Source organism: Chitinophagaceae bacterium (genome assembly GCA_016710165.1).
In the GTDB taxonomy this organism is placed as follows: domain Bacteria; phylum Bacteroidota; class Bacteroidia; order Chitinophagales; family Chitinophagaceae; genus Ferruginibacter.
Map to the genome: position 1 here is coordinate 1 of JADJLJ010000001.1, position 57671 is coordinate 57671.

General features: G+C 47.5%; 45 protein-coding genes (1 of these 45 running past the window's edge). 22 read left to right on the top strand and 23 right to left on the bottom strand.

Going from position 1 to position 57671, the window contains the following annotated elements; all coding sequences use genetic code 11:
- From IPJ02_00005 to IPJ02_00015, 3 genes are all read left to right on the top strand, one after another.
- Window positions 1-643 (top strand): histidine kinase (locus tag IPJ02_00005; protein ID MBK7373990.1); only part of this gene is annotated, 643 nt, incomplete at its 5' end.
- On the top strand, window positions 643-1722 hold the full coding sequence (locus IPJ02_00010) for a histidine kinase (protein MBK7373991.1): 1080 nt from the start codon (window positions 643-645) through the stop codon (window positions 1720-1722). The genes IPJ02_00005 and IPJ02_00010, both read left to right, overlap by 1 nt.
- Before the next feature lie 5 nt (window positions 1723-1727).
- Window positions 1728-2495 carry a response regulator transcription factor gene (locus IPJ02_00015; GenBank protein ID MBK7373992.1) on the top strand — a complete coding sequence of 256 codons (768 nt, stop codon included), beginning with the start codon at window positions 1728-1730 and terminating at the stop codon, window positions 2493-2495.
- Between the two features lie 176 nt (window positions 2496-2671).
- Here IPJ02_00015 and IPJ02_00020 read toward each other — a convergent pair whose 3' ends face one another.
- Window positions 2672-5731 carry a hypothetical protein gene (locus tag IPJ02_00020; GenBank protein ID MBK7373993.1) on the bottom strand — a complete coding sequence of 1020 codons (3060 nt, stop codon included), beginning with the start codon at window positions 5729-5731 and terminating at the stop codon, window positions 2672-2674.
- A gap of 742 nt (window positions 5732-6473) precedes the next feature.
- Between IPJ02_00020 and IPJ02_00025 the strand changes: the two genes are divergently transcribed.
- The 4 genes from IPJ02_00025 (at window position 6474) to IPJ02_00040 (ending at window position 9525) form a co-directional block, all read left to right on the top strand.
- A complete protein-coding gene (locus tag IPJ02_00025) occupies window positions 6474-6698 on the top strand; it encodes a hypothetical protein (protein MBK7373994.1) in 225 nt (74 codons plus the stop codon).
- Between the two features lie 13 nt (window positions 6699-6711).
- On the top strand, window positions 6712-7560 hold the full coding sequence (locus IPJ02_00030; GenBank protein MBK7373995.1) for a hypothetical protein: 849 nt from the start codon (window positions 6712-6714) through the stop codon (window positions 7558-7560).
- Window positions 7561-7586: 26 nt separating this feature from the next.
- Window positions 7587-8075 carry a hypothetical protein gene (locus tag IPJ02_00035; protein MBK7373996.1) on the top strand — a complete coding sequence of 163 codons (489 nt, stop codon included), beginning with the start codon at window positions 7587-7589 and terminating at the stop codon, window positions 8073-8075.
- Window positions 8076-8148: 73 nt separating this feature from the next.
- The gene (locus IPJ02_00040) at window positions 8149-9525 is read left to right on the top strand and encodes a S41 family peptidase (protein ID MBK7373997.1); all 1377 of its coding nucleotides are present in this window, start codon (window positions 8149-8151) and stop codon (window positions 9523-9525) included.
- A gap of 28 nt (window positions 9526-9553) precedes the next feature.
- On the opposite strand, the gene IPJ02_00045 is transcribed toward IPJ02_00040, so the two are convergent.
- The 8 genes from IPJ02_00045 to IPJ02_00080 all read right to left on the bottom strand — a co-directional run bounded on the left by IPJ02_00045 (window position 9554) and on the right by IPJ02_00080 (window position 16384).
- Window positions 9554-11131, bottom strand: coding sequence for an MFS transporter (locus IPJ02_00045; GenBank protein MBK7373998.1), 1578 nt, complete (start codon window positions 11129-11131; stop codon window positions 9554-9556).
- Between the two features lie 382 nt (window positions 11132-11513).
- Entirely contained in the window at window positions 11514-12077 is a 564-nt protein-coding gene (locus tag IPJ02_00050; protein MBK7373999.1) for a Crp/Fnr family transcriptional regulator, read from the bottom strand.
- A gap of 4 nt (window positions 12078-12081) precedes the next feature.
- Window positions 12082-12579, bottom strand: coding sequence for a DUF4440 domain-containing protein (locus IPJ02_00055; GenBank protein ID MBK7374000.1), 498 nt, complete (start codon window positions 12577-12579; stop codon window positions 12082-12084).
- Between the two features lie 332 nt (window positions 12580-12911).
- Entirely contained in the window at window positions 12912-13499 is a 588-nt protein-coding gene (locus IPJ02_00060) for a DUF4256 domain-containing protein (protein ID MBK7374001.1), read from the bottom strand.
- Window positions 13500-13509: 10 nt separating this feature from the next.
- The gene (locus tag IPJ02_00065) at window positions 13510-13914 is read right to left on the bottom strand and encodes a DUF1801 domain-containing protein (protein MBK7374002.1); all 405 of its coding nucleotides are present in this window, start codon (window positions 13912-13914) and stop codon (window positions 13510-13512) included.
- An 86-nt stretch (window positions 13915-14000) separates the two neighbouring features.
- Complete coding sequence (locus IPJ02_00070; GenBank protein MBK7374003.1) at window positions 14001-14447, bottom strand: SRPBCC domain-containing protein; 447 nt, start codon at window positions 14445-14447, stop codon at window positions 14001-14003.
- Window positions 14448-14656: 209 nt separating this feature from the next.
- Window positions 14657-15394, bottom strand: coding sequence for a BlaB/IND/MUS family subclass B1 metallo-beta-lactamase (bla, locus tag IPJ02_00075; protein ID MBK7374004.1), 738 nt, complete (start codon window positions 15392-15394; stop codon window positions 14657-14659).
- Between the two features lie 246 nt (window positions 15395-15640).
- The gene (locus IPJ02_00080) at window positions 15641-16384 is read right to left on the bottom strand and encodes a hypothetical protein (GenBank protein MBK7374005.1); all 744 of its coding nucleotides are present in this window, start codon (window positions 16382-16384) and stop codon (window positions 15641-15643) included.
- A 393-nt stretch (window positions 16385-16777) separates the two neighbouring features.
- Between IPJ02_00080 and IPJ02_00085 the strand changes: the two genes are divergently transcribed.
- A complete protein-coding gene (locus tag IPJ02_00085) occupies window positions 16778-17287 on the top strand; it encodes a hypothetical protein (protein ID MBK7374006.1) in 510 nt (169 codons plus the stop codon).
- A gap of 261 nt (window positions 17288-17548) precedes the next feature.
- The gene (locus tag IPJ02_00090; GenBank protein ID MBK7374007.1) at window positions 17549-17893 is read left to right on the top strand and encodes a hypothetical protein; all 345 of its coding nucleotides are present in this window, start codon (window positions 17549-17551) and stop codon (window positions 17891-17893) included.
- 280 nt (window positions 17894-18173) lie between these two features.
- On the opposite strand, the gene IPJ02_00095 is transcribed toward IPJ02_00090, so the two are convergent.
- The 4 genes from IPJ02_00095 to IPJ02_00110 form a co-directional block, all read right to left on the bottom strand.
- Window positions 18174-19799: a glutamine--tRNA ligase/YqeY domain fusion protein gene (locus tag IPJ02_00095; protein ID MBK7374008.1), complete on the bottom strand. Its 1626-nt coding sequence runs from the start codon at window positions 19797-19799 to the stop codon at window positions 18174-18176.
- 242 nt (window positions 19800-20041) lie between these two features.
- Window positions 20042-21112: an acyl-CoA desaturase gene (locus tag IPJ02_00100; GenBank protein ID MBK7374009.1), complete on the bottom strand. Its 1071-nt coding sequence runs from the start codon at window positions 21110-21112 to the stop codon at window positions 20042-20044.
- A gap of 21 nt (window positions 21113-21133) precedes the next feature.
- Window positions 21134-21862, bottom strand: coding sequence for a bacillithiol biosynthesis deacetylase BshB1 (bshB1, locus tag IPJ02_00105; GenBank protein ID MBK7374010.1), 729 nt, complete (start codon window positions 21860-21862; stop codon window positions 21134-21136).
- A 352-nt stretch (window positions 21863-22214) separates the two neighbouring features.
- Complete coding sequence (locus tag IPJ02_00110) at window positions 22215-22817, bottom strand: DUF4294 domain-containing protein (protein ID MBK7374011.1); 603 nt, start codon at window positions 22815-22817, stop codon at window positions 22215-22217.
- Between the two features lie 96 nt (window positions 22818-22913).
- Here IPJ02_00110 and IPJ02_00115 point away from each other — a divergent pair, with 96 nt between their 5' ends.
- Window positions 22914-23315: a hypothetical protein gene (locus IPJ02_00115; GenBank protein MBK7374012.1), complete on the top strand. Its 402-nt coding sequence runs from the start codon at window positions 22914-22916 to the stop codon at window positions 23313-23315.
- Here IPJ02_00115 and ccsA read toward each other — a convergent pair.
- Together ccsA and IPJ02_00125 are read right to left on the bottom strand one after the other, a co-directional pair.
- On the bottom strand, window positions 23233-25749 hold the full coding sequence (gene ccsA, locus IPJ02_00120) for a cytochrome c biogenesis protein CcsA (GenBank protein ID MBK7374013.1): 2517 nt from the start codon (window positions 25747-25749) through the stop codon (window positions 23233-23235). The genes IPJ02_00115 and ccsA overlap by 83 nt on opposite strands.
- A gap of 95 nt (window positions 25750-25844) precedes the next feature.
- Window positions 25845-26261, bottom strand: a complete 417-nt coding sequence (locus IPJ02_00125; protein ID MBK7374014.1) for a cytochrome c maturation protein CcmE — start codon at window positions 26259-26261, stop codon at window positions 25845-25847.
- A gap of 99 nt (window positions 26262-26360) precedes the next feature.
- On the opposite strand from IPJ02_00125, the gene IPJ02_00130 reads away from it, so the two are divergent.
- Genes IPJ02_00130 through IPJ02_00150 form a run of 5 tightly spaced genes read left to right on the top strand, consistent with a single transcriptional unit; the run spans window position 26361 to window position 30639 of the window.
- A complete protein-coding gene (locus tag IPJ02_00130; GenBank protein MBK7374015.1) occupies window positions 26361-26891 on the top strand; it encodes a hypothetical protein in 531 nt (176 codons plus the stop codon).
- A gap of 36 nt (window positions 26892-26927) precedes the next feature.
- Window positions 26928-27728, top strand: coding sequence for a hypothetical protein (locus IPJ02_00135; GenBank protein ID MBK7374016.1), 801 nt, complete (start codon window positions 26928-26930; stop codon window positions 27726-27728).
- Window positions 27721-28767, top strand: a complete 1047-nt coding sequence (locus tag IPJ02_00140; GenBank protein ID MBK7374017.1) for an agmatinase family protein — start codon at window positions 27721-27723, stop codon at window positions 28765-28767. The genes IPJ02_00135 and IPJ02_00140 overlap by 8 nt, the downstream gene beginning before the upstream one ends.
- Complete coding sequence (locus IPJ02_00145) at window positions 28767-29324, top strand: hypothetical protein (protein ID MBK7374018.1); 558 nt, start codon at window positions 28767-28769, stop codon at window positions 29322-29324. Before IPJ02_00140 ends, IPJ02_00145 begins: the two co-directional genes overlap by 1 nt.
- A 19-nt stretch (window positions 29325-29343) precedes the next feature.
- A complete protein-coding gene (locus tag IPJ02_00150; protein MBK7374019.1) occupies window positions 29344-30639 on the top strand; it encodes a radical SAM protein in 1296 nt (431 codons plus the stop codon).
- A 162-nt stretch (window positions 30640-30801) separates the two neighbouring features.
- Here the strand turns inward: IPJ02_00150 and IPJ02_00155 are convergent, their stop codons facing one another.
- Complete coding sequence (locus IPJ02_00155) at window positions 30802-31494, bottom strand: carboxypeptidase-like regulatory domain-containing protein (protein MBK7374020.1); 693 nt, start codon at window positions 31492-31494, stop codon at window positions 30802-30804.
- A gap of 137 nt (window positions 31495-31631) precedes the next feature.
- Window positions 31632-32939, bottom strand: a complete 1308-nt coding sequence (locus IPJ02_00160; GenBank protein MBK7374021.1) for an amidohydrolase — start codon at window positions 32937-32939, stop codon at window positions 31632-31634.
- 292 nt (window positions 32940-33231) lie between these two features.
- On the opposite strand from IPJ02_00160, the gene IPJ02_00165 reads away from it, so the two are divergent.
- From IPJ02_00165 to IPJ02_00180, 4 genes are all read left to right on the top strand, one after another.
- Window positions 33232-36330 (top strand): M36 family metallopeptidase, encoded by a 3099-nt coding sequence (locus tag IPJ02_00165; GenBank protein MBK7374022.1) that lies wholly within the window; start codon window positions 33232-33234, stop codon window positions 36328-36330.
- Between the two features lie 23 nt (window positions 36331-36353).
- On the top strand, window positions 36354-40226 hold the full coding sequence (locus tag IPJ02_00170; GenBank protein MBK7374023.1) for a T9SS type A sorting domain-containing protein: 3873 nt from the start codon (window positions 36354-36356) through the stop codon (window positions 40224-40226).
- A 322-nt stretch (window positions 40227-40548) separates the two neighbouring features.
- Window positions 40549-40968, top strand: a complete 420-nt coding sequence (locus IPJ02_00175) for a hypothetical protein (GenBank protein MBK7374024.1) — start codon at window positions 40549-40551, stop codon at window positions 40966-40968.
- Between the two features lie 7 nt (window positions 40969-40975).
- On the top strand, window positions 40976-45259 hold the full coding sequence (locus IPJ02_00180) for a proprotein convertase P-domain-containing protein (protein MBK7374025.1): 4284 nt from the start codon (window positions 40976-40978) through the stop codon (window positions 45257-45259).
- A 71-nt stretch (window positions 45260-45330) separates the two neighbouring features.
- Here the strand turns inward: IPJ02_00180 and IPJ02_00185 are convergent, their stop codons facing one another.
- A complete protein-coding gene (locus IPJ02_00185; protein MBK7374026.1) occupies window positions 45331-46884 on the bottom strand; it encodes a methylmalonyl-CoA mutase in 1554 nt (517 codons plus the stop codon).
- Window positions 46885-46908: 24 nt separating this feature from the next.
- A complete protein-coding gene (locus IPJ02_00190; GenBank protein ID MBK7374027.1) occupies window positions 46909-47427 on the bottom strand; it encodes a hypothetical protein in 519 nt (172 codons plus the stop codon).
- 157 nt (window positions 47428-47584) lie between these two features.
- Between IPJ02_00190 and IPJ02_00195 the strand changes: the two genes are divergently transcribed.
- Window positions 47585-47926, top strand: coding sequence for an iron-sulfur cluster assembly accessory protein (locus IPJ02_00195; GenBank protein MBK7374028.1), 342 nt, complete (start codon window positions 47585-47587; stop codon window positions 47924-47926).
- A 71-nt stretch (window positions 47927-47997) separates the two neighbouring features.
- On the opposite strand, the gene secD is transcribed toward IPJ02_00195, so the two are convergent.
- Window positions 47998-50919 carry a protein translocase subunit SecD gene (gene secD / locus IPJ02_00200; protein ID MBK7374029.1) on the bottom strand — a complete coding sequence of 974 codons (2922 nt, stop codon included), beginning with the start codon at window positions 50917-50919 and terminating at the stop codon, window positions 47998-48000.
- A 213-nt stretch (window positions 50920-51132) separates the two neighbouring features.
- On the opposite strand from secD, the gene IPJ02_00205 reads away from it, so the two are divergent.
- A complete protein-coding gene (locus tag IPJ02_00205) occupies window positions 51133-52374 on the top strand; it encodes a serine hydrolase (GenBank protein MBK7374030.1) in 1242 nt (413 codons plus the stop codon).
- A gap of 30 nt (window positions 52375-52404) precedes the next feature.
- A complete protein-coding gene (locus IPJ02_00210; GenBank protein MBK7374031.1) occupies window positions 52405-53595 on the top strand; it encodes a pyridoxal phosphate-dependent aminotransferase in 1191 nt (396 codons plus the stop codon).
- A gap of 81 nt (window positions 53596-53676) precedes the next feature.
- Here the strand turns inward: IPJ02_00210 and lptC are convergent, their stop codons facing one another.
- The 3 genes in view from lptC to IPJ02_00225 are tightly spaced (at most 57 nt apart) and all read right to left on the bottom strand, a layout consistent with a single transcriptional unit that may run on beyond the window.
- Complete coding sequence (gene lptC, locus IPJ02_00215) at window positions 53677-55296, bottom strand: LPS export ABC transporter periplasmic protein LptC (protein ID MBK7374032.1); 1620 nt, start codon at window positions 55294-55296, stop codon at window positions 53677-53679.
- Window positions 55297-55353: 57 nt separating this feature from the next.
- A complete protein-coding gene (locus tag IPJ02_00220) occupies window positions 55354-56370 on the bottom strand; it encodes an MCE family protein (GenBank protein ID MBK7374033.1) in 1017 nt (338 codons plus the stop codon).
- 51 nt (window positions 56371-56421) lie between these two features.
- Window positions 56422-57671 carry the 3' portion of an N-acetylmuramoyl-L-alanine amidase gene (locus IPJ02_00225; GenBank protein ID MBK7374034.1) on the bottom strand. It continues 94 nt past the right edge of the window, so 1250 of the gene's 1344 nt are visible here — the last part of the coding sequence; its start codon lies beyond the right edge, outside the window — the gene reads right to left on this strand; it ends in the stop codon at window positions 56422-56424.

Sequence of the window (57671 nt, forward strand, 5' to 3'; positions counted from 1 at the left end):
GTTCGACAGTTTTGAAAAATGGAAGGCCACGCTTACCGAGACCGAAAAATTAAAAACAGCCTACACCCAAAGCCAGTTGCTTGGGTTGAAAAGCCAGGTAAACCCTCATTTTTTATTCAACAGCCTGAACTCCTTATCCAGTCTCATCAATGAAGATGCCGATAAGGCAGAAGAATTCCTGAACGAGCTTACAAAAGTATACCGATACCTGTTGCGCAGCCCCGATGACAAGATGGTAACGCTGGAGACCGAACTCCGGTTCATTGATTCCTATTATTACCTGCTGAAAGCAAGGTATGGCGACAAAGTGAACCTGCAGGTGGATGTGGATGAGGCCAGCCGCAATAAATATGTCTCTCCTTTTTTGCTTCAAACGATCTTTGAATACAGCTTTAACAACAATACCCTGCTGAAGGGAAGCCCGTTGAATTTCCAGATAACGCAGGACGGGAACGGCCACCTGGTAGTTAAGAACAATACCCGGCAAAAGCAAAATGCCGTTCCGGTAAATGTGGAGGGCATGCGGAACCTGCTGGATAAATACAAGCTGCTTTGTTGCGATGAACAACTGATCATGGAAACGTCTGATTCCTTTTTTTATGTGCAGGTACCTTTATTAAATGAAATTGTAAACAACCGCTGATGAAACCGGTAATACCAAACAGGGTGGAGTGGGTTAGTTTTTTTGTGCTGATGCCTGTCATCGCCCTGGGTACCTGTTTTGTTTTGTTTGGCATTGATTGGTACCGGGATCCTGGCCTCTGGTTTTATGGTTTCGGGTATATCATGCTGGTGGGACTGGTATTCTGGTACATGGACGTAGCAATTACCAGGTATATCCACAACAGTTTTGCGGCATACCGGGATACGCTCCGGCGGATAAGTGCACTGGTGGTTAAGCAACTCGTTGTGGTTACCATTTCCACTACCTTGTCCATTGTAGGCATCATGCAGTTGCCCGTGGAGGATTTCTATCCCAGCAGCAGCCAGTTCTGGCTGAGTGTCCTCATCGCCCTTGGCATTACGATTATTGCCATGGTCATCTGGGAAGGCGATTATGTCTTTCAGCAGTGGAAGGAAAGCCTGATGGAGAATGAGAAATATACCCACCTGAGCCTGCAGGGCGAATTTGATGTACTGAAGAGCCAGGTGAACCCGCATTTTCTTTTCAATTGCTTCAATACGTTATCGGCCCTGATAACAGAAGACAGGCAAAAGGCAGAAGTATTCCTGAATGACCTGAGTAAAGTGTACCGGTACCTGCTGCGGAACAACGAGGACGGGATGAGTACCGTGCGGACCGAGGTGCAGTTCATTCAAAGCTATTTTGACCTGCTGAAGACCCGGCACGGCGATGCGCTGTTCCTGCAGATGGACATCGACAAACGGTACGATGATTATTTACTGCCCACGCTCAGCCTGCAGATGCTGGTGGAGAATGCCGTAAAGCACAATGCACTTTCCAGGAACTACCCGCTGCATATTGAAGTATTCACCACGGTGGGCAATAAACTGGTGGTGAACAATAATATCCAGAAGCGGGCGCAAAAAGCGCCGTCGGGTGAAGTAGGCCTGAAGAATATCAGGATGAAATATGAATTACTCAACCAGCCGGGTTTCCAGGTGATGAACGACGGGAAGAATTTTACAGCGGTACTGCCGCTGATCTGGGAAAGAACGATGCGGAACCGCCCGCTGCATTATTCAGAAAATAAAAATTAAGCGATATGAAAATCTTAATCATCGAAGACGAAGAACTGGCTGTAAAAAAACTGCACAAGATGCTCGTGAGCCTGGATAAGGACATTGAAGTGATCGCCAATCTTGACTGCATTGAGTCTTCCGTGGAATGGCTGCAGAACAACGAAGCCCCCGACCTGATCATGATGGATATTGAACTGCTGGATGGCCAGAGTTTTGAGATATTCAACCGGGTAAAGGTCAAAAGCCCGGTCATCTTCACTACGTCGTACGATGAGTATGCCCTGAAGGCATTCAAGGTGAACAGCGTGGATTACCTGCTGAAGCCGATCCAGAAAGAGGACCTGGCGGCCGCCCTGGATAAATATAAAAAGATGTTTGTGGCGGCTGCACCGGCGCCCATCAATATGGACCTGCTGGTGAAGGAACTGCAGCAGAAACTGCAGCCGAAGGAGTTCCGCAAACGTTTCCTGGTAAAGAATGTGCAGAAACTGGTATCGGTGGAGACAGACGAGATCGCTTATTTCTACAGCGATGGCCGGCTTAATTTCTTCAAGACCTACGATAATAAAAAGTACGTGGTGGATTATACCATGGACGAACTGGACGAGATGCTGGACCCCGAAAGGTATTTCCGCATCAGCCGTTCTTTTTATGTTTCCATCAACAGCGTTGACCAGATAAATGATTATTTCGGCAACCGCCTCATCCTTACATTAAAACCCGCCGTGGATAAAGAAGCGCTGGTAAGCCGGGAGAAAGTGACGGAGTTTAAGAAATGGTTGGGAAAGTAATTTCAGGTTTCTTGTTTCTTGTTTCTTGTTTCTGGTTTCTGGTTTCTTGTTTCTTGTTTGAGGTTTGAAGTTTGATGTTGGGCTCTTTTATATTTAAGGCTCCCAACCTCAAACTTCAAACCTCAAACCTCAAACCTCAAACCTCAAACCTCAAACCTCAAACCTCAAACCCGAAACTATCTAACCGGCATGATCAGCACCAGGTTTCCCCCGTCCTTTTCATTCTGCATATCCAGTTCGGCATGGATGGCCGTGGCATGATTCCTCATTTCCACCATGCAGGAAAAGGTTTTGCTGTCGGTATCCTTGATCATGGCCGTACCGTGCATTTTGAGGCAAAGCCCGTTCTTCTGAAGGTCGATATTGATCAATGTCTGTTTGGCACCTGAATACTGCACCATGCAGCGCAGCGCTGTTTTAAAAATGAAGAAGAACCCATGCCGCAGTTTCATTTCCAGCTTAAGGTCCTTCACTTTTTCATCCACGTGCATCTCGATCTCTGCTTCGTGGCGGTTGCGCAGGGCATCAATGAATTCACTCATCCGCAAAATGGTCTTTTCCATGCTGTCGTTGGCCGGGTCGATCACCCACAGCATATCGTCCATGGCGATCATCATGTCGTTGCTCTTGTTGCTGATCTGCTCGATCAGTTCCTTCGCCCTGGCGATGTCCTTGTCCGCTTTCATCCGGGCCATCTCGCTCAGCAGGTTAATATTGCCCAGCGCCGTATTCACATCGTGGTGCAGGTTGAGGGCTATGTCTGTTCTTAGTTTTTGGGTTGCTTTCAGCCGCAGCAGCCTTTCCCGGTCCGCCAAGTAAAAGACAACAATGCAGGTTAAGGTGAGCAGGCCATAGAACCACCAGCTTTTCCAGAACGGCGGCGATATCTTTATTTTCATGGTGGTGATGTTCCTGCTGGAAACGCCATCAGCATTCTCTGCCCTTATTTTAAAGAGATAGGTCCCGGCGGGAAGGTAATTGTAGATCGCCCGGTTCAGTTCATTGCCCTTTTTCCAGTCTTTGTCTATCCCTTCCAGCATGTAATAATAAGCCGGTTTATTCTCATTGAAATAGCTGAGGATGGAGTAGGAGATGCTGATGGAATTCTGGTTGGCCTGCAGTACGATCTTGTCCAGGCTCATCAGGGAATCTACCGAAAGGAGATTATTCAGTATCCTGAATTCGGTGATGTTCACTCCGGGCGGAGCTGCCGAGGTCCTTACATCCATTGGGTTGAATACCACAAAGTCGTTGGAGCTTCCAAACAGCATCCGTCCGTCGGGTAACTGGTAATCGGTGCTCACATCAAAATTATCATTGGCCATGCCGTCGTTCCGGTTATAAAAAATAAAAGTACCCTTGTGGATGTTCATCCTGCACAACCCGCTTGCCATGCCGATCCAGACATAGCCCGCCTTGTCTTTCTGCAGGCTTACCACCACATTGGAGGGCAGGCCATCGGCATTGGTGATGTGGCGGATGGTATTTGTGCGGGTATTGTAAAAATTCAACCCCGCCCCGGCAAAGATCAGGAGGCTGTCGTTGTATTCCAGGATATCGGCGGCGTTCACAATAAGCCTTTTTGTTGCAGGACCGCTGTTGGTAATGTGTTCAATGATGTTATCGGTTGCCGGATCTATTTTATATAGCCCGGCATTCTCGGTCCCTATCCAGATGAATCCTTTACTGTCTTTAATGATCTTTAAAACTTTGGTGCCGGGGATATTGCTGATCTTATAAAGCCCGTCTTCAAACTTTTTTGCCCCCTTTGCAGCCGACCATTTATATACACCCCTCGACTGGGAGCCAAGCCAGAGGTTGCCCAGGTCATCTTCCACCACCTGCCTTATGGTCCGTTGTTCAAAAATGGCCGGTTCATATCTTTTCATCGTGTTTTTTGCCTGGTCGTAAAAGGCAATGAATGCAGGCTGACCTACCAGGCAGATGGTATTGCTGTCTTTTAAACGGCACATGGACCAGGCGGACCAGCCATTGGTTTCTTTGATACCACTTATATTAAGGTTGATGTTCCGGAGATCTTTATCGTAGCGGTATATCCCATCGCCCCAGTAACCCACCAGCAGGTCCCCGTTCTTCAGGTGAACAAAAGAGGCCGGGCCCCCGCTGCCTTTTTGGTTATTTAATTTATTCAAGTGCCCAATGCTGGTAAATAATTCTTTGGAAGGATTAAAAACATACAGGCCATTGTTTGAAGTGGTAACCCAAAGGTTTTGATCCCGGTCTTCAAACAGATTTACGGCATCATAGGAAATACTCCTGTCGTTGAGGTAACCATTATAAACGGGAACGAATTTTTTCTCCTTTAGGTCATATTTTCCAAATACCAAAAGACCTGATATCCATATAGTTCCATCTTTTTGTTCAAAAATAGAAGCAGGTTCATTGTACCTGCCGATTGTTTCATTGATCGAGGCATCTTCAAGTATAGAAACACCCTTTACCAGGTCGAAACAGTAGATACTGCAGCCCCCATCGGGTGGCCAGCGCTTGAACCATAACCTGCCCTTACTGTCAACCCGGTAAGGCGCTGTATGGGATAATTTTCCATATTTCTCTACCAGGGCTTCCCTGCCAATATTATGACCGGGGTAACTAAGCTGTTTGGTTACCCGGTTATAAACGGCAAAGCCCGAATCGGAGGAAATGATATAGCGTTTGCCAATCGGGTCATCGGCCAGGTCGATGGGCCTCCAGCCCGGCGGCATACTGAAGCTGTTGTAAGCGGAAGAGAACTCATTACGTACTTTATTGTAGGTGACGAATTCCCGGAATGTAAACGTGAGGATCAACTTACCGTTCCCGTCTTCCAGTAATCTTCTGGCAGCGGCCAGGTTCTTTTCGTAGAGGGTAACAACCGTTGCCTTTTTAAAACTAAAGCGCCGGGTATCAAAAATGCCGATGCTTCCGTCGGAAAGCAGTACCCAAAGATTTTTTTCCTTGTCGTACAGCATTTGCCAGACGCTGTTGTCGGGCAACGAATTCTTATCAGCCGGGTTATGACGGAAGGTGAGGAAACGGCTCCCGTCGAAGCGCTGCAGCCCGTTCACCGTGCCGATCCATATATAGCCCTGGTCATCCTGGACCGAATTGCTTGTGTTGTAAGCAGCCAGACCGTTGCTTACGGTGTAATGGGTAAAAGAATATTGCCGGGCTTCCTGCGAAAAAAGGGAAAGCGCCGAAAGGAGTGTAACCAGCAATAATAAAAGTCTTCTCAAAAGCGGATCATTGATTTCTTTACCAAATATACCCAACGATCATATTAATTGTAAAAATTGATGGGTCAACTGTGTTTATCCTGTTTCAACTGTAGCATTTCCGGGATGAACTGTTTTTTGAAAAAGGATCATATACCCAATTCATGCTACGTTCCTCTCAACTCATGCACGTGCACTTCTTGTAAGCCGTGGCGTGGTCTTTGACCAGCCACCAGGGCAATTGCTGTTACTTTCGCCTTTTTTCTGTGTAAAACATCATTATTCCCGGCTGGTCAAAGACCACGCCGGGGCGAAAGAGCAATTGCTGTTACTTTCGCCTTTTTTCTGTGTAAAACATCATTATTTCCGGCTGGTCAAAGACCACGCCGGGGCAAAAGAGCAATTGCTGTTACTTTCGCCTTTTTTCTGTGTAAAACATCATTATTTCCGGCTGGTCAAAGACCACGCCGGGGCGAAGAGTAATTGCTGTTGCTTTCGCCTTTTTCTGTGTAAAACATCATTATTTCCGGCTGGTCAAAGACCACGCCGGGGCGAAGAGTAATTGCTGTTACTTTCGCCTTTTTTCTGTGTAAAACATCATTATTTCCGGCTGGTCAAAGACCACGCCGGGGCGAAAGGATCATATGTTCAATTCATGATACGTTCTCCTCAATTCATGCACGCTGTACTTCTTAGCGGAAGAATTCTGAAGCAATTTTGTACCGTCAAAACAAAAAAATTAAAAACAATAAAAACTAAAAAAATGGAAAAGCTGAAATTCGGGATACAATTGCTGGTGCTCATGCTGGCATTCCCGGTTTTGTTTTTTGCTGAAGTAAAATACCCGAACAAGGTTGCAAAACCCGACCAGGAAAAAACGGTTGAGAACAGCCAGGCAAAACAAAACGATCCCAATGCAGACAAATGTGCGTACTGCCAGGTTGAAATGGGTACAGTCCCTTTTTCAAAACACATCGTGGTAAACTGATAAAACCCGGAAAATGAGAAAGCAAGTTTTAAACCGGATGATCGACCGGCTCCGGATCTGCATCGCTGCATTGATCCTTGTCATACTCAGTTTGTTCCTGTTCTCCTTTAGCGTTGAAAAACGGATGGGGGATTTCCTGAAACAACTGGGCATCAGCCAGGCAGAGGCCGACAGTAAGATAGCCAGCAGCCTTCTGGGCGGTTCACTGGACCACTACGGTATCCGCAACCTGAAAAAGATACTGGCAAATGACCGGGCTGCCATTGTGAAGGACCTGGCAGGGTATGCAAAGCAATATGCCGGCTCGGAGGCATTCAAAAAAGAATATGCGGTTTTAAAAGAGCGTAATAAACCGGCCCCGGCACAAAAAGTGGAAACACCGGAGGAGATGCGGGCCAGCATGATAAAGGCAGCAAAGGAATATGTGGCAAACTCGGAAGAGGCGTTGAAAAAAGCCACTCCCCAGATGCAGGAGATACTGAAGCAGATGCTGGAAGCCGCAAAAAAGAACCTGAAAGATGCAGAAGATCCCAATAACAAGACCATCCGCTACTATACGCAGAACTATGAGGAGATGAAGAAAATGATGCAGCAGTCTTACGACAACAGCATAAAGGACTGGGAAGCAAAATACCCGGCCAATCACCTGATGTACATAAAAGTAAAGCTGAAGGATTTTTTAGATGCCACAGAGGGGGTCGACTTCAATGCGCAGCTGGTTGAAAAGAACGGTAAAAAATATTTTGTGAACCCCGAGTATGAAAGAAAGGGAAGCCGCTGGAAGATGGTGTTCAGGGCAGGCAGGTATGCGGTGGAAACAGCCCGGGCATTTGCCAGCCAGTGGATGAGTGAGATAAAATGATATTCACCGGATCTAAAAAATTGACCATGACAACAAAAATATTCCGCTGGGCATACCTGGCATTGCTGATCGTGATGGCGTTGGTGGTAGGGGGTGCCTGTTACCAGGCGATCTCGATCGTTCCTTTCTGGCAACAGGATATTTCTATGTTTAAGAACTACGGGCACTGGGGCATCAACTACTTCCCGGTACTCAGTCCGCTTATGACCGTTTTGTGGTTAATTGTGCTCGTCACCGGGTTTAAGGTTAAATTGCCAAACAAACCGATCCTGTACGTGGGCCATTTCTTTTTCCTGTTGGTGCTGGTAAGTACATTCGCCTACTTTGCTCCCTTCCTGCTGACCTATATGGGAAACACCCAAAACAATATAACAGACCAGGAACTTATTGCAAAGCTCAATGGTTGGGCCAGGTGGGATCTTGTGCGGCAGCTGGCCGGGCTTATTCCGTTGTCAATATTCATTTATTTCTATGGCAAGACCGGAACCGTACAGGCAGGAAGGCACATTCGTTGATCCGGTTGGAGAAATACCGGGAAATAAAGGATAATTATCTTTACAGCCATTTATCAAACCACAATCATAATCCATGCGTTCTGTTACATTAATTCTTCTGTTGTTTCTCTTCGGTAATGCCAGTGCCCAAACCTGCAGCTGTGAAAAGGAATTCCTGCATGTAAAACAATTCATGGAGCATAACTATGCCGGGTTCCGTGATAAATTAAAACGGATCGGCAAAAAAGACTATGAGCAAAAATCCGGCGAATTGCAGCAACTGAGTAAAACGGCCAAAGAGAACTGCCTGCTCATCATTTCACAGTATCTCGGCATCTTTAAAGACAATCACATACAGGTGAGTGCCGCTTTCGATTTCACAAGATCCGATTCTGCATACATCAGCAGCCGGCAGCCGGTCGGTATCTCAGAAGAGAAGATCGAAGCGTTACGCCGCTCAACAACAACAGAAGGTATCTACAATTTCAATTTTGATTCGGCATATACCATTGCGGTATATGAAGACAAAACGCCTTTGCATGATTATGTAGGCGTGATCATTGATTCTAAACTGCCTTCCTGGAAAAGGGGCCTGATAAAGTTTGAAGCAAAACAGGTCAGCGACAACCTGCTGAAAGGAACTTTGTATATACGTAACCACATGCCCAGGGTGGAATGGTTCTTTCTAGGTAAGAACAGCATTGGCGGCGACTGGCAGCGGGAGGGAACAAAAAGGGAAAACATCCAGGGAGCATACCAGCCGGTGGCTTCCAAAAAACTATCCGGCAAAACACTCTACATCAAAATATCCAATTTTGACCCTTCCAACTATAAAAGGATCGACTCGGTGTTCAAGGCAAATGAGGAAGCGCTGAAGAGCATGCCCTACCTGGTGCTCGACCTGAGGAACAATGGGGGTGGCTCCGATTTTTCCTATACGCCCATCCTGCCTTATATTTCCACCGGGCCAGTAAAAAACATCGGCGTGGATGTACTGGCAACCGAAGCAAACATAACGGGCTGGAAAAAACTGCTTTCGGATAATGATATACCGGAAAAAAGTAAAAGATCCATTGAAGCCATGATCGGCAAAATGGAAGCCAATAAAGGGAAACTGGTGAATATTGCAGATGATGAAACAGATTCAACATACAAGCCGCTGCCTTATCCTCAAAAAGTAGCTGTGCTCGTCAACCGTGGTTGTGCCAGCACCACCGAACAGTTCCTCCTGTATGCCATGCAGAGCAGCAAAGTGATATTGATGGGGGAGAATACGGATGGGACACTGGATTATTCCAACATGCGTGACTCCTCTTTTTCCTGCATGCCTTATACCCTTCACTATGCCACCACCCGCAGCCGCCGGCTCGATATTGGCCAGGGGATCGATGATGCCGGCATAAAACCCGATAAATTCCTGAAGCCGGAAACAGACTGGATCGAAGAAGCGGTTAAGATACTGGAGCAATAGATATTCATCCGGGTTGCGGGCAATGGGCTTAACTATTTTTCGTGTCCTCAAACCAGCCCGATGTACCTCCGCAAAGAAAGGATGCTTTTGCAACTCCCAACTCATTCAGTAGCGCTGAACCTTTTTCTGACCTGCCGCCACCCTTACCACAAACGGTGATGGGGTACTTCCATTTCTGCAATGCTGCAGCATGGTTCTGCAACGCATCCAATGGTATGTTAACGGCAAAAGGGATGTGCTGCTGTGCAAATTCTTCCGGGCTTCTTACGTCGATCAGCATTACATCTCCCGGTGATCGCCGGATCAGTTGCCTGAGCCTGGCTATTGCAAAGCATGGTTGTGTGGTTCCTGTTTGTTTGTTCTTCTTACCGGTGATCCAGTTCCGGATCCTGAGCGAACCTACTGTTTTACATCTCATCCTGTATTTGATGATGATGGCAGAAGCTAAAGTGAGTAAGCCGATAAAGAGGATGGCTGCCTGGATATTTACAAGGTCGGCAATGATGCCGGTAAGTATGGCGCCGATCGCATAGCCGAGGTCTCTCCACAGGCGGAAGATGCCAATGCTTTTTGCCCGGTCCTCCGGGTGGGTGTTTTCTGCCACGGTTGCCAGGAATGTAGGGTACACCATTGCCGTGCCCCAGCCCAGGATGGAGGAAAGCAGGATGAAATGGAACAGGGTATTTGCCCAGATCAATGCTACCAGTGCAATGGCCTGCAACAACATGCCTGTATAAAGCATATCTTTTTTACAAAGCCTGTCGGCCATTGCTCCTGTAATTAACTGGCCCAGGCCCCATACAGCGGGGTACACGGCTGTAATAAGGCCGATCTCCCCGATGCTGAAACCTTTGGAAGCAAGCAGTATGGGGAATATGCCCCATACCATGCCGTCGTTGAGGTTGTTGACCAGGCCGGCCTGTGTTACAGAGCCCAGGTTCTTATTCTTCCAGGTGGTATCCCGGAATATATTTTTCAGCCTTGGAACGGTATTGGAAACGGTCTCCTGTGCTACGTGATGCCTGGTATCTTTTATTAAGAAGATACTGCCTGCCAATCCAAGAACGGTTAAAACAATGCCTGTGTAAAAAGGGTAGGGCCTGATGCCGTACTCACCGGCGATCCACCCGGTAAGAAATGCAACCAGCGCAACGGCGATGTATCCGGCAAATTCATTCAGCCCCATGGCCAGTCCCCGCTGCTTTTCACCCACCAGGTCTATCTTCATTACCACCGTACTGCTCCATGTGAGCCCCTGGTTGATACCTAGCAAAACATTTGCTGCAATGATCCAGCCCCAGGAGGGTGCAAACATGAGCATGAACGGGATCGGGATGGCAATGACCCATCCTGCGACCAGGAGTTTTTTTCTTCCGAATTTATTTGCCAGGGCCCCTGTGTAGTAGTTGGTGACCGCCTTTACAATGCCGAATACCACGATGAAGGAAAGGATGGCTGTTTTGGCTGCGATGGCAAATTCCTGTTCGGCTATCTGCGGCAATATGGAACGTTCCAGCCCGACCATGCCACCCACAAAGCCGTTGATGATGACCAGCAGACTGAACTGCTTCCAGTTTTCCTTTAAGCCTAACCTGATGTTTGCCATGTTATATTTTTGGACAGCCCCGGGGGGGGTTGTCCTTTGTTGGAGAAAAAAGTGCAAACCCCCGCGGCCGCCCCCGCGCGGCCCCGGGCCCGGGTGGGGGCCCGGCACGGCCCCCTCCCCCCCCCAGCCGGCTCCCCCCCCGGGCGCCGGGGCGCGGGCCCCCCCCCCCGAGGGAGGGGAAGGGGGGCGCCCCCCGCCCGGCCCGCCGCCCCGCCCTTGCGCCGCGGGGGGGGGGCGCGGGCGCCGCGCGCGGGGCGCCCCCCGCCCCCCCCCGCGGGGGGCGCCGGGGGGGGGGGGGCCCCCTTGAAAAAGCGGGGGGGGGTTCGTACGTTGAAACGAAAGTTCCGAGAAGCAGAACAAGTACTTTACATATGATAAATAATCAGCGGTGCGAACGGATACGGCTGAGGCTGACCTGTGTAATGCCAAGATAGGATGCGATGTATTTAAGCGGTACCCGTTTAATTACATCCGGGGCTTCAGAGAGCAGCGCTTTATAACGTTCTTCCGCGGTATGGAACTGGATGCCCTCAATGCGGTTAACGGTGTCAACATGACTGGCTTCAAATATCTTCCGGAACAGCCGTTCTATCTCGGGATAGGTATCGTATAGTTTGAATAATTTATTTGCGTCAATGGCTACTATTTCAGCGTCTTCCAGGGCCTGGATCGCTTTGCGGCTTGGCTTGCCGGTGAACAGGCTTTCCACCCGAACAATGATGTTGTTCTCAAAAGCAAAACTGTCGGTGATATCAATGCCGTCTTTGTAGTAATAGATACGGGCAATGCCTTTATTAATGAAGTAAATGGTCCTGCAGGTATGACCGATGGGTTGCAGGTCTTTGTTCTTTTGAATATGCACCATGCTGCAGATCGCTTCAATAGCCGCTTTGGCTTGTGCAGAGAGGGGGCTGAACCCGGCAAAGAATTGAAAGAGTTGCTGCATGGGTTTATTTTGCCGGGGGCAGGCTGGTGCACCCGATGTCGCGATACAGTTTCCATTCGCCGTTTCGTTTTTCCCATACCACCACATATTTACCCTGGTCCAGGATGGATCGTTTGCCATCTTTCATTTCGTATTTCCCTGTTTCAATGATGAATGCGGGGCTGCCCGTGATATCGGTTGTTGAAAAGGTCATTTCTTTAAGTCCCATGCGTATGGCAGCGCCCCAGGCATGTACAATGTCTTTGCCTTTAACAACGTCGCTGTTGTCCAGCAATAATTCTGCGTCGGGCCAGTAGAGGGATGCCAGTGCCACCGAATCGCCGGCGCTTACCTGCTTTGAAAATTTTGAATTCATGCTGTCGAGGAAAGAGCCTGCCCATTGTTTATCGAGGGCCGGTTCGGCGGCCTTGACCGTATTTACTTCTGCGGGTTCATTGGAATTGCAGGATAAGAGGGCAATGCAGGTGACCGCTGTAATAAAAAAAGGAAAGTGAGTACGCATGCTGTTTTGTTTAGCGTTTAAATAAGTGGATAGTAAATGTAAGGTAAGGACCTGGTATTTGAAAATTTCACCCCTGGTTGCTGACATCACCGACCGGAACCAATGATGAAGGACCCCACGCCATGGTTTGTGGCGCACGAACCATTGGACATGAACCCGGGGCGGGAATCTCCTTTGCGTCCTTTGCGTGCATTTCCTTTGTGTTCTTTGCGGTTCGATCTATAACGTAATTAAAGAAAACTAACCGCAAAGGGCGCAAAGTTTTTCGCAAAGTACGCAAATGGAGCCTTGGTTCCTGGTCCACGAAACGGGACCGAGTTGTCTTGCTATATTCATACCCTTAGCGAGCCACGGAATCCCCTGGCAGCATAATAGGAAGGGGCGCTGTTGTGATACACGAAGACACTGCCGTAGCGGAAATCAGCAAAGAGGGCGCCACCCGCTTTCCGGATCGCCGAAGGTGTTTTCAGCCAGCTGGATGTTTTGGTATCAAAATTTTCTCCAGCCATCTGGCGGGACTGCAGCGCCCGGTATTGTTCTTCCGTCAACAGTTCAATGCCCATGGCAGCAGCCATATCAACCGCGTTGTTTTCCGGTTTAAATTCTTTCCTTGATTCCAGCCCTTCCCGGTCGTAACAAATACTCCTGCGGCCTGTGGGACTTTCCGCTGCACAATCATAAAAAATGTATTCACCCGTCTTTTTATCATGGCCAGCAACATCGGGCTCACCGCCGGTCCTTTCCATTTCATGGAGCGACCACAGTTTTTCTCCGCCAGCCGGCGTAGCAAGCTTTGCCTGCACGTTGGCCCAGTCAAGACCTTTATGGCGGTTCATGTTCTTCTCAAAACGGGCTTTCAATACCCGGAGCAGTTCTTCACGTTGTTTTGCTGACAGTTCCTTTTTATTTCCCTTTGGCATAATGATTATTTTATTTCCCTGCTGCATTGATCATTTTTTCCAGGACCTTGATGTCAATGTCCTCCAGTTTATTGATGTAAAGGCAGCCGGTGCCGGTCTTGTGTTTACCTAATTTTTTCAATGCATCCGCATGCCGTTGCAGATCAATAAGGTGTAATGACAAATTGGCTTTACGCGGCGAAAAACCAATTTTGAACCAATCTACTTCCCTGCCGGTAGCGGGACTCTTATATCGTACATCGCCGAAACCGATCATTGAGCTGCCCCACATTTTCGGCTTTTCCCTGGTAGCTTTCTCCATCAGGTTAAGTATAACGTGACAGTCTTTACGTTTTTGCTCATCCGGGATACTATCAATGAAACCCGTTACACTTAATGAAGTAGGCCTGGTCTTGATTTCTGCTAATTTACCCATATGATAAGATTTTTTTAGAATTGGTTGCGCCCGGCGTCGTGGACTTTCTGCTGTGCTGATATTGCTGTAAAAGTTTTTTTGAAAATTTATATAATTACATTTGGAAGTTCCCTTTCAAGCCTGTCAAAATTTTCTTCATTTTTTGGCCCTGCAAAGCGCTTGATTTTTTCACATTCTTCAACTGTATTAAATATCATTCTGAACAATATCCTGGTTTTCGAAATACTGATTTCTTCAAATCGCACTTCCATTTCAAACAATGGTTGAGAAACCCTTGTCCAGCTGATTAATTTCAATGGCTCAACGATTTTAAATATGGAAGAATTTTCATAATTACCCTTTCCTGGCCCATGCATTGTTAGAGTCCATTTTCCTTCCGGTCGAAGATCGAACTCATGAAAAGTATTTGTAAATCCTTCTGGCCCCCACCATTTAATTAAATGCACTGGATTTGCAAAAGCCTGGTATGCAGTATTCAAAGAAGTATTTAGTATTCTCGAACTAAAAATTTCACGATTAGAGTTAACGGTCATATGGAATATTGTCTATGTCGCTGTATCATTTTTGCTTGAATGGTAAAGGTCTCGGCATTGCCCTAACGCCAGTTTGTGAAAGAACTGTTGCTGTCCTGTAAATATACACACAATGTTAATGGTTTCAAATCCTGTATGATTTTTGGTTCTTATTCTCATCCTCAGGCAGGAGACCTTGCCGGGAAGAAGCGGTGAGGCCGCCTGGTCGATCAGCGGTAGTTTTTCTTTTTAAGTTCTTTTGCCATCCTCAAAGAATGCTTCAATGAATTTATATTTTTCCAATCGCTATGTGCTATGATAATAAACGTTGGTTTTCGGCATTTTTTCTGAACTTTTTTTAGAGTAGATGCATACTCTGTTACATTAGCATCGCCTAAATAACCCAGATTTTCAGCATCAACACCTTTTACCAAGCATCCGCCGTAGAGAATTTTTTCTTTTTTAAACCAGATTATAATATTGTCTGCAGTATGTCCTTCTCCGGGGTAATACGTTTCAAAGGAAAATTGTCCGACGGTAAAGACAGTATCCATTGCCATTAAAAATTCAGCCCTTTTCTTATTATTCCTTTTACTTAATTCATCTGTAAGAACCGTTGTATAGGTTTTAACTCCCTGTTGCCTGTAATATTCAAGTCCGGCGGTTTTGTCACTATGCCAATGCGTTGCAAAACACATTACCACACTTTTGTTATGCTTTAATTTTATGCTGTCAAGCAATGGTTGAAATTGCGTTGTGTCCCAGGGTGTGTCAAACATAACAACGCCATTGTTAGTGACAAGATACATCCCGTTTGCCGGCACTTGACTTTCTTCATATGTATTGTAAGTTGTATAAATGTAAAAATCTCCTGTTAAATGAGAGATTTTAAGTTTCGCTTCTTCTGCCTGTCCGAAAATTCTGGTCAGAGAAAAAATAAATGCGATCGTCAATATAATTGTCCGCATAATGTTTCTGCAGGTTATTTGCTGATGGTCTGTAAAATTACCGCTAATGTTCCTGGCCTGGCGCAGTGGGGGATATTTGTTCCGACTGCCCGGCCCGGAATGATCATAAAGAAACGTTTTTTTTAATTAATTGTAAAAACTTAAGAACCCGGTCCAGCCGATAGCTGAAGTTGATTGTAATTTGGCTGAAGTTTGTTTGCCAGGCCACACTTGCACCCAATGTTGTGCGTACGTGCTATTAACTATTCATTCAAGCTGATATTCTTTTTTCAGCAATCCGCTGAGCCGTTGCGCTTTGCCCAGCAGCTTTCTTGCTTCTTTCCGCATGGTTTTGTTAAAAACCGTCAGCATATGTATCCGGTAGTTCAGCCTGAATTTTAAATCATCAGTCAGGCGCAGCGGGGGATTATGATCAAGACGGTTTACGTTGTTATCATCATCCCGCATGCTGTTTAACAGCACACCGTCAAAAATGCCTTCGGCGATATTTCTGTAAGTACCCATCATGTCTTCTTCGTCCTGAGTGCCCCACATAAGTGCCCGGACATACACATCATAGGAAACGATACTGTCGCTAACGGTGCTTTTGCGGACAAGCCTGAGATTACCGGCATTTTTCAGTTGCTGCATGGTTCCGTCAACCGGTGTAAAACGAAAGGCAACACCCCGTGTAGCGAAGGAATTGTAATAATAAAGGTCATTACTGTGTGAAAGGGCTTCTTTACTGTTTAGTAAGTTACTGAATGAATCAAGCATCTGTGCCCTTTCATTTCGCAATTGAATAATCACGGTAAGCCTGTTGATATCAGCCTCCAGGTCGCTATGCAGGGATTGAATATATTTTTTCTCCCGCTGGTGCTCAATGGTATGCTCCAGTTGATATTCTGCCAGAAATCCACAAAACACTGCAAGAAAAAGCATTAGAAATTCCCAGAAATAGGATTTCCGGTTTTTCTTTCCTTCGTGATGAGCATGATGGTGTACTTCCATATTTTCAGTGTCTTGATTTTGGGGAATAGTCTCAGTGTCCTTAGCAGGCGTAATTTCCTCTGAAGGATTTTCCGGTTGGATATTTGTAGGAATATCTATATGTTCTTCGTCTGTATTGTCTGCCATTTATTTTTTAGTTGGTTAAGTTATCAGGGTCTTCAATAGCATCACGCACAACGTGAAGTATTTGCGCAGCGGGGGAATTCATGCTGAGCCCGCCCGGTGCTGATGTAAATTAGCAAACGCAAAAGACAATTTATGTAAATTTTCAATTGTAAAGCGGTCAACCTATTTCAGGACGAGACATCCGGCAAAAACGGTATAAATCGGCAAAAACAGTCGATTTCGGCAACTAATTTGGAAAGCCCCTTTCGGGGATCGTATGTTTGATGCATGGCAAAGAAGAAAAAACTATACCGTCGCATACCATACCTGCCTTTCTCACTCACCCTTGTCCGCGGGGCAATAGGAAAGGAGTTTGTGATCAAGCATTACAGCTACGGTGCTATCCGGACCAGGTACCCGGATATGACCCGGATCATTGCTTCGGCAAAACAGCGTAAATGCCGCAACCTTTTTAAGGAAGCGGTGGAATATGCAAAGCAGGTGATCGCTGATCCCGAAGAAAAAGCGGCCTGGCAAAAAAGACTCCGTAAGGGTAACGGGGTATTCAATGCTGCCGTTAAGTTCTATATGCTGAAAGAAAAGCGGGAAAAGGAGCGTGCGTTGATGATGACGAACACGCTGCTCTGGCTGGCATTTAAAAATGCAACGGCGCAGGAAATGGCAGAGGAGCAAAGGGGTTACAGAAACCAGCAGAACAGTCCATTACCGGTAGTTTATTCGCATACCGGTTCTTGTGTCATGAACCGCGGCGGAGAAGAACATCCATCCCCATCTTAGTTATGCTCGCTGAGCATGATCGTTCCGGTCGGTGAGGACAGCAACCAGGGGAATGGGACCATGATCATTCCGGTCGGTGAAGGCCCCGGCCAGGGCGTAGGGCGTACACTACATCGGGGTTTCACGCAAGAGTCTTATTATTTAAGCGTATGCAGTGAAAACCCCGCTGAGACAAAATTCCGTTTCGTGAGCCACGAAACGGGGCGGAAATTAATGGGTTGCATCTCATATCTTTGGCCACTTAAAACCGATCTATTAACCATGTTCTTGAAATTTCTCCATTGGCTTGGCATCACTGCCTGTTTCGCCCTCATCATTTCCTGCTTCCTGCCCTGGGGCTACTATGCAGACATCAACCAGACCTTCACGGGTTTTTACAGCTACCAGAACCAATACGGCAAACCGGGAAGGTTCCTGCTGCCGCTGGCATCATTGACACTGCTATTCATGCTGCTGCCCAAAGTGTGGGCCAAGCGAAGCAATCTTTTTATTGCAGCCCTTACACTGGCTTATGTGGTAAAAGTTATATCCTCTTTGGGTCATGTTATAACAATTATTGCCCGCAAAGATTGTACGGTATATATATCGCCATGGCCGCTGCGGTGATCATGCTGCTGGCGGCTTTTTTTCCGAAGATGAAAATGGGGGAGGAAAAGGAGTGAAGGGGTGGGGGTTTGATGTTTGAAGTTTGAAGTTTGATGTTTGAAGTTTGATGTTTGAGGTTGAGATCTTTTATAGTTAAGGCTCCCAACATCAAACATCAAACCTCAAACCCGAAACAGTTACATTTCATAGTTGAGGCTCCCAACATCAAACATCAAACATCAAACCTCAAACCCGAAACAGTTTTCTAATTTTTCTTCACCTCCTTCGCCCACGCATCCTTTCACGTAACCGTCCGGTTAAACAGCATTTTATCTTTCGTGGAGTCTTTGTCGAGGCAGAAATATCCCTTGCGTATGAACTGGTAAGCAGTGCCCAACTTCGCATCCTTAAGCGATGGCTCGAGCACGGCATTATGGATCAGCTCCAGTGAACGGGGGTTGATGGTATCTTTAAGATCTCCTTCTTCTGCCATGGGGTTCTCCGCCGTGAAGAGGCGGTCGTATAAACGTACTTCGGCGGTCAATGCATGCGCTGCGCTTACCCAGTGAATGGTGCCTTTCACGGTGATGCTGCCGCTATCTAGTCCGCTTTTTGTTTCAGGTAAATAGCTGCAATGGATCTCCGTGATCCTTCCGGCGCCATCCTTTACAAAACTTTCGCATTTTACAATATAGGCGCTCTTTAACCTCACCATGGCACCCGGGGCCAGGCGGAACCATTTCTTTGCAGGCACTTCCATAAAATCTTCCCGCTCTATCCACAGTTCTTTGCTGAAGGGAATTAATCTTGTTCCCATGCTCTCCTCCGGACCATTCTCACTCGTCATTTGTTCGGTACTGCCATCTTCGTAATTGTCGATGATGAGTTTCACCGGGTCAAGCACGGCCATTACCCGGAGGGCTTTTTTGTTCAGGTCTTCCCGCAGGCAGAATTCCAGTAAACCCAGGTCGATGAAATTTTCCCGCCTGGCCACGCCGATCTTGTCGCAGAATGTGCGGATGCTTTCAGCGGTATATCCTTTCCTGCGCAGGCCACTGAGCGTTGGCATGCGGGGATCATCCCATCCGTTCACATGGCCTTCATTCACCAGTTGCAGCAACTTCCGCTTGCTCATCACGGTATAGGTCATGTTGAGCCGGGCAAATTCATATTGATGTGATGGGAATATCTCCAGCTTTTCGATCAGCCAGTCGTACAGTTCCCGGTGGGGAATGAATTCGAGTGTGCAGATGGAGTGGGTGATGTGTTCGATGCTGTCGCTTTGCCCGTGCGCAAAATCATACATGGGGTAGATGCACCACTTGTTGCCCGTGCGGTGGTGATGGGCATGTTTAATGCGGTAAATGATGGGATCCCTCATCAGCATATTGGTATGCGCCATGTCGATCTTTGCCCGTAAAACCTTTTCACCATCCCTGTATTTTCCTTCTTTCATTCCGGTGAAGAGGCTAAGGTTCTCTTCAACACTCCTGCCCCGGTATTGATTATCTTTCCCGGGTTCGGTGGGACTGCCTTTCATGGCAGCGATCTCATCGGCGGTGGAATCATCTACATAGGCCAGCCCTTTTTTTATCAGCGTTACGGCATATTCATACAGGGTGTCAAAATAATCGGATGCATAAAATTCATTGGCCCAGTTAAAGCCCAGCCAGCGTATATCGTCTTTGATGCTTTCCACGTATTCGGTCTCTTCGGTCACCGGGTTGGTATCGTCGAAGCGCAGGTTGGTACTGCCGCCGTATTTAAGGCCTAAACCAAAATTGAGGCAGATGGATTTGGCGTGACCGATATGCAGGTAGCCATTCGGCTCCGGGGGAAAACGGGTGAGTATGCTTTTGTATTTTCCGCTCTCCAGGTCTTCTTCAATGATCTCCTCAATGAAGTTGAGGCTTTTTTCTTCGCTCATCATGGTTTGATTTGGAGGGCAAATTTAATGAATATCGAACAAGGAACAAGGAACAAGGAATGGCGAAGTGTTTCATTCTTCATTCAGCATTTTTTTCTTAAAAAGTGTGATTGGGAACCACGAAGACCTGAATGAATAATGAACAAGGAAATAAGAACAGGGAATACTGAACAAGGAACAAGGAATGCCGAAGTTAGATTCCGTTCTTCATTCAACATTCCTTGTTCCTTGTTCAGTATTCATCAGACCCGTCCCATACGCTTCAGGTGCGATGCATGCGAAACGATGGCATGGCGCATCTTCCGGTATTCAATGTATTTTATACCATACTCCTGGCAGGTCTGTTTGATGATCTTGCTGATGGCAGGGTAGTGGATGTGTGAGATCTTTGGAAAGAGGTGGTGCTCGATCTGGAAGTTCAGTCCGCCTACCAGCCAGGAAATGAGTTTGTTCTTTGTGGCAAAATTGGCCGTGGTCTGTACCTGGTGTATGGCCCACTCATTTTCGATCCTGTTTATGTCCTCGCTCGGAACGGGGAATGCGGTCTCCTCCACGGTATGTGCCAGCTGGAAAACAATGCTGAGAACAAAACCGGCAAACATGGCAATGATGAGGAAGCCTACCAGCCAGGGTACGAACCCTACCAGCATGATGGGAAGGATCACCATCATGAACAGGTAACCCAGTTTGGCGATCCAGAAAGCGAAGTGTTCGAAGATGCTCATCTTTTTAATGGGCACTACACCCACTTTGCGGCTGAAGTATTTTCGGTAATCGGATTCAAATACCCAAACCAGCAACAACAGGGTATACAGGAACCAGACATAGATATGCTGGAAGCGGTGAATGAAATATTTCTTCTGCGTGGGGCACATCCGCAGCATGGGCTTTATCTCAATATCATCATCCACGCCGTCGATATTGGTATAGGTATGATGAATGATGTTGTGTTTGTTGTTCCACATGATGGCGCTTGCGCCCAATGCATTTACTGAAAATGCCGCAATATAATTCCAGAATTTGCTGTTGCTGAAACTGCCTTGACCGCCGTCGTGCATCACATTGAAGCCAATGCCTGCCGTCAGTCCGCCCATGATGAAACATTCCGTGATGGCCAGCCAGGTATCCGGCGTGAAGAACAGCACGTGTACATACAGGGCAATGTAAACCGACCAGAACAGGATCGCCTTAAAGAACAGGCTGAAATTGCCGGTGACCGGTTTTTTGCTTTCGTTGAAATAATTGCTCACCCTTCTTTTGAGTTCCTGGTGAAAGGTGGAGCGGTTTACGTTTGAGAATTTTGGAACAGACATTGGGTTATTTAATTTTTAATGTTAGGTATTTTCTTTTATTAAGGCGTCGAAATTCTTCAGGCCGATCATTTTTTCAGACCGGAATCCTTCTGCATATCTCACCCCGATCATTTTTCCGAACCACTTGTGGCGGTATACCACGCTGTCTAAAAAATCCGGCGTGGAAATATAGGTGCTGGGGCCTTCCGCATCCCCTGTATGAAACTGCGTCCGGTATGCTTTTATTGCCTCAATCTTCCGGTCAAATACATCCGATATGTCGATCACGAAATCGGGCTGCAGCATCCGGTCCTGGATATAACTGAAAACGTATTTCGGCCGCCAGGCTGTTTGCGGTTTCCCGTTCTGTTCCGTACCGATCTTCATCAGTCCGGAAAGAAAGGCTGCATCGGCCACTAATTTTGAAGAACGCCCATGATCGGGGTGGCGGTCTTCTACGGCATTACAAAGAACGATTTCTGGCCGGTAGGCTCTCAGCGCTGTTATTATCTTTCGCTGGTGCGTTTCGTTATTCTCAAAAAATCCATCAGCCATGCCCAGGTTCTCTCTTATGTCAACACCCAGGATCTTTGCCGCATCGGCAGCTTCCTGCTTCCGGGTCTGGGCTGTTCCCCTTGTACCCAGTTCTCCTTCCGTAAGGTCAATGACCCCGGTCTTTTTGCCATTCTTCTTTTCCAGCAGCAAAACACCCGCACAACTCAGTTCCACATCATCGGGGTGAACGCCAAAGGCAAGTAGGTCTAACTTCATTCGTGTCTGAAAAAATTTCTGCATGCAATTTAGCTCATTTAAGCCATTCGGTTTGTAGTATTAAGTTGATAATCCTTTCATTTGTGCAGTTATTAACAGTAAATGGCCATACGTTAGAAATTACTGTAGGATTCAGGTCGCTGGGAGCGTTCCGGCTAGGGTAAATGATTCAGGCCGCTTAAAGCGTCCCGACTCTGGGATTCAGACCGCTGGGAGCGTTCCGGCTAGGATTCAGGCCGCTTGGAGCGTCCCGACTCTGGGATTCAGGTCGCTGGGAGCGTTCCGGCTAGGATTCAGGCCGCTTGGAGCGTCCCGACTCGGATTCAGGCCGCTAGAGCGTTCCGACTCGGGGTTACATCTGCTTTAAGGGCTTGCCGGGCACGTAATTGTAACCATACATCCGGCAACACTCCTGCACAAAACGTTCTATCTGCAGGTCGGTCCCGGCAGGATCATAGGGTTGTTTCAGGTTGCTGCTGAAGAAGAAAGCAACGGTCTGGTAAAAGCGGGCGGTCAGTCCCCCCTTGTATTCCTTGATGATCTCGTAGCAGTTGTTGCCGGTCTCCCGGTTGATCAGTTTCATCAGCACTTTGCCCTGGTAAATGGAAAGGTTGGTGAGCGGGTCGGAAAACTCCTTTTTTAGTTCCTTCTCCCTCGATTTGATGTATTTCCTCCTTTTGGATTTATCGGTAACGCCTTCCAGGTGCAGGTTTATGTCATTCAATACCACGCCTGCCTTGATCGCATACGGGTAGGTGACAAATACGGCATTGCGCAACCGGTTCCATTGGGCATACAAGGAAGTTTTCCCCGGGGGGTATTTTGCATACAGGTCGAGGTTGGATAATGTTTTTGACTCGATGGTATCCCCATTGTACACAATGGCTTCCACCGTGATGGTATCATTGATGCCAAGCTGCTGCGCCTGCAGGGAATTGCTCTTTGCAGCCAGCATCAGCAGCAGGAGAAGGGTACAAATCTTAATATGTGAAACATGCTTTAACACGGGTAGTGTAAATTTACAGATCAGACCGTTATTTTATACCATTAGATGCTTAATGTAACCATAAAGTTCACCGTTTATTGTACAATTTTCCTGTTTTTGGGCTGTGAAGGGCCAAAAAAGGAAGGGCCTGACCTGGTAAACCTGCGTTATGCCGACTCTGTTTCGGAGGCCAGGATCGATTCGGCTTATGCGGCCATCCGGGCCGGTTGCGATACCCTGGTGAAATACAAAGCCCCGGTGATGGCTGATTCTTTGATGAAGGACAGTACGTTATTGCGATCGTTCTTTGATACAGCAGAACCCTATACCGATGCCGATAAAAAGCTGGAAAAGGTCATCCGCCAGTTGCAGGCCGACTGTGATTCTAATTTGCTAAAAGAAACATATAGAATAGCCCGGCAGCGGAAGCTATCAAAGCCAGTGCGCCATAAAAAGGCGAAAGCTTAGCCCGCTGAACAGCGCTCATGACAATGCCGATGGACATGATGATGAGACCCAGCCATACCAGGTTAATGTGCGGGAATATATATGCCTTAAGGGTTACATACTCAATGATCATATCCGATTCTTTGATACCGATCCTGGCTTTATTCTCGGTTACCCCTGCAAATTTCACGTACAGGTTTTGTGCATACACGGTATCATCCACCTGGTTCAGTCCGTATTGGTCTATGTGCACCAGCGGCGAGGCCTTGTAATGCATGCTGTCTTTACTGATGAAGGTAATGTCGGCCATCAGGGCCAAGTCATCGGGTTTGAAATGATATTTTTCGTTATCCGGGTTTTTCACCACGCGGTTCAATATGAACATACCCTTGCTGTAAAAACCGGTATCGCCTTCGGCCAGTTCAATTATTTTGAACTGTGCGGTGTCCTCCGGCAGGTTTTCTTTATTGATGGTATACGAGATGAAGGTGAATACATCCTTACCCAGGTAGCTCTTGGTATCAGGATTGCTGCTCATGTTGTTTCCCTTCATCAGGTATACGTCCGGGTTCAGCCTGAATTCTTCCACCACTTTTTTTGTGGCCTTGTCTTTGCGTTGAAAGAGCAGTTCATAAAAACGGCGGCCCTTTTCATTTCCCAAAGAATCTTTCAGGTAAGTAACTTCATAAGGTCCCATGGCGGCAGGCACCTGGCGGATGAGCGTAAGGTTTTCCGTGGGGTTATCCGTTTGTTTGGTCAGCGGGTCTTTGCCGGAGATCTGCAGGTTGATGCCATTGGCTGCACTGCTGCTGATCACTTCCTTGTTGCTTGATGAGAAGAGGATCCCTGCCAGCATCATGGCAAAACCAAGATGTGCCACTGATCCGCCGGCCGCTTTCAGTTTGCCGTTCAGCCCGCTCCAGATATACATGGCGTTGGCAACAAATGCATAAACGGATGCAAACAGCGCCACGTAGATAGCGCCTAAAAATCCGGCGCCCATTTTATAGTATCCGATGGGATAAAATACGGCGAATAATGCAGTAATGACCGCTGCCAGCAAAGTAGGCAGGGCCAGCTTTTTAAGTACCTGCCCGGATTCTGTTTTCCTGTATTTGAAATATTGCCCGATGGCGCTCAGCAAACCAATGATGATGGCAACAAGGATGATCACTTTGTTGTAGGAGAATTCCACGTCTTCCGGCTGGGCAATGCTGGTGCCTAATATTTTATTGTAAACCGGTATGGATGTTTTGGCAATGATGAAGATGGCTGCCAGGAAGATGACCAGGGCGCCGATGAACATCCAGAACTCCCTGGAGTTGGTGTTCTCTTCCTTTTTTTCCGAGGGTATTTTTTTCAGGTTCATGAAAAACAATACCAGGGATGGCACCGTGAATGCAACAACAAAGAGCAGTATCATCACATTGATGGCCTGTCCTGCATCAGTAAATGCATGCACCGAAGTATCGCCCAGGATACCGGTTCTTGTTAAGAACGTGGAATACAGTACAAAAATAAAACTGAGGAATGCAAAAAGATAGCTTGCTTTCAGTGAATGGCCCGTGGCTTTGTATATGACCATCGTATGCAGCCCGGCAACCAGTATCATCCAGGGCACCAGCGATGCATTCTCCACCGGGTCCCATGCCCAGTAACCTCCGAAAGAAAGGGATTCATAGGCCCATTTTCCTCCCATCATGATCCCCACACCCAGCACACAGGCGCCGAACAATGCCCAGGGAAGGGCCGGTTTTACCCAGTCGCCATAGCGCTTGGACTGAATGCCTGCATAGGCAAATGCAAACGGGATGATGGTAGCGGCAAATCCAAGGAACAGAACCGGTGGATGGATCACCATCCAGTAATTGCGGAGCAGCACGTTGAGGCCCACACCGTCTTTGATGTAGGTTAAATAATCCGGCTGGCTGAAAATGGGCCCGGCGATCTCGTTCCTTGTTAAAATGAACGGGTTGCTTCCCAAACGGACATCGCCAACATATAAACCCAGCAGCATCATCATTAAAAAGAACTGGGCTAAACTGATCACCGTCATCACCGGGGCTTCCCATTCCTTTATCCTGAACATGATGAAGAGCCCCAGTATGCCGTGCCAGATGGCCCATAATAAAAAACTTCCTTCCTGTCCTTCCCAGATACAGGCCAGCAAATATTTTGATTCCAGTTCCGTGGATGCGTGCTTGTATGCATACAGGTATTCGAAGAAATGGTTGGAGCAGATATAGAAGATGATGCCGAAGATGACCAGTATGGAAACCAGTTGCGTAAAAAAGCTCAGCCGGGCAAAACGGGTCCAGGACCTTTTTTCAACCAGGTCGGTCTTCCGGGAAGCGGTGAAATAAGCAATGGTGGAAATGATGGATGCAACGAATGCAAGCAGCACAAAAAATTGTCCGATCCGGCCGGGTAACAGGTGTTCGCCTTCAAACTCCATTGGGGATAATTAAAAATTAAGAATTAAAAATGTGTGTCTTGTGGTGCAGTGTATGTTCATGATCCTGGTTCGGGGGAATTAATAATTTTTAATTCTTAATTCTTACTCCCTGCATTGATCGTCTTCTCCAGCTGCTTTTTATCATCCTTGTACTTGCTCGGGCATTTCAGTAAAATATCATTGCATTCAAAATGATCGGCCTGCATTTTTCCTTTCATCACGATGCGTTCGCTCTTTTCCAGGTCGGTGGGTTTGCTGTTGCGGAAGATCACTTTTGTCTTTCCCCCCAGGCTATCCACTGCATAAAAGGAAAGGTAGTTGGGGTTGTTCAGCGGGTCGTATTCAATGGGTTGGGTATTGTCGACCCTGGCAATGAGATGAACGTATTTGCCCTGCTTCTCTTTTGCAGAATTAATGGTATCGTACGTGGAGAAATCACCTGCTGAAAAAATGATGAGGGTAACGATGAGGGCGGCAATGGCTACCAGGATTATGATATGTGTTCTTTTCATAGCTATTTATTGCCCGCAAAGATAAACCAATCGGGCATTTTTCTTTTCAATTTGTTTTATTATTTAAATGGGGCGTATTTTACACCTAAATCATATTTTTTGTTCTTAAAACGGTTATACAACGAGTGGCGTTCCCTGTTCTGGGCCCTGTTGCTTTTCATGGCCGCCCAGCTCTTTTTCATGGCCAAAGGAATTGAAAATATACCTTTCTTCCTGTACCATATGTATGGACAGGTTCACCCCCGGAAAGATTCAACCGCCGTGTACCTGGTAAAAACAAAGGAGGGTTATTTCAACCATAAAGAACTCAGCAGCCGCGAACAGGAAATGCTGCTGAACCCGGTCATTTATTATGCCAATTTAAAGAAAGACGGCGATGGGACCGTTGAAACTGCAGAAAACAGGTTTGGAAGCGTTGCCGGTGCACAAACCATGGCTTACCTGCAAAAGCAATTGGGTAACGACAGCCTTTCACTTACCCGGTTTCCCGGATGGTGGGGCAACTATTTCAGGCTGGTTTCGAAAGATGCCTTCGATTCCGTATCTGTTGTGAGATCCTATGTGTATTCAAAAGCACCTTACCATAAAGCCGCAGCCGATTCCCTTTTCTTTACCGTAAAACTGAGATAACTGCAACCCGCATCCACATATTATCCAAGGGAATTGATGGCCCGGGTTGTTTTCGGCTGGCTGTTCGCAGTGCTGGTCTATTTCTTTTTCAATAACAGCCTGCTGTCACAGCTGCAGCAGCCCGTGTTGGTATATCCCGGCAGTGATAATACGTTCTGGTTGCTGCACATCCTTGATGTGCCGCAATTCCTGCTGTATCATTATACCGCAGCGCTTGCTTTTGATATTTTACTTACATGCTCATGCATCATCTGTGTCGTTCTTCCGCAGCAGCGCCTGTTTACCTGGATAAGCATTATTGGTGTCTGGATATTGTATGTTGCTTACTGCTCTGCCGCCGGCAAACATTATGCACAGATCGGGTACCTGCTGGCGCCCATTCCTTTCCTGGCGCTGCGAGCACAGAAATTTGACCTGCTTTGGAACCTGTTCCGTTACTGGGTTTGTTTCTTATACGTTTCTGCCGGTCTGTACAAGCTATATTACGGCGGGTTTGGCTATGAACAGAATATGAGCCATATACTGGTGCAGGAAAATGCCGAATGGTTTATTTTTAACAAGATGGGCCTGCAGCATACGGTCATCGATTGGTTGATACAGCATCCCGGCTTTTCGCAGTGGTTATACCGGGGAGCGGTACTTACAGACCTGGCGCTGATCACCGGGTTTTTTACCAGGCGGTTCGACAAATGGCTGCTGGCAGGCCTGCTTGCCTTTCATCTGGGAAATTTATTTTTACTGCACATCAGCTTTGTGGAGCAGTCGCTTATCTTTGCACCGTTTTTGCCCTGGCAGCAATGGGCAGAGCGGTTACAAATAAATAACAGTGATGACTGATCTTTCGAATTTTGATCCCAACTCGGTTGGCAATCCCAACAACAACATTTTTGGTTTACCCTTTTCTGAAGAGGATGCAAGGCTGGTGATCGTTCCCGTACCCTGGGAGGTAACGGTTAGCTACAATGCCGGTACAGCAAGGGCCCCCGAGCACATTTTTAAATCGAGCCTGCAGGTTGACCTGTACGATCCGGAAGTAAAGGACGGGTGGAAGCAGGGTTTTTACATGCGGCCCTGCGATAAAAAAGTGCTGATGAAAAGTGATTACCTGCGCAAGGAAGCGGAACTGTACATCAATTATATAGCACAGGGCGAGATCGTGGCCGATAATAAATTCATGTGCAAGTCGCAGAAGGAAATAAATGAAGGAAGCCTGTTCTTAAATAACTGGGTGTTTGAGCAAACGAAAGGATTGCTGGACAAAGGAAAACTGGTTGGCCTGCTGGGAGGCGATCACAGCACCCCATTTGGTTTTTTTAAAGCCATTGCGGAAACGCAGGGCGATTTCGGCATATTGCAGATCGATGCGCACTGCGACCTGCGGAAAGGATATGAAGGGTTCAAATATTCACATGCGTCCATCATGTACAATGCACTGGAAGAGATCCCGCAGCTTAAAAAGCTGGTGCAGGTTGGTATACGGGATTATTGCGGCGAAGAAGTGGATTATATTGCAGCAAGCAACGGCCGGGTGGTTACGTATTTCGACAAGGACATAAAAGAACGCCAGTATGAGGGACAGTACTGGAAGCAGGTTGCTGCTGAAATAATTGACCAGCTTCCCGAAAAAGTGTTCATCAGTTTTGATATCGACGGGCTGGATCCAAAACTTTGTCCGCATACCGGAACCCCCGTGCAGGGAGGCTTTGAGGCCGAACAGGTTTTTTATCTCTTTAAAAAATTAATGCAAAGCGGGCGCAGGATCATCGGCTTCGACCTGAATGAAGTGGGTGTAAGCCAGGATGAGTGGGATGAGAATGTGGGGGCAAGGTGTTTGTTCCGGTTGTGCAACCTCCTGATCGCTTCAAACCCTGCCTGATGCAGTATAGTTTTATCCTGCAAGACAATACGAAGAAGGCGTACCGCCTGTTTGCCTGGTTCCTTTTCTTTTTTCATATCGTGGCTGCCGGTGTCATCGGGTTGAGTACCGGTGACAAGCAAACGAAAACAGGATTATATATCTTTTTTGGGTTACTGACCGCCGCTGCTATCATTTATTCTGTTCTCCGTAAACAAAAAAATGCATTGGATGTATTTAGTGTGATCATGGCATTGCTGTGTATTGTTTTTTGGCTACGGTATGGAGGCGTGGCTGCCGCCATTATTTTTGCTGCTGTCTTTTTATTCGTACTGCTGGTGCAGCAAAAAAAAACCATGGTGGTCATATCCACAGAAGGCGTGATGTTGAAACGGGTATTCCGGGAAACAAAATATCCCTGGCAGAAACTCGATCATGTTATTTTAAAAGACGGGCTGCTTACCATTGACCTTGCCTCAAACAGGATGATACAGGCTGAACTGGCGGAAGAGAATAAAGCGGTTGATGAAACGGAGTTCAACAGGTTTTGCAAACAGCATCTGCAAAACAACACCTAACTTGCAACAGCTTAAGAACATGCTAACACAAAGCCCTTATATATTATACTCCGACGGTAACGGAAATATTTTTGAAGACAGATCGCTGTACGTTACGGGCCGCAGCGGCTGGGATGCTTTGCCGGTACCAACGGATGAATGGATCGAATTGCCGGGCGGCGGGAATTTATATGAATTGCCCGGCCGCAAAGGGATCGGGATCGATGTGCGGACAGGGGAGATGCGGCTTTGTGAAAAGGGCTGGGCAGTGGCAGCCTTTATTCCGCCGGCACATACAGGCTTGTACATGTCGGCATACGAAACAGAAAAAGATGCACCCACGCTGCCGTTGTTCTGTTATACTGCTGCCGGCTGGCTGGATGAAAAGATATATGTTCCGGCTGTGCGTATTGAACAGGACGTACGGCAGGAAGCCGCTGGCTACGACGATGCATTGATCGAAGCGGGCGCACAGCATTTATTAAATGCATACCCGCACAACCGGCTGGTAAAACATTTGATGGAGAACTGCTGCATGACCTATACCTGTCCTGCTGCAAGGAACCTGGCCATCGGCAGGTGGGAGTGCCCGGTACCTGTTTCTCCTGCATGCAACGCAAACTGCATCGGCTGTATCTCCTTTCAGCCCGAAGAAGAAACGATATTCAGTACACAGGACCGGTTAACGTTCAAACCCACTGCCGAAGAGATCGTTGAATTTACCGTGCCGCACCTGGAGACGGCGCCCTTTCCCATCATCAGTTTTGGCCAGGGCTGTGAAGGAGAACCGATATTGATGTGGGAGACCATCCGGGATGCCATCATTGAAATACGAAAGCATACAAAGAAAGGAAGCATCAATATAAATACGAACGGCAGCAGGCCCGATGCAGTAAAAGAATTATGTGAAGCGGGATTGAACAGCATACGGGTAAGCACCAATTCGGCCAGGGAAAAAATCTATACGCCTTATTACCGCCCCAATAACTATACATTTAATGATCTTATTGAAAGTCTGAAAGTGGTACGCAGTTATGGCGGGTGGACGAGCATCAACTATTTTGTCTTCCCCGGCATGACGGACAGCATCGAAGAATACGAAGCGTTAAGAAAACTGATCAAAGAAACGGATCTCTGCATGATACAGTGGCGCAATTTCAATATTGACCCCGACTGGTATCTCGGGAAGACCGGCGTTACCGAAACAGGGGAGTGTATGGGAGTTAAACAGATGATGGAACTGATCCGGGAAGAATTCCCCGGTTTAAAATACGGTTACTTCAACCCTTCGATGGAAAGGATCAAAGGGAATTTTGAAGTTGATTATGCACATTGATCTAATACCTCAGGAACAATTTCATATAAATGGTATAATCATTCATGGATTGCCATTCGGAACTTGCCTTTGATTTAAAAATATATTCACCTCTTTCCGTTCCTGCAAATGAAAAATAACAGCTGCTGCCTGTTTTACTGCGGCAGTTAAGTACTTCAAAACTTACAAAGATCTCATTCTCGTGAATGTGAGATCCCTGTTGCGGAGGTCAAACTCCGGGGCTTTATCATCGAGGGTAAGTTTATGGATGGTGGTGGCAATGGAATCTTCGAAGATCTCTTCACCGGGTAACCCATTCTCTACGCTTCGTATATGAAGGCGTATCAGGCAGGTGTCGCACAGGTTATTCACTTTGAAACGGATCTTATCGATCTTGTATTCTTCATAGGGCAGGTTAAAGATCCGCCCGATCTCACCCCCGGGATTCCCGCTGTTCCAGCTCCGGATATAACCCACCGATTCCAGCCTGGAACCCTGCACATCCTGTGTACTGAATGCTTTTACGGTAACGTTCTGCAGGGTCTTTGTTTTTTCTTTTAAAACAAATTCTGTTCTGTTCATGGCGGCCGGTAAAGGCAGTCTCAGTGTTTCAAAACCCACCATCGAGATCAAAAGGGTATCGTCTTTTCTGAGGGCGGGTACAGCCAGGGTGAAATTCCCGGAACGGTCTGATGAACTTCTTTGCTGTTGCCTGGCCAGTTCAATAGTTGCAAAAGCAGCAGGCCTGTTATCTTTCTCATAAACAACCCGGCCTTTAATAACACCCGGTTGCGATTGAACAGGGGAGCTGATGAAAGCAAGGCAAATGATGAGGATTAAAAAAAATACAGGAAAGCTTTTCCGGCAACACTTCATGATGGACAACGGGTTAAATTTCTTTTGTACGAGAGTGCAATGCTAACTTAAAAAAAAATATATTCCGTCCATAACTGTTTAAAAAGGATGAGTGGTATTATTTTTTTCAGTTATCAGAATGCATTTCAAAAATATTTTTAATACCCGGCCAGTTTCGGATAATCAAGTGCCAGCCTGCAAAAAGTTTTTACACCGATGAATAAGCGGCTGTCGTCGATCATGAATTCGGGGGTATGATGCGGGGGCGCCAGTTTTGGATCATTGCCAACGGGCATTCCGCCAAAATAAAAAAAGAATGCAGGCGCTTTGGTCCCGAAGTAACTGAAATCTTCGGCGCCGGTCACCCATCCCATCGGCCGTACATTATCTTTTCCTGCTGCAGCCTGCAGGGAAGGGATCATTTTTTCTGCAAGGGCAGGATCATTGTAGGTAACCAGGGTTTTTTCAATAAAATTCACTTCAGCAGTTGCATTGGATGCCTCGGCAATTTTTGCTGCCGTCTGTTTCATTCTTTCCTGCACTTCCTGCAGCATTTTACTGTCAAGGGTACGCAGTGTCCCTTCCAGCATGGCTTCTTCGGGAATGATATTGAAGCGTACGCCGCTGTTGAATTTGGCAACAGTGATCACAACAGGCGCTTTAGTAAGGTCCATCTGCCGGCTTACAATATGCTGGAATCCTTCAATGATCTGTGCAGCTATAGCGATCGGGTCGATCCCCAGCCAGGGTTGAGAGCCGTGAGAGGATCTGCCTTTTACATTCACCGTGAACTGGTGGGCAGAAGCCATGAATGCACCGGTCTTGTACTGGATATCCCCGGCAGGTATCCATGATTCAATATGCATTCCAAAGACGGCGTCTACTTTGGGGTTATCCATCACCCCTTCTTTGACCATTAACCCGGCACCGCCTTCTTCTCCCTCCGGGGGCCCTTCTTCGGCAGGCTGAAAAATGAATTTTATAGTACCGCGGATGTCATTCTTCATGCCCGAAAGGATCCTGGCAGCACCGATCAGCATCGCCACGTGTGCATCGTGGCCGCACGCGTGCATGACAGGTACTTTTTTACCCAGGTAATCCGTACTGTCTTTTGAAGCATAGGGAATATTCACCCTTTCTTTTACGGGCAGCGCATCCATGTCTGCCCGCAGTGCAATACATGGGCCTGGCTTAGTCCCTTTTAAAATAGCTACCACTCCTGTTTTACCTACCCCGGTCTTTATTTCCAGGCCAAGGCCATTCAGTTGCTCAACAATGTAGGCAGCCGTTTTGTATTCCCGGTTGCCCAGTTCGGGATTCTGATGAATATGCCTGCGCCATTCCGCCAGCCTGGGTTGAAGCTCTTCGGCTTTTTTGGCCACAGCGGGGTAGACGTCCTGCGAGTTTGCATACGGGCATACCAGGCTTAACATCAGGGTTATTTTTAAATTATACATTTTGCTCATGAGGGGTCTAAATTGTTGAGTAGTAAATATCGGTGAATAAAATTCTTAAAAAAAATTGCCCTGTTTTGTTATAATATTGTCAATTATCAGTATAATTGTGAGTCCTATTTTTAATTTCATCAAATAAACTAATCGCTTATGGCAAGTAGCTTTACATCTTCCCCTACATTTCATAATGACTCTGTAAAAAAAACCGGAACAATTTAATTGTTCAAACCCTGATGTAAAACAAGATCTCCATTGATTCTTCAGGGCAAACCTTCTTATTTATTTTAAAGCAAACTATCAGATTATGAAAAAACTTCTGCTCTTCTTAATTCCGCTGTTGTTCAGTGTGTTTACGATAAACGCACAGTTCAGCAATCCGGAAAATGATGCAGCCATGCAGTTGGTTGGAGCACACAAGGACGCGTTGCGCCTGTCTGCCGATGACCTGAGTAATGTTATGGTCTCAAGTACCTACCAGGATAATGCCACGGGCATCAGAATGGTTTACCTGAACCAGACATACAAAGGAATCCCTGTTCTTAACCAGATGCTTGTTCTTGCATTCAAAAACGGTAAGCTTGTTTCCAATGCCGGTAAATTCAACCACAGCATGGAAAAGTTTACCATTGGTAAAACAGCGATGCCTTCCGTATCTGCACAATCTGCAGTTCAGTCGGCCCTGTCTGACCGTGGAATGAGGCCAAGCCAGATGGCTGTTGCCCTCCGCACAAAAGACAATGGACGCAGCGTTGAGTTCAGTGATATGGGTGTATCCCGTGAGAATATCACCGCCCAGCTCATGTGGGTTCCCAAAGAAGAAATGGTAAATAATGCTCTTACATTGACCAAAATGGAACTGGCATGGCAGGTTAAGCTTGTGCCAAAAACAGCTTCCGATTACTGGATGGTTAATGTGAATGCATCAGACAACCGCATACTGGGTATGGATAACTATACCGATTACTGCGATTGGGGAAATCCTTTTACTGCAAATGCAGGTGTTAAATACCCTGAATTCTTATATGGTAACCTGGTTTCAGCAAAAACAGAAAATGCTTTATTTGATTTCAAGAAAGTTTCTGAGGATCCCAATATTATTACAACTGCTACTTACCGGGTAATTCCTTTCCCTGCAGAAGCGCCCAGTTTCCCGAATGGTGCTCATGCTTTAAGGACCGACCCCTGGTTAGCAGCACCGGGAAATGCCACTTCTTTAAAATGGCATACCGGCACAGCTGGTACAGATTATTCATATAGCCGCGGTAACAACGTTTGGGCATATGAAGACCGTACCGCACCAACCAATACAGGTTCACAGGCTAAATCGGCTAACTCAACTACAGCCCTTCCAAACCTGACCTTTGATTTTACTCCCGATTATACACAGCCTCCTACGCAAACTGCCCCGGTTCCAAACCAGCAGTTTAATATCACCAACCTGTTTTACTGGAATAACGTTATTCACGACGTTATGTATATATATGGTTTCAACGAGGTGACAGGTAATTTCCAGGACGATAACCAGGGACGTGGTGGTTTAGGAAATGACCACGTGAATGCAGAAGCCCAGGACATCGGTGGTACCAATAACGCAAACTTTGCTACCCCTGCCGACGGAACAAGTGGCCGTATGCAGATGTATCTATGGACCCTGTCTACCCCTCAAAGGGATGGTGACGTGGATAATGGGATCATTGTGCATGAATTCGGACATGGTATCAGCAACCGTTTTACCGGTGGACCCGCCAACTCAGGTTGTTTGGGCAATGCCGAACAAATGGGTGAGGGATGGAGTGATTATTATGGTTTGATGTTTACCCAGAACTGGGCAACATCAGTACTGACTACCGGTTTCACTTCTCCAAGAGGTATCGGTACCTATGCGCTGAACCAGCCTCCAACAGGTTTGGGTATCCGCTCTCAGCGTTATTGCACCGACTTTACCATTAACAATAAAGTATATGCAGCTTCCATACCTGCTGCCCCGCATGACAGGGGTGAGATATGGTGCGCCACTTTATGGGATATGACCTGGAACATCATCAACCAGGTTGGTACCATTAATGCAAACTTATACGACCTGGCCGGTGGCGGTGGTAATAATATTGCCCTGAAACTGGTTACAGAAGGTTTGCGGTTGCAGCAGTGCAGTCCCGGTTTCATCAGTGGAAGGAATGCGATCCTGCAGGCCGACCAGACATTATATGGCGGTGCTTACAGCTGCGCCATCTGGGAAGCATTCCGCAGAAGGGGTATGGGTGCCTTCGCATCAGAGGGTTCAACCAGCAGTGTAACCGACCAGACACCTGACTTTACTGCTCCTTCTACCCTGAATGCCACTGCCAGTGCAGCCACCATTCCGGAAACACAGAACATCGTTTATACAAATGCGGTGACTGCCTGCGGTACTGTAAGTAACTATACACTACGCGATACCTTACCTACCAACGTTACTTATGTGAGTGGTGGTACGTATGATGCCCCGAACAGGGTGGTCAGCTTTGCCGTTAACCAGGGTGCAGGTACTACCAACTATCCGTTTACAGTGAATGTAAATGCAGGTAGCTACTTCCCGCCATCTACATTAATTAATGAGCCCGTTGCCGGTGCAGGTATTCCTGCTTCCTGGACAACAACTGCTCCGCTCGGAACAGTTTGGACCGTTACCAATACACAGAGCAACAGTGCTCCTAACTCTTTCTATGTTCAGAACCTGGCTGCCGATGGCGACCAGCGGCTGGAAACAACTTCTTCCATTGCCATACCGCTTAACTCTTATGCAAGACTGAGTTTCTGGCACAGGTGGAATACCGAAGACGGATGGGATGGTGGTGTAGTGGAAATAAGCACCAACGGCGGTACCACTTGGTCTGATCTTGGATCAAATGCCGTTCAGAATGGATACAACGGCGCATTGGGTGTTTCTCCCAATAACCCGATCGGTGGCAGGGCTGCTTTCACAGGTCTTCAAACGCCATTTATAAATACCGTTATCAGCCTGGCTCCGTATGCAGGACAATCTGTTAAGATCCGTTTCCGCTTTGGATCAGATAATAATACAGGTGCACCAACTTCACCAGGCGGATGGTGGGTTGATGACGTAGTGCTGAACGTAGTGGCTGCTGTGAACATGCGCTCAAGCCTGTTCAATGCTACCAACGTACGGGTATCATTTAAAGACATGGTCACTGAGATAACTCAATTGGTAGCTTGTCAGGCTGTGATCAATCAGCACCCGATCAATGCTGCTTCTTGTGCAGGTTCTACAGCTACATTCACCTGCGTGGGTACAGCTACAGGCGGGGTAACCTACCAGTGGCAGGAAAGCACCAACAGGGCTGGCGGTCCGTGGAATAACCTTACCAATGCTGCTCCTTATTCTGGTGTTACAACTTCCACCTGACCGTCAACCCAACCGCAGTTGGTATGAATAACTACCAATACCGTTGTGTGGTTACCGGTACATGTCCTCCGGATGCTACCAGTACACCGGCTACATTAACCGTTGCTGCTGCTTCAGTAGGTGGAACGGTTAACCCGGCAAACACATCTGTTTGCGGTGTAACCAATAGCGGAACATTGACCTTAACCGGTCATGTTGGTTCTGTGATCCGTTGGGAGTCTGCAACAAACATTGCAGGTCCGTGGACAGCCATAGTTAATACATCAACAACATTAACGTACACGAACCTTACCCAGACAACCTATTTCCGTGCGGTGGTTCAGTTTGCAGGTTGCGCTTCGGCCAACTCATCCATTTCAACAGTTACATTCAATGCTTCATTGCCTTTGGTGATCGTAGCGGTGCCAGGCACCACACTTTGCCAGGGAGATCCTGCAGCGTTGACTGTTTATGAAAGTACAGGTTTTGCCAACGTAACACTCACCCAGTCCACTTCACTTGCCGTTACATCCCTGAACTCAGTTTCATGTAACGCTGGTGGATTGCATACGGATAACAGTTACTGGAGGGCTTACAACCTGGCAACCATGGGTCTTCCCGGTCCGGTAACCATCAACAATGTTACTTTCGGTATCGAAAGGGCAGCGGGTGGTGTTCAACCAGTGACCGTAAGGTTATGGACAAGCGCCGGTGCATTCCCCGGTGGGGTTCGTACCCTGGTAGGAAGCCAGACATTTAATATACCTAACCAGAACTTGTCCATCTTTACGGGTGCATTTGCTACCCCGGTAACTGTACCAAATACAGCCATCCTGGTAGTTGAATTGTTCACTCCAAGCGGACAGGCTACGGGCAGGTCATTCTTTATTGGTAGTAATGCTGCAGCTCAAACAGGCCCAAGCTATATCTCGGCTGCTGCTTGCGGAGTTGCTGCTCCTACAGACCTTGCTGCAATTGGATTCCCCAATATGCACATTATACTGAACCTTTCCGGCACAACACTGGGAGCTCTTACTCCGATCACAACAGGTACATTCCTTTGGACCCCTGCTGCCGGTTTAAGTTCAACTACAACAAACCCGGTTGCTGCATCTCCGGCTACAACAACCACGTATACCGTTAACCACGACAATGGTGCCGGTTGCGTAAGGCAGGCTAACATCACGATCAATGTGAACGTCCGCCCGGCTGTTACAAGCCATCCAACCAATGTTACCGCTTGTGCCACCACGGTTGCAACCTTCACGGTTGCTGGTGTAGGTACAGGCCTTACATACCAGTGGCAGGAAAGTACCAATGGTGGAACCACCTGGAACAACCTTGCCAATACAGCGCCTTACTCAGGTGTAAATACAGCCACACTGACCATTAACCCGGCTACAGTGGCAATGAACAACTACCAATACCGTTGTGTATTGTCTGGTACTTGTCCTCCGTTGACACCTCCGGGTACTGCAAACATTTCCAATCCGGCGATCCTTAACGTGAATGCATTACCTGTGGTGACTGTAACACCGGCAACGGGTTGCGGTGGCGTGGCAGGCATCAACGGCTTGTTACTGACAGCCAGCGGTGCATCTACGTATACCTGGGCACCACTCACTGGTTTGTATACCAATGCAACGGCTACCACAGCATACACAGGAGGTAATACCCCAACTGTTTACGCTGCACCAACGGCTTACACTGCATATACCGTAACGGGTACAGCAGCCGGTACAGGTTGCATCAATACAGCTGTAGCGTTGATCAACTATACGCCACCAGCTCCGAATGTTACACCAACATCCGTAACGATGTGCTTAGGAGATCCGGCCGTACGGTTGACCAGTTCAACATCCAGCAATACATCTGTTCAGTTCTGTTCCGGAACGGTTAACATACCGATCCCTGATAACAGCCAGGCCGGAGCCAGCAGCAACATAACCGTTTCTGGTATTCCTGCATCCTGTAACATATCAGCAATGTCTGTTACCTGGAACATGCCGCATACCTGGAATGGGGATATGGTTGTTGTGCTGAAAGCGCCCAATGGGCAGGTACTGAACCTTGATTATTATTTATCAGCTACCGGCGGGGCCGGAGCAACAACAGGCTTTGTGAATACCACAGTAAGTTCAGCAGGAACAGCAGCGCTAAGCTCTGGCAGCGGAACCTATACCGGAACATTCAGGGCCGATGCCCGTACAGCAGCGCAGGCGCCATTCGGACCTCCGGGCCCAACGGCTTTCCTGCCAACAACAGCCAACTGGTCATCGCTGTATTCTGTTCCCAACGGAACGTATACCCTGGCCATGTATGATGGTGGTCCTGCCGACCTGGGTACTTTGACCTCCTGGTGTCTGAACATCACGTATACCTGTGGTGTTCCTGCAACACGGGCAGTATGGACGCCGAATGGTGTTGGTTCAGGCTTGTTCACTGATGCAGCTGCAACTATTGCATACACTGGTACACCAACAGATACGGTATGGACAAGGCCCACACCATCTGGTGTATATCCTTACCAGGTAACTGTACAGAGCTTATCACCTCCACCGGCTGTGGTTACAACACCAATGGCAGGCGGTAACGGTAATAACCTGGTTGCCTTTAATGTTCGGAACAATAATGGATACGCAGTTAACTTCAGCAGCATATCAAGCAATAGCTTTGGTTCAGGTGCAATTGCTGCAAGGGTATTCTATAAGCCATTACCGATTGCGGGTAACCCGGGTCCGATCAGTGCAGCCAATGGCTGGATACAATTCGGCTCTGGTAACTTCACCGTTGCAGCCGGAACATTGAACCAGCTGATGACAGGCTTAACGCTTTCGATCCCTTCAGGTGCCACTTATGGTATCGCCCTGGATTTCACGGGAGCAACCTTCCCTGCTTATACCAATGGTGCCGCTACAACGGTAACCTACAGTGCCGGCGGATGTGATATCATCACCGGTGGTAATGTTGGATGGGGTGGCCCTGCTGCTCCGGCACAACCGGTGAACAACCCAAGGAACTTCAATGGTTCTGTAAGTTTCACAGCCAGTTTCCCTCCATGTACCTCACCAGCCAGAACGGTGGTGGTAACTGTTAACCAGCCAACAAGCGTAACAACGCAGCCGGTTAGCCAGACCATCTGTACCGATAAGGTTGCAACCTTTACTGTTGCAGCCGGCGGAACTGGTCCGTTCACCTACAGGTGGCAGGTAAGTTCCGACAATGGTAATACATGGGCGAATGTGAACAATGGTGGTGTTTATGCAGGTGCAACATCTGCTACACTTACCATCACAGCGCCACCGGTAAGCATGAGCGGGTACTTCTACCGTTGTGTAATAACAGGTGCTGCACCTTGTGCAAGCGTAAATTCATTCCAGGCCCGCTTAACGGTTAATCCGTTGCCGGTTGTGGTGATCAGCGCTGCACCATACACAGCCCTGTTCCCGGGTTTGAGAACAACCATCACATCAACAGTAGGCCCGAACGCAGCCCAGACCTATACCTGGTTGCGCAATGGCGCTGTAGTGGCCGGTGCCAATACAGGAATACTGAATGTAGATGTGGATGGACTGGGAGATTACCGGTTAAACGTTATAGACGTTAACGGATGTACCAGCACTTCCAACACTATTTCCATCAGGGATTCAGTAAGCGGAAGGTGCTTCATCTATCCAAACCCGACCAGTGGTCAGTTCCAGGTTAGGTACTACAGTGTAGCTAACAACGTGTTGCCAAGGTCATTGACCGTATATGACGCAAAAGGCGACCGTATCCTGACACAGTTCTACACCATCGGCCGTCCTTACGACCGGATGGATGTTGACCTGCGGAAGAGCGGAAAAGGCCTGTACTGGGTTGAGATCGGTGACATGAACGGTAACCGTTTGACCATGTGCCGTGTTATAGTTCAATAATCAGTTAATCCTGATATAGATCTTAAGTCCCCCGGTTTACCGGGGGACTTTTTTTTTAAAAAGGGTCAATTTTATAGTAATTACCCGGATGCCTGGAATTATAGCCATAAACAGCGTAAACGGTTGCCTGTTTTGAACCCGGGGTTAAGTAAGTCTTACCCGGTAATAAAAAGCAGGTTTGGGTTTTAAAAAGAATTTTTGTACATTTAGTTTAGCTGACCCCGTTATCTTCACTTATCCCATCCCTATTGAATAGTGTCCATCCTATGTACCAGTCATATTCATTATGATCATTTTATTATTATAACTAAAACTGGCTTAAATGAAAAATTTTTTCATCATTATTCTGATGTTGGTTATTGGATCAGCAGCAGAATCTCAGACACCGCAATTTTATAACCGGTTGCCCACGGCGGGAGCGAATGTTTTTCCCTTCAACACCAATCCTGGAACCGGCAAAAAAGTACAGTGGGCCATCGCTGCCGGGGAATTCAACCAGCCAGGACCAGCTCCTGCCGGGAATAATATAACCGCTATCTGGTTCCGGCCAAATGCTGCATGCAATGCAACCTATACAAACCTTACGATCCGTTTAGCAACGGTTTCAACTTCTACATTTATTCCGGGTATCGGTCAATGGTATACCGGACCGATGGTAACTGTACGGTCACAGAACACAACGATCTTCACCAGCCGCACTCACCTGGACCAGTATTCCGCTGACAACCCCGTTTCCGTATGACCCGACCATGAACCTGATCATAGAAGTGTCTCAGTGTGGTTTTACAGGAACGGGTTTCAATATCAACCAGGACGTTATTGACGTTGCACCAAACTACCGGCGGCAATACAGTGATGCTTCGTCGGTTTGCGGCGTAACAGTTTTGCCAACCGGGGGACAGTTCAATGTTCCGGCTATCGGCCTGGATCTTGCTCCGGCTGGCTGTACGAATACAACGTCCAACGGATCAGCCACCATCAATACAGCCGGGAATGTAGTGACTATATCTGCCTGTAATTTTGCGGGTGATTACTCCACCATCAACGGGGCTGTGAACGGGCAGACACTCCGGTTTACGAGCAGTGTTGCCACCGATTTCATCACGGTGCGTTCCGGCACTCCCAATGGTCCTTTGCTGGCTTCTGGTACCACGCCGCTTGTTTTTGCCAACACATTCACCGGTACTATTTATGCGCATTGGAATACAGCAGGATGCGGCACCCAGAACACCTGCCGTACCACCACCGTGCAATGTACCAATTGCGGAACAACACCATGTACCATCACCAGAACTTCCGCTGCAGGAACCGATAACCAAACGGTTTGCCAGGGCGGCCCGATAACTAATATTACGTATAACACCACCATTGCTTCGGGTGCCACATTCAGCGGCCTGCCTCCCGGTGTAACGGGCAATATGACGGGCAGTGTAATAACCATCAGTGGCGTACCTACTGCTACCGGTGTTTTAAACTATACAGTAACCCTCGTCGGTTGTCCGGCACCAACTACTACGGCCACCGGTACCATCACGGTAAATGCTGCTGCACCGATATCGGTGGTTGCCGTTCCCAGAACAACCTTATGCGCCGGAGATCCTACATTACTAACCATAATGGAAACAAATGGTCCACCGGTACCATCTACTATTGCCATAACAGAATTCCTTAACAATAATGCAAATGCCACTATATTATTCAACTTCCGGAATAACAATGCCACCGCAGTAACTATAACAGGCATTGAGAGTATTTGCAGTACTTCAGGACTGAAGAGTGTCTCTGCTTTATACAAGACATCTCCGATCAATGGTGCACCCGGTGCACTCAATGCTGGTAATGGTTGGAACCAGTTCGGTTCTGCTGTTATCACAGGCATTGGGAATACCACCACCACCACTACGCAGCCATTTATGACCGGTTTAACCCTTGTGGTTCCACCGGGAGCTACCTATGGTATTTGTGTACAGGCGGTGAACCAGGGAACAACAACCGCTGCCCAGCGATACAGTTCTATTGCTGCGGGAACCTATACTTTTTCTGCTGGTGGTTGTGATATCGTTACGGGTACCAATATCGGATACGGTGGTGTTGCCATACCAGGTGCACCTACCTTTACGCCCAGGGGATTCCTGGGTAAAGTAACCGTACTTTCCGGAGGTGCCCTTGTACCAATAACAACCGGAACATACTTATGGAGTCCTGCAGCCGGCCTGAGTTCAACAACAACAAACCCCACAGCTGCTTCACCTGCAGCTACCACAACATACACCGTTAATCATAATAACGGGGCCGGTTGTGTACGCCAGGCCAATATAACCATAACGGTCAATAACCGTCCGGAAGTGACCACACAGCCAGCCAATGCGAGTGCCTGTGCGGGCGGTACTGTCAGCTTTACCGTTGCAGGTACTGGTGCAGGCCTTACTTATCAATGGCAGGAGAGTACCAACGGCGGTGTTTCCTATAGTAATTTAGCCAATGCGGCACCCTATTCGGGCGTTACCACGGCAACCCTTACCATCAACCCGGTAAGTGCTGCAATGAATAATTACCGGTATCGTTGTGTATTAACCGGTACCTGTGCTGCAATTGGTACAGCAAACATTTCCAATGGGGCCATCCTCACGGCGAATGCCCTGCCGACCGTAACGGTTACACCTGCAAGTGGTTGCGGTGGCGTGGCAGGTATCAATGGTCTGCTGCTTACAGCCAGCGGTGCTACTACGTATACCTGGGCACCATTTACCGGATTGTATACCAATGCAACGGCTACCACACCGTATACAGGCGGTAATGCAGCAACGGTATATGCTGCACCAACGGCTTATACCGTGTATACGGTTACAGGCATTAATTCAACAACAGGGTGCAGCAATACCGCTTCAGCCCAGATAAACTATACACCACCTGCACCAACGGTTACCCCGGTATCCGTAACGATGTGTTTGGGCGACCCTGCTGTAAAATTGAAGAGTTCTTCCTCACAACAGTTCAGCGCTTCATTTGCTTCGGGTGCGGTTAATGTAACCATTCCGGACGGACCGACCCTCCCGCCGGTCCCCACTTCATACCCTGCTGTTGTTTCCAATATAACGGCTTCCGGTATTCCTGCAGGGGCAATCATTGCTGCTGTCAGGGTCCGGTTCAATATTACCCATGCTTATGTCAGTGATCTTGTGATTGCATTAAAAGCGCCAAACGGCCAGGTGATTAACCTGTGTGCCCTGGCTAACTTCGCAAATCCTGCAGGAGCTAATTTCACCAACACAACATTTAGCTCTGCGAGTACAACAACCATAGCACCACCTTATACCGGAACCTACAAGGCAGACCTGGCAGGTGCCACCTTTACGGCATTTGGATTTACATTCCCTGGTGGTCCCGTTGGGTATGTTCCAACAGCCAATGCGTGGAGCAGTCTGTATTCCACACCGAATGGCGTTTGGTCGGTAGGCCTCTATGATGCAGGCGCTCCCGATGGAGGTGTATTTAACAATTGGTCATTGGAAATAGATTATATAGTTGGTGTACCGGCAACCCCGGCGGTATGGACACCGGCTGCCGGATTATTCTCCGATGCAGCTGCCCTTATACCCTATGTGGCAGGTACGGAAGTGGATTCTGTTTGGACAAGGCCCACACCTTCCGGTGTATATAATTACCAGGCCACGGTTAAGAGTCTGCCTTTGTCCGGAACGATCCCATTACCGGCACAGGCAGCAACCTTTACCGGTAATGTAAGGGGATACTGGTTTACGGCACCAAGTTCATTTACCATGACTTCATTGTATGTTCCAACCGATGCATCTTCCGCTAACCAGAATATTGCTGTTATCCGGTTTAACCCGGCTACGCCACCTCCTGCATTCCCGGGTACAACCAATGCTTTTACCACTTTGTTCTTAACACAGAATAATGGCAGCGGTGCACCCATACCCGTTAATATTCCGATAAATGCGGGAGATGTGATCGGTATTTTGGGCAACCGCGGTAATGTTAATTCCTATGGACCCACTGGTCCTTCCACGACCAACATCAACGGGATTCCGGTAACATTAACCCGGATGGGCATGCAGTTCCAATTAGCCACCACGGCGCCCCAGGCCATTTGGCAGGAACCTGCCTTTGCCATTTCCAGGGTGTTTTTCAGTTATGGTCTTCCTGTTCCACAATGTACATCACCGGCCAGAACGGTGGTGGTAACTGTTAACGAACCTACAAGCGTAACAGCGCAGCCGGTTAACCAGACCATCTGTACCGATAAGGTAGCAACCTTTACCGTTGCAGCAGGAGGTACTGGTCCGTTCAGCTACAGGTGGCAGGTAAGTACCGATGGCGGTAATGTGTTTAACAATATATCAAACGGCGGTGTTTATGCCGGCGCTACAACTACTACTTTAACGGTTACGGCACCCCCGGTAAGCATGAACGGTTATTTCTACCGTTGTGTAATAACCGGCGCTGCACCATGTACAGCTGCTACATCGTTTAAAGTGGAATTAAGGGTTAATCCATTGCCAACGGTGGTCATATCTGCTAGTCCTTATACCAGGCTGATGCCGGGATTGCGCACAACATTGTCATCAACGGTAACCCCGAGCCCGGCTCAGACCTATACCTGGTTGCGCAACGGTGCTGCCGTGGCAGGTGCCAACAGCGGCACACTCAACCTGGATGTGGATGGTATGGGTGATTACAGGCTTACTGTTACAGATGTGAATGGTTGTACGAATAATTCCAACACCATTTCCATCCTGGATTCAGTCAGCGGAAAGTGCTTCATCTATCCAAACCCAACCAGTGGTCAGTTCCAGGTGAGGTACCATAGTGTAGCGAACAATGTGTTGCCTAGGTCATTGACCGTATATGACGCACAAGGCAACCGGATCCTGACACAGTTCTATACCATCGGCCGACCTTACGACCGGATGGATGTTGACCTGCGGAAGAGCGGGAAAGGAATGTACTGGGTTGAGATCGGTGACATGAACGGTAACCGTTTGACCATGTGCCGTGTTGTGATTCAATAACCGGAGACTAACAATCATAAAAATCCCCCGGGGTATTCCGGGGGATTTTTTTATTCAATAGGTTCCGGGGGTCATTTATACTCTCCGAAGATCTTTCTCAGCTCATCGGCTATCTCACCCAGCGTACAGTATTGTTCTACGGCTTCTAAAACAGCAGGCATCAGGTTTTTTCCATCAACTGCATACGCATTCAGTTTTTTTAAAGCGGCAGAAACCTGTTGAGCATCCCTTCGCTGTTTCAGTGATCTTAACTTTTCGGTCTGAACCTGCTGAACGCTCTCATCAATTCTTAAAACGGGGATCGAACCGGTCTCTTCATTCTGGAATTTATTCACACCAACAATTATCTTTTCGCCGCTTTCGATCTGCCGTTGATATTCGTATGCGCTTCTTGCGATCTCATCCTGTATGAAGCCCTGCTCAATGGCGGATACGCTGCCACCCATGATGTCTATTTTTTCGATCAGTTTCCAGGCAGCCGCTTCCACGTCAGCGGTCAATGATTCAATAAAATAACTGCCAGCCAGCGGATCCACTGTATCGGGGGCGCCGCTTTCATAAGCAACGATCTGCTGGGTTCGCAGGGCAATGGCTGCAGCTGATTCTGTGGGCAGGCTTAATGCTTCATCAAAACCATTGGTATGCAGCGATTGGGTACCGCCTAACACCGCGGCAAGGGTTTGCACCGTTACACGGCTTATATTATTGTAAGGCTGCTGGGCCGTCAGGGTACTGCCACCCGTTTGAGTATGGAACCGGAGCATCATGGCTTTGGGATCCGTTGCACCCAGGTCTTTCATGATCCTGGCCCACATGCGCCTTGCCGCCCGGAACTTTGCCACTTCTTCAAACAGGTTATTGTGGGCATTAAAGAAAAAGGAGAGGCGTTTGCCAAAAACATTGATGTCTAATCCCTTTTCCAATGCAGCTTTTACATAGGCTTTCCCATTACTGAGGGTGAAAGCAATTTCCTGCACCGCAGTACTTCCTGCCTCCCGGATATGATAACCGGAAATGGAAATGGTATTCCACTTTGGGACCTCGGCAGCGCACCATTCAAAGATATCGGTGATGATACGCATGGAAGCCTTGGGCGGATAGATATACGTGCCCCGGGCAGCATATTCCTTTAAAATGTCATTCTGGATGGTACCGGATAACATTTTCAGGTCGGCGCCCTGCTTTTTTGCCAGTGCGATATAAAATGCAAGCAGGATAAACCCCGATGCATTGATGGTCATGGAAGTGGAGACCGCATCCAGCCTGATCCCTTTGAAGAGCGTTTCCATATCCTCCAGGCTGTCGATGGCAACGCCCACTTTGCCCACTTCTCCATCTGCCAAAGGATGATCGCTGTCGTACCCGATCTGTGTAGGAAGATCGAAAGCCACACTCAAACCATTCACACCCTGGCCCAGCAGGTAGTGATAGCGTTGATTGCTTTCTTCGGCAGTTGAAAAACCGGCATACTGCCGCATGGTCCACAACTTGCCACGGTACATGTCTGGCTGCACACCACGGGTAAAAGGATATTCACCCGGTTTTTCATTGCAGTCAACAGGCTGCTCATACAGTGGTTTTATTTCAATCCCGGAGTCGGTGAATATTTTTTTATCTGCAGGCATAAATGGTAGTGGGTTTGAAGATCATTACAGCAGTTTCTTTGCTTCAAATTGCAAAGCACTCAGCACCACGGTACTTAATTCAGCATTGGTGCTGGCAACATACTCCAGTATCCGTTTGCTTAATTCAATGGCATTGGCTTCCGAAGGAAGGGTGGCAGCCAATTGATTGATGATAAAAATGTTCTGGTCTTTTAAATTCCCGATCGCCTTCCACATTTCAGGGCTTATATAGATCTGCTGGCTTACATTGTATTCATATTCCGTCCGCAGGGTTTCAAGCAAAGCAAGCTGCAGGTCAACCACCGTCATACCGGCGGATGAAGTACGGGAAACCAGGTTCTTCAGGGATGACCTTTCTGCATACAGGGTGAAACGTTCATAGGCCTGTAACCGGAGTTTCAGGGTCTCATTATTTATCCCAAAGCGTTCCCGCATCTCGTCTTTCATTCCTTTGAATTCTGCCAGCAGCCAGGCAATGGCAATGAAAAACATGAAGAGGGCACCCAATATGATATTCTGAACGGTGGCTTCCGACAAATTCATAAATTGATGATTTGAAACAAAATTAAGGGAATAATAAAGGGTTGCCAACCTTTGCTGTGTTTTTAAGGGATTAACAAAGGGTTGCTGATCCCTGCAGAACTTCTTATTTCGTAAAGCCAAACCGGGTGAAATTTCTAATTTTGTAAAAAATAAGAACATGGAAACAACAACAGTACCCGTTACGTTAACCGCATCCGCCAGGGCGGAAATAAAAAGGCTGATGAACGAAGAGGGGTTTGATGTAAACAAGTCACTGCGGATAGGAGTGAAGGGGGGTGGCTGCAGCGGCATGACCTATGTACTGGGCTTTGATGCCAAAACGGAAAAGGACGATGGGTTTGATATTGACGGCATACCCGTTATCATGGAAAGGGCGCATGGTATTTACCTGGCGGGAATGGAAGTGGACTGGCAGGGTGGACTGAATTCAAGGGGATTCACGTTCAATAACCCCAATGCAAGTAAAACCTGCGGATGCGGAACAAGCTTTGCCGTATGATCTGCATTCGTTACTGAATAAAGAGGGCGCTGTTTTAAACAGCGCCCTTATTGTATGACTAAGATCGTAATTTATTTCTTTTTCTCTTCCACCGCATCTGCAGCGCCCAGGGGTTTGTTCTTTGCAAAGTCAACCAGTACAGGGGCTCCCACAAAAATAGACGAGTAGGTACCGGTGATGACACCGATCAGCATCGCAAAGGCAAAACCACGTGTTACCTCGCCACCGAATATGAATAAGATCAGCAGGGTAAGGAATACCGTCAGCGACGTCATGATGGTACGGCTCAGCGTATCATTAATGGCCCGGTTGATGATGGTTGTTTTGGTGGCACCCTTCATATCCCTGCTGTATTCACGGATACGGTCAAACACGATCACCGTATCGTTCATGGAGAAACCGATCACCGTTAACACGGCTGCAATAAAGTGCTGGTCGATCTCCAGCGGGAACGGTACGATATTCTTGAAGAATGAGAATACGGCCAGCGTAATAAATACGTCGTGCAGCAGCGTAAAGATCGTTCCCATAGAATACCTCCAGTCGCGGAAACGGATGAAGATATACAGGAAGATGATGAGTATGGCAAAAATGGTGGCCTTGACAGCACCACGTTTCAGGTCTTCTGATATGCTCGGCTGCACGGCAGAGTAGCCCTGGATATTATTTTTAGCGAACTGCCCGCTCGTGATATTGGCAGGCAACACTTTTTTAAGTCCCTGGTAAAGCCTGGAGATCACAGCGCTGTCCGCATTGTTCATTTCCTTCAGGTAAGCCGTGGTGATGTTCAGGTGACGGGAATCATTCACGGTCTTGATCGTAGGGTTATCTCCTTCAAGCGCTGCTTTCAGGTCGTCACGCACATCATCCGGTCTCACAGCCCGGTCGAACTGAACGGTATAACTGCGGCCTCCTTTGAATTCAACCCCCAAATGGAAGCCATTGAAGTAAGAAGCAATACCTGCTATCAATACCAGTACCGAGATCATGTAAGCATATTTCCTGAACTCAATGAATTTGTAGCTGGCATGTTTGAATATCTTCCTGGATATGGCAGTGAAATAATTGAAGTGACGGTTCTTGTTGGTCCAGAAATCGGTGATGAGCCTTGACACAAGGATACCGCAGAACAAAGACAACAGGATACCGATGATCTGCGTGGTGGCGAAGCCCAAAACGGGGCCAAGGCCGAAATAGAACAGGATCACAGCAGTTAATAATGAAGTAACGTGGGCATCAATTACCGGGGCCAGTGAACGCCTGTAACCATCGTTCACAGCCAGCTGGTATGATTTGCCTTTTTCAATTTCTTCTTTTATCCGTTCAAAAATAATTACGTTGGTATCCACCGCCAGGCCAATGGTAAGTACCAGGCCGGCAATACCTGCAGCGGTCAATGTAAAGCCCATGGCGGTTAGTACACCAATGGTGAAAAGCAGGTTAAGTATAAGGGCAATATTTGCAACCCATCCGCCGGTATTGTAATAAACCAGCATCAGGATGAAGATCACCAGGAACGCAATGCCAAATGACATGGCCCCGCCTTTTACGGCCTCTTTACCCAGGGTAGGTCCTACAACCTGCTGTGCCACTATTTTTGCCGGGGCATCCAGCCTGCCCGATTTCAGGATATTAGAAAGATCCTGTGCTTCCTGTACCGAAAAGTTCCCGGATATTTCAGAACTGCCGCCTTCAATAGGGCCGGTTACATTTGGAGCAGAATAAACGATGTCATCCAGTGCGATGGCGATCGGACGGTCAACATTTTTTGTGGTAAGTCTTGCCCAGGTCTTTGAACCGGTGCTGGTCATTTCCATTTTAATGGAAGGGCGTCCTTTGTCGTCAAAACCCTGGTAAGCTTCGGCAACACCTTCTCCTTCAAGCGGCGCTTTCTCAGTACCTGTCTGGGTTTTTATAGCGTATAAAGGCAGAAGACGCTGTGCGTTCTTTGTATCTTTTAATCCTTTTTCTTCCACGCCCAGCAGGAATTTGCAATCGGCCGGCAGGGCATTTTTTACAACCTCATTGTTGATGTATTCATAAAATATCCCGGTATCCTGCAACGCAATATATCCTATCCGGTCGGGCATAGGATTCTGTATTTTTATCAGGTTGAATAAAGGGTTGGCATTCTGAAGCATTTTAGTGGAATCTGCTTTAACGCTATCGGTTACACCATTCAGGTAATTCTGCAGGTTCTCATCAGCAATTTTCAGGGAATTCCCGATCTCATCAGGACGGTAAACCTCCCAGAATTGCAAATGGGCAGATGCCTGTAACAATTTCTGTACCCGTTCAACATCGGTAACACCAGCCAGTTCCACATTGATGATACCTTTGTTCTCATCAAAATTTATATTGGGCTGGGCCACGCCAAATTTATCAATACGCCTTACCAGTACTTTATAGGTTTCTTTGATGGCACCTGATGCAATGGTCTTCAGTTTAGTGGTGACCGCAGCGTCGTTGTCCCCGATCTTTATTTCTTTACCCGGACCGGCAAACATGGCAGACAGTTTTCCCTCCCCGTTATTACGGATGTATTCTTTGGTGAACAGGGTGATGAAATCAGCGTCTGACGTGCCTTTCTGGGCGGTAGCTGTTCTTAACGCGTTAAGAAGCTGCGGATCCTTTCCATTATTGCTCAATGACCGCACCAGGTCGCTCAGGTTAACATCCATAGTAACGCTGATACCGCCCTGCAGGTCGAGACCCAGGTTCAGTTCATTGGCCTTGCACTGCCTGTACGTTGTTCCAAAAATGGGATAAATGCTTTTGTCGCTTGTGCTGTCCAGGATCCTCTTTTTTCTAAACTCTACCGCAGCAGTCCTTTCATCCCCTTTCAGATCGGGAAATGCGGTGCGGACAATTTTCTCAGCCTTTGCTTTAACAGAGCTTTCGTAGTTACGCACAACCCAGGTATAGGATAACTCCCAAAGAGAGATAATTATCAGCGCAATCGTAAAGAACCAAACCAAACCTTTTAATTTCATAATAAGTAACTTTTAGTAGCTAGTTTGTTGAATTTTAGAAGTGTGCAAAGATAGGGGAAAAACCCGTTTAGTTTAGTTGGCGGTTAATTTTAGAATTTTACTCATTTTGCAGCCTAAACAGGTCATATGTTTTGTAAATACAATACTTTTCATCAGTTATTAGCGGGAGCAGCTGTTTTACTCTCCTGCACCCTTACCAAACAGGCCCGGAATATGGATAATAAACAAGCGGTTACGATCACAGCCGCCGTTCCCGCGGATACCGTAAAAACGGATGAATTCCTGGGAACCCTCATGCGGCAATACCCCCTTTATTTTGACAGCATATTGAATAACCGCAGGGACCTGAATGTACAGGTGATCTACACCCAGGTAAACCGGGGGGCAAACGGCATTGCCGGCCTTAAGAACTATTATTTTAACGTGAATCCGTCCCGGTATTTCTACCCGGCATCCACGGTTAAACTCCCCATTGTTTTGCTTGCCCTGCAAAAGCTGAATGAACTAAAAGAAAAGGGGATCGACCGGAACACCACCATGTTAACGGAAACTTCTTACAGCGGGCAAACCTCCGTTTATAACGATCCCACCGCCCCGGATGGAAGGCCCAGCATTGCACATTACATAAAGAAGATACTGATGGTGAGCGACAACGATGCGTATAACCGGCTTTACGAATTCCTGGGGCAGGAATACATAAACAGTGAATTGCACAGGAAAGGATATGCAGATGCCCAGATCCTGCACCGGCTGGAAATATATTTAAGTGAAGAAGAGAACAGGCAGACCAACCCCGTTATTTTTTTAGACAACAATAACAATGTATTGTACAGAATTCCCGGGCAAAGGAATGCGGCAGCTTACCTGCAGCGGAACGACAGCCTTGGCAAGGCTTATTACAGGAGAGGGGCATTGGTGAACGGGCCAATGGATTTCTCAAAGAAGAACCGGCTAAGCCTGGAAGACCTGCACAATATTCTGCTGGGCGTTATTTTCCCGGATAAGATAAGGTCGGAGAACAGGTTCAATATTACGGAGGAAGACAGGCAATTTGTTTTAAAGTACATGAGCCAGTACCCGACCGAAAGTGTTTACCCGCCTTATTCGGCAGATACGGCGACCTACTGGCCGGCATACTGTAAATTCTTATTGTTCGGGGCAACAAAAGATAAGCTTCCCGGTAACATACGCATATTCAATAAACCCGGCGACGCCTATGGGCACATGATCGATGTGGCCTATGTGGCCGATCTTAAGAATAATATCGAGTTCTTTGTTTCTGCATTGATCTATTGCAATTCAGACGGCGTTTTAAATGACGACCGGTATGATTACGCCACCGTGGGCCTTCCTTTCATGAAAAATCTCGGCCAGGTCATTTACGATCATGAATTAAAAAGGGAATACAGGATCAGGCCCGATCTTTCGGCATTTAAATTCACATACGATAAATAGCTATTTTTGCCAGTAACCAAACGACTGCCCATGCAATTATCTTCACTACTGCAACGCTTTAATGAGCCCGAAACATTAAAAATGGCCAAACTGGGCAGGGAACTGAGGGCAAAGGGATTTGACATCACCGACCTCAGCCTGGGTGAACCGGATTTTGATACGCCCGCTCATATTAAGGCCGCTGCCAAAAAAGCCATCGACGATAATTACAGCCATTATACCCCGGTTGCCGGTTATCTTGACCTGAGGGAAGCCATCTGTACAAAATTGAAAAGGGATAATAACCTGGAGTATGCTCCCGAAAATATCATTGTAAGCACGGGTGCCAAACAAAGTATTGCGAATGTAGTGATGAGCATTGTTGATGCGGGGGATGAGGTTATTATTCCCACCCCTTACTGGGTAACCTATTCCGAGATCGTGAAAATGGCGGGCGGGGTGGTGAAGTTTGTGAACACTTCTTTGACCAATGGCTATAAGATCACGGCTGCTGAACTGGAAAACGCCATAACGGCCAAAACGAAACTCTTCATGTTCTCATCGCCCTGCAATCCGACAGGAGCTGTTTATTCAACCGGTGAATTGAATGCACTTGCCGGAGTTTTTAAAAAGCATCCCGGCATTTTTATCATGAGCGATGAGATATACGAGTTCATCAATTATGAAGGCAAACACGCAAGCATCGCAAGCTTTGATATTCTGAAAGACAGGGTCATCGTGATCAATGGCCTCAGTAAAGGCTATGCCATGACGGGCTGGAGGCTTGGCTATATTGCGGCTCATCCAGCCGTGGCAAAAGCCTGTGAAAAAGTACAGGGTCAGATCACCAGCGGCGCCAATGCTGTTACCCAACGGGCTGCCATTGCCGCACTCACCGGCGATATGCAACCCACGGAGATGATGGTGGCTGAATTCACAAAGCGCCGCAAACGGGTGATGGAGTTGGTAAAAGATATACCCGGAATTGAATGCAGTGAACCACAGGGCGCTTTTTATGTTTTCCCGGTGGTGAAAAGTTATTTTGGGAGATCAGACGGCGATATAGTCATTGAGAATGCCGATGACCTTTGTATGTATTTACTGAATAAAGCCCATGTATCAACCGTAACCGGGAAGGCATTCGGTGAACCCAATTGCATACGCATTTCCTTTGCCAACAGTATGGAGAATATCGAAAAGGGTTTTGCGAAGATCAAAGATGCATTGGCAAAGCTGGTCTGACGTCTCCGTCTGACCAGTTTCATTCAGGTCCTTATATTCCTTTGAGAAATTCATGGTCAGACGGGACGTCGTCAGACCAGGTCATTCAAACAACTCCAGTTTATTTTTAGGCCTGCGGCTGTCGAGCCATTTGAAACCCTTCAGTTCTTTTTTATCGGCAGGTATCTGTTTCAGCGGGTATAATACCCCGTCCACATTATTGATGAATTTTACTTTGTTCAGTTCCTTCTTCACAAAATAGATATCGATCACATCGCCGCTGCTGCGGTTCATGCCCACATAGGCGCTGTCATCGTCCTGCGGGTAATAAATACTTTCTGCCGGTGAGCCTTTGATACGCACATAGTCGATCACCCCGTTGGTAAAATAACCGTTCAGTGTACGGCCGGCGATCTGGTTGTACATGGCATCGTTTGCCTTGTTAACGATCATGCCGTTGTTAAAAACATACAGCCGTTTTGCCTTCTGGTTCTGGGTGTACATATAAATGGTGTCTCCGGTCACCTGCGACTGGTCGTTCCATACAACCGGGTCGCCGAATAATTTAAAGGTGGAGTCGGAAGTAGAGTAGTGCAGGCTGTCGCTCACGGCCTGTAAGGAGTCGTTGAATATCCGGACATGATGAAAGCCCAGGAAATACCTGATAGACGTATCATTCCTGTTGGTATTTACTGCCATTGTTTTTGTCAGTGTATCAGCCTGGGTTATGATCTTTCGTTCCAGGCTGTCGTATCTGCGCAGGCCGGAGAAAAGGGTGTCTGCAGCAACATAGGTGCTGTCGCCATCCCGGTAAAAGATCATTACCGGTTTGCGGGTGGCCAGGAATGCATCGATCTTTGTATCTGCATAGATCTCGTTGGCGATCACCGTTAAGTTGTTGACGCTGTCAACCAGTTTTGCATTTCCTTCCATCTGCAATATGCCGCTTGATTTTTCGTAGGCGATCTTATCTGCCACACCGCTCCGTGAACTGTCGCTGAACGAAGTGCGGTCGTAAAAAATGGCTTCCCCGGTCTCCAGGTTATAGGTGCCGCTTTTTGTATCGATCACGCTGCCGTCTTTTCCAACGATATGTGTTTGGGCAATAAAGGTGGCAATGTTGGTCTTGATGTTATAAAGCAGGCTGTCCGTCCAGATATCCCGGTCGGGGTCTTTCAGGTGCACATTCTTTTTGAAATACACATCTTTGGTATCGGCATAGTAAACACCTTCTTCACTGGTGAGCACTGTTTTATCGTTGGTGATGCGTCCGCCGTTCTTATACGTAGCAATGCCCGTCCGTAAATTGTATTCCAGGTCATCGGTATACAGCGTTCCTTTCTTATCAGTGAGTTTAACGTTCTTCTTCAGGTAAGCGATCCGTTCTGTACCAACATAGCGCAGGCTTTGTGCATAGGTATGGATGCTGTCGTTATCGTTGATGTGGATATTGCCGAAAGCTTGCAGCACATTTGTTTTGTGGTCGAGCGTGGCGCTGTCGCAATAAAAAGTGGTGAGGCCTTCTTTGATGATCACATTGCCGGCAATGGTTTCCAGTACGGTGGAATCCGTTGTTTTTTGCCGCAGGTTCTTTCCCTGTACGATCCGGATGGTGCGTATGGTGTCGGAAGATGCAGATGCGTTGATGATCTGCTGTGCAGGGAGGTTGCCGCTTACCAGGATGAAAAATAAAATAATGCCGGTGGTGAATTTCAATCGCAAGGGAACTGTTTTTTCAGCCTGTAAATTGAGGTTTTATTTTATAACAGAATGATAAAATTATTTTTGCTTCAGGTAAGGGGCATTTACCGTATCGGGCAATGGTACTGTTAACCCGGCGCTTTTGGTCTTTTTACCAAACACGGATATGTTCACATACCGTTTTGGATTCGTCTTCAGGTCATCGATCAGCAAATTGAGTTTATTGGCTGTTGCAGTAAGGTTGTTATACAGTTTGGTATCGTTCAATAGCAGACCGGCGGTCCCGGTATTGCTGTTCAGTTTTCCAATGGTGGTTTTCAGGTCGCCGATGGTACTGTTCAGGGTGTTGAGTGTTTTTTCCAGTTCTAACCTGGAAAGGGTACCCGCTGTTTTATCCAGGTTGCTCACCAGGTTGGTTATCTTATCATTGTTTTTTTCCAGGTTGCCGGTAAAACTGTTGAGATTATTGAGTGTGCCGGCCAGCGCCCCGGTTTGTGTATTGAGTAAAACATTCAGCGATGCAGAAGCCGTGATGAGGTTGGCCGTTGTCTTGTTCAGGTTTTCCAGCATGGCCCCGATATTATTTTTTGCGGAGGGATCAAGTATCTTGTTAAAGTTCCCTAAAACAGAATCTACAGAAGTGACCGCATGTTTTAACTGGCCCAGTACCGGGTCGAACTTGCTCAGGATCTCGTTAAATATCCCGGTGGTGGGTTCGGTGGCGATGGTGTCGTTCTTCGGAATGAAACGGGTGGCATCGCCGAGGTGGATCACGATGCTTTTTTGTCCCAGCAGGTCCGTATTGATGGTGGCGATCGAATTGGCCGGAATATCCACGTCCTTGGTCAGCGTCATGTTCACCAGTATCTGTTTCATGCTCTTGTCGGGAGTGATGCTGTATACCGTTCCCACCTGCAGGCCGTTGATCATAACAGGGTTTGAATTGGCCAGGCCCTGCACATTGGCGTACTTGGCATACAGGGTATGGCTTTTTCCAAAAAATGTTTTTCCTTTCAGGAAACTAAAACCGAGGATGAGCAGGGTAATGGCAACGGCAGCAAGGACGCCTATTTTGGTTTCGTTAGAAATTTTCATTTTGGTTGGGTGGCTTTCAAAAGCAAAATTGCTGTAAAAGCATATGGAAATTTAATTATTATTTTTCAATTCAAACCGTATCGACGCATTATTTTTCATGTCGGCAGAAAGACGAACTTCGTAACGGCTGGTTCCGTCGTTTATTACCATCAATGCGGTGTTGGGTGGAATGGTTCCCAGGTTTTCGGCGAATAAAATAAGTTCATTTGTTTTTCCGGGCACCAGGGTAAGGTTCAAGGTGTGCGCCTGTGCGGTCAGTGATTTTTTATCCACCAACAGGGCATTGTTGAAATATACCGACACAATATCATTGTCTATCTCACCATCATCAAACAGGTCGATCTTTACTTTGCTGCTTTTAACTTCCAGGATCTTTGAATCCTTCACCGGCCTTTTATCCATTGCGTCCGTTACTGCCTCCGCCTTTTGCTTTTCGTTGCTTACCGGTATGCCGCTGTTGTTCAGGTTTTCCACCTGTTCTTTATAACGCTTTACCGCCCGGGTGATGGATTCGGCAAGTTCCTGCTGTCCTTTTTCGCTGTTCAGGTAACGTTCGTCTTCCGGGTTATTGATGAAACCTGTTTCAATTAAGATGGCGGGCATGTTAGTGGCCTGCAGCACCCAGATCCCTTTTTGCCGCTGGTTCACTCCCAGTGCCAGCCTTCCTGTTTCTTCTACTTCTTCATTCACCAGCGTAGCCAGGCGGTCACTTCTTTCCTGGTAGCGTTTTGCATAGATACCTGCAATGATCCTTCCTTCGGATGTACTGAAGTCGAAACTGTTTTCCATTGAATCCACCCCATTGGCCTCGATCTCAAAGGTCTCATCTCCATCCATGATCGCTTTCAGTTTGTCACTGGTCTTGTGAGCGGCAAATATCCATACACTGGTACCGCTGCGGGTAAGCGGCAGTTTAAAATATTCATAAACCGCTTCGGTAACCTGGTACGGTGTTCTTTTCTTTTTCCGGCCTTTGCCGCTTACTTTATACCGGGTTACCGTTCGGGTGCCGATCTGCCTCCGGCCTGTTTTTAACGGGCCGCTGTCGGCATGAATGCATAAGAACAGATCCCCTTTTGCTTCATTGGCGATCCGGGCTTTCTCCCGGGGATCCTGGTATACATCGGTGGTACGGGTGGGTACAACATTCACTTCGGGCAATTGCCTTTTTAATTCATCCACCAGTTTCAATGCAATGGCAAGGGTGATATCTTTTTCTCTGGAGCGTAATGAATTTTCGTACTGGCCCGTGGCACCGGGATCCTTTGAGCCACCATGACCGGCATCCACCACAATGGTCC

Excerpts from the sequence above, each read along its gene's own strand:
- IPJ02_00135 (MBK7374016.1), top strand. The coding sequence starts at position 26,928 with ATGGCCCGGGTTGTTTTCGGCTGGCTGTTCGCAGTGCTGGTCTATTTC.
- IPJ02_00170 (MBK7374023.1), top strand. The coding sequence starts at position 36,354 with ATGAATAACTACCAATACCGTTGTGTGGTTACCGGTACATGTCCTCCG.
- IPJ02_00015 (MBK7373992.1), top strand. The coding sequence starts at position 1,728 with ATGAAAATCTTAATCATCGAAGACGAAGAACTGGCTGTAAAAAAACTG.
- IPJ02_00110 (MBK7374011.1), bottom strand. The coding sequence starts at position 22,817 with ATGCTGGCTGCAAAGAGCAATTCCCTGCAGGCGCAGCAGCTTGGCATC.
- bla (MBK7374004.1), bottom strand. The coding sequence starts at position 15,394 with ATGCGGACAATTATATTGACGATCGCATTTATTTTTTCTCTGACCAGA.
- IPJ02_00030 (MBK7373995.1), top strand. The coding sequence starts at position 6,712 with ATGAGAAAGCAAGTTTTAAACCGGATGATCGACCGGCTCCGGATCTGC.
- IPJ02_00125 (MBK7374014.1), bottom strand. The coding sequence starts at position 26,261 with ATGAAAAGAACACATATCATAATCCTGGTAGCCATTGCCGCCCTCATC.
- IPJ02_00205 (MBK7374030.1), top strand. The coding sequence starts at position 51,133 with ATGGATAATAAACAAGCGGTTACGATCACAGCCGCCGTTCCCGCGGAT.
- IPJ02_00065 (MBK7374002.1), bottom strand. The coding sequence starts at position 13,914 with ATGGGTAAATTAGCAGAAATCAAGACCAGGCCTACTTCATTAAGTGTA.
- IPJ02_00090 (MBK7374007.1), top strand. The coding sequence starts at position 17,549 with ATGTTCTTGAAATTTCTCCATTGGCTTGGCATCACTGCCTGTTTCGCC.
- bshB1 (MBK7374010.1), bottom strand. The coding sequence starts at position 21,862 with ATGAAGTTAGACCTACTTGCCTTTGGCGTTCACCCCGATGATGTGGAA.
- IPJ02_00115 (MBK7374012.1), top strand. The coding sequence starts at position 22,914 with ATGCTTAATGTAACCATAAAGTTCACCGTTTATTGTACAATTTTCCTG.
- IPJ02_00045 (MBK7373998.1), bottom strand. The coding sequence starts at position 11,131 with ATGGCAAACATCAGGTTAGGCTTAAAGGAAAACTGGAAGCAGTTCAGT.
- IPJ02_00210 (MBK7374031.1), top strand. The coding sequence starts at position 52,405 with ATGCAATTATCTTCACTACTGCAACGCTTTAATGAGCCCGAAACATTA.
- IPJ02_00185 (MBK7374026.1), bottom strand. The coding sequence starts at position 46,884 with ATGCCTGCAGATAAAAAAATATTCACCGACTCCGGGATTGAAATAAAA.
- IPJ02_00035 (MBK7373996.1), top strand. The coding sequence starts at position 7,587 with ATGACAACAAAAATATTCCGCTGGGCATACCTGGCATTGCTGATCGTG.
- IPJ02_00095 (MBK7374008.1), bottom strand. The coding sequence starts at position 19,799 with ATGAGCGAAGAAAAAAGCCTCAACTTCATTGAGGAGATCATTGAAGAA.
- IPJ02_00195 (MBK7374028.1), top strand. The coding sequence starts at position 47,585 with ATGGAAACAACAACAGTACCCGTTACGTTAACCGCATCCGCCAGGGCG.
- IPJ02_00180 (MBK7374025.1), top strand. The coding sequence starts at position 40,976 with ATGAACCTGATCATAGAAGTGTCTCAGTGTGGTTTTACAGGAACGGGT.
- IPJ02_00010 (MBK7373991.1), top strand. The coding sequence starts at position 643 with ATGAAACCGGTAATACCAAACAGGGTGGAGTGGGTTAGTTTTTTTGTG.
- IPJ02_00060 (MBK7374001.1), bottom strand. The coding sequence starts at position 13,499 with ATGCCAAAGGGAAATAAAAAGGAACTGTCAGCAAAACAACGTGAAGAA.
- IPJ02_00100 (MBK7374009.1), bottom strand. The coding sequence starts at position 21,112 with ATGTCTGTTCCAAAATTCTCAAACGTAAACCGCTCCACCTTTCACCAG.
- IPJ02_00160 (MBK7374021.1), bottom strand. The coding sequence starts at position 32,939 with ATGAGCAAAATGTATAATTTAAAAATAACCCTGATGTTAAGCCTGGTA.
- IPJ02_00155 (MBK7374020.1), bottom strand. The coding sequence starts at position 31,494 with ATGAAGTGTTGCCGGAAAAGCTTTCCTGTATTTTTTTTAATCCTCATC.
- IPJ02_00050 (MBK7373999.1), bottom strand. The coding sequence starts at position 12,077 with ATGCAGCAACTCTTTCAATTCTTTGCCGGGTTCAGCCCCCTCTCTGCA.
- IPJ02_00040 (MBK7373997.1), top strand. The coding sequence starts at position 8,149 with ATGCGTTCTGTTACATTAATTCTTCTGTTGTTTCTCTTCGGTAATGCC.
- IPJ02_00145 (MBK7374018.1), top strand. The coding sequence starts at position 28,767 with ATGCAGTATAGTTTTATCCTGCAAGACAATACGAAGAAGGCGTACCGC.
- IPJ02_00085 (MBK7374006.1), top strand. The coding sequence starts at position 16,778 with ATGGCAAAGAAGAAAAAACTATACCGTCGCATACCATACCTGCCTTTC.
- ccsA (MBK7374013.1), bottom strand. The coding sequence starts at position 25,749 with ATGGAGTTTGAAGGCGAACACCTGTTACCCGGCCGGATCGGACAATTT.
- IPJ02_00140 (MBK7374017.1), top strand. The coding sequence starts at position 27,721 with ATGACTGATCTTTCGAATTTTGATCCCAACTCGGTTGGCAATCCCAAC.
- IPJ02_00165 (MBK7374022.1), top strand. The coding sequence starts at position 33,232 with ATGAAAAAACTTCTGCTCTTCTTAATTCCGCTGTTGTTCAGTGTGTTT.
- IPJ02_00190 (MBK7374027.1), bottom strand. The coding sequence starts at position 47,427 with ATGAATTTGTCGGAAGCCACCGTTCAGAATATCATATTGGGTGCCCTC.
- IPJ02_00220 (MBK7374033.1), bottom strand. The coding sequence starts at position 56,370 with ATGAAAATTTCTAACGAAACCAAAATAGGCGTCCTTGCTGCCGTTGCC.
- IPJ02_00150 (MBK7374019.1), top strand. The coding sequence starts at position 29,344 with ATGCTAACACAAAGCCCTTATATATTATACTCCGACGGTAACGGAAAT.
- IPJ02_00080 (MBK7374005.1), bottom strand. The coding sequence starts at position 16,384 with ATGGAAGTACACCATCATGCTCATCACGAAGGAAAGAAAAACCGGAAA.
- secD (MBK7374029.1), bottom strand. The coding sequence starts at position 50,919 with ATGAAATTAAAAGGTTTGGTTTGGTTCTTTACGATTGCGCTGATAATT.
- IPJ02_00025 (MBK7373994.1), top strand. The coding sequence starts at position 6,474 with ATGGAAAAGCTGAAATTCGGGATACAATTGCTGGTGCTCATGCTGGCA.
- IPJ02_00175 (MBK7374024.1), top strand. The coding sequence starts at position 40,549 with ATGAAAAATTTTTTCATCATTATTCTGATGTTGGTTATTGGATCAGCA.
- IPJ02_00055 (MBK7374000.1), bottom strand. The coding sequence starts at position 12,579 with ATGCGTACTCACTTTCCTTTTTTTATTACAGCGGTCACCTGCATTGCC.
- IPJ02_00070 (MBK7374003.1), bottom strand. The coding sequence starts at position 14,447 with ATGACCGTTAACTCTAATCGTGAAATTTTTAGTTCGAGAATACTAAAT.